The following is a 57,671-nucleotide window of genomic DNA, read 5'->3' on the forward strand; positions in this document are numbered from 1 at the left end:
CGATCAAAAACAGAATGAACGGGAACAGCGAGAACAGCATCTGGTAGGCCAGTGCCGAGGCATAGGTCGACATCTCGTCGTCGACGAATTCAGTGACCGTGCGCACCATCACCCGGTGCAGTGGCAGACCTTTCATGTCCGGAAAAATCATTCGCGTCTCCTTTCGCCGCATTACAGGTTGAAGTCGTGGCGACTCAGGGGCGGTTTTTACATCACGGTAGTCTACTTGGCGACCCTTGGTGGCGCGCGCAAGCTTTTGACACAAGAACGGCCATCCCTGGATGGCCGCTCGTGTGTTTCGTTCAAGGCTGGATTACGCCTTGTCGACACCTTTCTTGATGGCGTCTTTGGCTTTGCCGACTGCTTGCTGGGCTTCGCCTTTTTTCTCTTGAACCTTGCCTTCGGCCTGCAGCTTGGTGTTGTCGGTGGCTTTACCGACGCCTTGCTTGACGTTGCCGACAGCTTCGTTGGCCATGCCTTTTACTTTATCGCCTGTGCTACTCATGGTGTTTCTCCTTGGTGCATTGAAGGGGAAAAGTCAGTACGTAATGATTGACCGGGCGGATTTGCCGCGAGTTTCATTTATTTTTGCCGTTCATTTCGTCGTGCCATGCAGGTTGGGCTTTATGTTTGCCCCGCAAGCCCCGAGAATGCGCACCTATGGGCGCCGTGCGCCAACGATCAGATCCCGCAGGAATGTTATGAAACTCGATAAAAAGCAGGCCATTGCCCGTCGCAACCAGGAACTGGGCGGCGCCGTGCTCGGCACCAACAACTGCCACTTCGCCGAATTGAACCGCAACCGCAACATCTGGTGGTTCGACCTGCCAGTGACGCGCCTGGCGGTCGGGCAATACGAGTGGATTCACCTGCTGATGCACACCCCGGCCACCGACGAGCTGCTGCACCTGAAAGTGCCGACCGTGTTCCTGCGGGAAAAGCTCGAAGGCCTGGTGATTCGCAACGAAGGCAAGCGCAAGGCGGCGTTGAGCCTGGAATTGAGTGCGGACAAGGATTCGTATCTGCAGGACATGCGCCCGGCGGGGACCAACGTGAATTTCGCGCCGTTCCGGCAGTAACCATGGCTTGTGGCTACTGGACTCTGTGGCGAGGGAGCTTGCTCCCGCTGGGCTGCGAAGCAGCCCCCATAACCCCGGGTCAGTTGAGTGCTGACACACCACATTCACCTGACTTACGACTGCTACGCAGCCGAGCGGGAGCAAGCTCCCTCGCCACAGGATTGAAGAACGCCGTCCAACAAAAAGCCCCGCATTCGCGGGGCTTTTTGCTTCAGGCGGCGGATTTCGCCTTGATCTTCTTCAGCTCTTCGTCACGCAACTCACGACGCAGGATCTTGCCGACGTTGGTGGTCGGTAACGCATCGCGGAATTCCACCGAACGCGGCACCTTGTAACCGGTGACGTTGGCGCGCATGTGCTCCATCACGGTTTCCTTGGTCAGGGTCACGCCCGGCTTGGCCACGATGAAGATCTTGATCGCCTCGCCCGACTTCTCGTCCGGCACGCCGATGGCCGCGCACTGCAACACGCCCGGCAGAGTCGCCAGCACGTCTTCCAGCTCGTTCGGGTAAACGTTGAAACCGGAGACCAGGATCATGTCTTTCTTGCGATCGACGATGCGCATGTAGCCATCGGGCTGGATCAGCGCGATGTCACCGGTCTTCAGCCAGCCTTCGCTGTCGAGGATCTCGTCGGTGGCTTCCTGACGCTGCCAGTAGCCCTTCATCACTTGCGGGCCCTTGACGCACAGCTCGCCGATTTCGCCCATGGGCTGCTCGACACCGGCATCGTCGATGACTTTGCACAGGGTCGACGGCACCGGAATGCCGATGGTGCCGATCTGGATGTTCTGGATCGGGTTGACCGTGGCCACCGGGCTGGTTTCGGTCATGCCGTAGCCTTCGCAGATCGAGCAACCGGTCACCGCTTTCCAGCGCTCGGCCGCGGCCAGTTGCAGGGCCATGCCGCCGGACAGGGTGACTTTCAGGTTGGAGAAATCCAGCTTGCGGAAACCTTCGTTGTTGCACAGTGCGACGAACAACGTGTTCAGGCCAACGAAGCCGCTGAACTTCCACTTCGACAGTTCCTTGACCATCGCCGGCAGGTCGCGCGGGTTGCTGATCAGGATGTTGTGGTTGCCGATCAGCATCATCGCCATGCAATGAAAGGTGAACGCATAGATGTGGTACAGCGGCAGCGGGGTGATCAGGATTTCGCAACCTTCATTGAGGTTGGAGCCCATCAGCGCCTTGCACTGCAGCATGTTGGCAACGAGGTTGCGATGGGTCAGCATCGCGCCCTTGGCCACGCCGGTGGTGCCGCCGGTGTATTGCAGCACCGCGACATCGCTGCTGTGCGGATTGGCTTCGGCCACCGGCTGGCCCTGGCCCTTGCTCAGCACGTCGTTGAACTTGACGGCTTTGGGCAGGTGATAGGCCGGGACCATCTTCTTCACGTACTTGATCACGCTGTTGATCAGCAGGCGCTTGACCGGCGGCAGCAGGTCGGCGACTTCGGTGACAATGACGTGCTTGACCCCGGTTTTTGGCACCACGGCTTCCGCCAGGTGCGCCATGTTGGCCAGGCATACCAGGGCTTTGGCGCCGGAGTCGTTGAATTGGTGTTCCATTTCCCGCGCGGTGTACAGCGGGTTGGTGTTGACCACGATCAGCCCGGCGCGGATCGCACCGAAGACGGCCACCGGGTACTGCAGAACGTTGGGCAATTGCACGGCGATTCGATCACCGGGCTGCAAGTCGGTATGCTGTTGCAGATACGCGGCAAACGCACCGGACAATTCGTACAGTTCACCGTAGGTGATTGTCTTGCCCAGGTTGCTGAAAGCCGGCTTGTTGGCGAAGCGTTGGCAGGATTGCTTCAACACTGCCTGAATATTCGGGTACTCGTCTGGATTGATGTCGGCAGCAATTCCAGCCGGGTATTTATCCTTCCAAAAGTCTTCGATCATGGAAGCCCACTCCTCAGCAACGCGAATTCTTCACCGCATTTGATGCGATTATTATTGGTGTGTGTTTTGTATTGGTGAATCTGGCTTTTCTACAGGCCGAGAAGTCACAAAGCGCGCCGAGAGTAGCAGCTTTGCCGAGGGCCGACTAGAGCCAAAAGCGGCCTCCATGGTCACTTTAATGACTCAAGACTTTCTAACGGTCATTTTAGAGCAAAAATCCTATACGACCCTGAAAGCCCCGGTTTTCCGGGACTTCACCGCCCAAAAAGCATCGCGGGCAAGCCCGCTCCCACAAGGTTGATGGAGATCCCTGTGGGAGCGTGGCTTGCCCGCGATCCGCGCAACGCGCGGCCATTCACCGATCAGGCGATATCGCGCAACTCCCGCCGTAGAATCTTGCCAACCGGCGTCATCGGCAACGACTCACGCAGTACGATGTGTTTCGGCACCTTGTAAGCGGTGAAATTCTCTTTGCAGTACGCCTTCAGTTCTTCGAGGCTGACCCCGGTTTCCCGCGCCACCACAAACAGCTTCACCGCTTCGCCCGAACGCTCGTCCGGCACGCCGATCACCGCGCAGTTGGCGACTTTCGGGTGGGCCATGACCACGTCTTCGATCTCGTTGGGGTACACGTTGAAACCGGAGACGATGATCATGTCCTTCTTGCGGTCGACGATGCGCACGAAACCGTCCGGGTCGATCACCGCGATATCACCAGATTTGAACCAGCCCTCGGCATCCAGCACTTCGGCAGTGGCTTCGGGTTTGTGCCAGTAGCCTTTCATGATCTGCGGGCCCTTGATGCACAACTCGCCGCGCTCGCCCATCGGCTGTTCGACGCCCTCATCATCGATGACCTTCAGCAGCGTGCCCGGCACCGGCAGGCCGACCGTGCCCAGCCGCGACTGTGTGCCATACGGGTTGGTGCAGGCCACCGGCGAGGTTTCGGTCAGGCCGTAACCTTCGGTGATGCGGCAACCGGTGATCTGCTCCCAGCGCTCGGCGGTGGCCTTGACCAGCGCGGTACCACCGGAGTTGGTCAGCTTGAGGCTGGAGAAATCCAGGGTCTTGAAGTCCGGGTGCTCCATCAGCGCGACGAACAACGTATTCAGGCCGAGCAACGCCGAGAAGCGCCAGTTCTTCAGTTCTTTGATGAAGCCTGCTATGTCTCGCGGATTGGTGATCAGCACGTTGTGGTTGCCAGAAACCATCATGCACATGCAGTTCGCGGTGAAGGCATAGATGTGGTACAGCGGCAGTGGCGCCACCATCACCTCCTGCCCTTCGCGCAGCAGCGGCTGACCGTCCGGCCCCAACTGCGCAAGACACGCGCGCACTTGCTGCATGTTCGCCACAAGGTTGCCGTGGGTCAGCATCGCGCCCTTGGCCAGCCCGGTGGTGCCGCCGGTGTATTGCAACACGGCAATGTCGTCGAGACCGACCTTCAGCGGCTTGATCCCCAGGCCGCGACCCAGGCGCAGCGCACTCTTGAACGAGATCGCCTGGGGCAGCGAATAGTCCGGGACCATTTTCTTCACTTTGCTGACCACGGTGTTGACCAGCCAGCCCTTGGCAGTGGGCAGCATGTCGCCCATCTTCGCTTCGATCAGGTATTGGATGTCAGTGTCCGGCAGCACTTCCTGGACCTTCTGCCCGAACATGTTCAGGTACACCAGCGCGCGGGCGCCGGAGTCCTTGAACTGGTGACGCATCTCGCGCGCGGTGTACAGCGGGTTGGTGTTGACCACAATCAGCCCGGCGCGCAAGGCGCCGAACACGGCAATCGGATATTGCAGCACGTTGGGCATCTGCACCGCGATGCGATCCCCCGGCACCAGATCGGTGTGGGCTTGCAGGTAACCGGCGAACGCCGCGCTGTAGCGTTCGAGTTCAGCGTAGGTCAGGGTCACGCCCATGTTGCTGAAGGCCGGCCGGTCGGCGAACTTCTTGCAGGAACGCTCAAACACCTCGATCACCGACTTGAACTCGCCCATGTCGATGTCCAGTGGTACGCCGGCGGGGCGTTTGTCATTCCAGAAATCAGGTTGCATTGTTCTTGTCCTCTTTACCTGAATCGATCCGGGAGCCGCTTTTCTGTGGTTTCGCGCTGATCCCTGAGGGCACAAAGCAAAAAGCGGAGCTTCACGGACACTAGCAGTTATGGCCATTGAGGCAAATATGGGCGATGGCGACATTGATCGTATGAATCTTCCTGCCGTGGCGTGAGCTGATCGGACGCGCTATACAATGCTACGACTGCGGGCCGATACCGCTCGATAAAAAGGAATTGCCATGATCCACCGAGGCTTTTGGCTGGACGCGAGTGACCGCAGCCGCCTGTTCGTCAACCAGTGGCTGCCGGCTGCGCCCCTGAAAGCGCTGATCCTGCTGGCCCACGGCATGGCCGAACACAGCGCGCGCTACGAGCGGCTGGCGAATGCGTTCTGTGAACAAGGCTATGGTGTGTACGCCCCGGACCTGCGCGGCCATGGCAAGACCGCCGAACACGGGACGCTCGGGCATTTCGCCGATGACGACGGCTGGTGCAAAGTGATCGGCGATCTGGCCAACCTGAATCAGCACATTGGCCAGCAGCATCCCGAGGTACCGATCATCCTGCTTGGGCACAGCATGGGCAGCTACCTCGCCCAGGGTTACCTGCTGCATCACAGCGCCAGCCTGCATGGGGCGATTCTCAGCGGTTCGAACTTCCAGCCGGTGGCGCTTTACGGCGCGGCGCGACAGATCGCCCGATTCGAAAAACTGCGTCAGGGTGGCAAGGGCCGCAGTGCGCTGATCGAGTGGCTGTCGTTCGGCTCGTTCAACAAGAAATTCAAACCGGCGCGCACGCCGTTCGACTGGCTGAGCCGCGACCCGGTCGAGGTCGATCTGTATGCCAGCGACCCGTTGTGCGGCTTTCGCTGCACCAATCAATTGTGGATCGACTTGCTCGGCGGCTTGCAGCAGATCAGCAAAGCGTCCAATCTCGCCCAGATCGACCCGGGCCTGCCGCTGCTGGTGATCGGCGGTGAATGTGATCCGGTGAGCGAAGGCAAGCGTCTGACAGATCTGGCCGAGGCATTGCGCGCGGCCGGCAGCCAGAACCTGCAACTGAAGATCTACCCGCAGGCGCGGCACGAATTGTTCAATGAAACCAATCGCGACGAAGTGGTTGCCGATGTGCTGACCTGGATCGACCAGGCGCTGAGCCATCGCCGCCCGCATCGCAGCGAATAATTTTTTGTGGATTCACTTTAATCCGTCACAGGAATCAAGACCGATGACCCAGGTTACCAACATCCCTTACGAAGCCCTCGAAGTCGGCCAGACCGCCAGCTACAGCAAGACTGTCGAAGAGCGCGACATTCAGCTGTTCGCCGCAATGTCGGGCGACCACAACCCGGTGCACCTGGACGCCGAGTTCGCTGCCGCCAGCATGTTCAAGGAACGCATCGCCCACGGCATGTTCAGCGGTGCGCTGATCAGCGCCGCCGTTGCCTGCGAACTGCCTGGGCCGGGCACCATCTATATCGGTCAGCAGATGAGCTTTCAGAAGCCGGTAAAGATCGGCGACACCCTGACCGTGCGCCTGGAAATCCTCGAGAAGCTGCCGAAGTTTCGCGTGCGCATCGCCACTCGCGTGTTCAATCAGCGTGATGAATTGGTAGTGGATGGCGAGGCTGAGATTCTCGCGCCGCGTAAACAGCAGACCGTAACTTTGCCGACGTTGCCGGCGATCAGCATTGGCTGATGGAAAAGATCGCAGCCTTCGGCAGCTCCTACAGGGGAACGCATTCAAATGTAGGAGGTGACGCAGGCTGCGATCTTTTGCTTTCCCCTCACGCATAAAAAAACGCCAGACCAGCTGGCGTTTTTTGTAACCTGCGAACGCTTACGAACGAGCGCGAGCCTGGTTACGCAGGGCTTTCACCTGGTCGTGGTTACGCTGCACGCCGTGGTACTGACGCTCAACCAGGTCACGAATACCGACCAGACCGTGCTTGTTGATTTTCTCGATGGCTTCACGATAAGCCTTCAGCGCATGGTCTTCACCGCGCTCGGCTTCGTTCAGTACAGCCTCTTCGTCCTTGCCAGTGAACATGGCTTTGACGTCGACCCAGCGACGGTGCAGGTCACCGCTGACGCTGGTGGAGGTTTCCGGATCGCCGCCCAGTTTACGCACTTCAGCCTGCAGTTCAGCGGCGGCAGTCGCGCAATCGGCAGAACGGGTCACGAACAGGGTTTTCAGTTCTGGGTGCTTGATGTCTTCAGCGCAAGTCTTGAACCCTTCCTGGCCGTCCTTGCAGGTTTCGATCAGGTCGTTGAGTACAGAGATGGCTTCTTTATTCATGTCAGTCATTTTTCAATTCCTTGCGGTTGGTTGAAGATGCAAGGGTTATTGCAGTGTGCGTGCCAGCTTTTCATTCAAAAATAAATCGTTATATTTCAATAAGTTAAAGATATTTGAACTATCTGTATCACGGTTATTTGCATGATCTGTCATTTGGCCTGCATGCAGAATGCCTGTATTTTCCTGACTGACTGAATCCAGATGATCACCACTGATGAATCCTGAAAAACTTGAACTGCTGATCACCCGTGAAATGCCCTTCGGCAAGTACAAGGGCCGGATCATTGCGGACCTGCCGGGGCCTTACCTGAACTGGTTTGCCCGCGAAGGTTTTCCCCACGGCGAACTCGGCGGACTGCTGGCGCTGATGCAGGAAATCGACCACAACGGCCTGTCGGATCTGCTCGAACCGTTACGCGCCAAACATGGCAAACCTGCCCCGCGCCACTGAAGCGCCCTCCTCCCAAGAGCCTCGACCATGCCTGACAACACCCGCCGCGCCCGTGACGAAGCTTTCTGGCAAACCTTCGCCGATCGCTACGAAGCGCAAACCGGCCCGCTGAACCTGGAGAACGGTTACTTCGGGCGCATGTCGCGCACAGTGATCGAGGACTACCAGCGCAACATCGAGCTGATCAACACCCGCAACTCGGTGTACGTGCGCCAGCGTTTCGAACAGCACGACAGCCTGGAGATCCGTGCGCAACTGGCCGAGACCATCGGTGTGCGCGCGCAGAGCGTGGCATTCACCCGCAACGCCAGCGATGCGCTGCAATCGCTGATCCGCAATTACAATCGCCTGCTTCCGGGCGATCAGGTGCTGATCAGCGATCTGGAATACGACACGGTCAAGGGCGCGATGCGCTGGCTGTCACGCCATCGCGGCGTCGACGTGATCGAGATCAATCATGCGCATCCGGCGAGTTTCGACAGCCTGCTGGACAGCTACCGCGAAACCTTCATCCGCTATCCGAAACTCAAGCTGATGGCTCTGACCCATGTCACCCACCGTACCGGTCTGGTGATGCCGGTGCAGGCCATCGCCGCGCTGGCGAAACAGCATGGCGTGGACATCATCCTCGACGGCGCTCACGCCCTCGGTCAGATCGAGTTCAATCTCGAAGCGATGGGCATCGCCTTCGCCGGTTTTAACCTGCACAAGTGGATTGGCGCGCCATTGACCCTGGGCTTTCTGTACATCGCCCCGCAGCGTCTGGCCGACATCGACCCGGACATGGGCGAAATGCACTTCCCCGCGAGCGACATCCGCGCCCGCACCCCGTACAGCACGCCGAACATTCCGGCGCTGATGTCGCTGCCGCTGGTGTTCGAGGAGCACCGTTCGCTCGGTGGTGCGGCGGCCAAAGGGGCGCGACTCAATTACCTGCGCAACCTGTGGGTCAGCGCGGTGCGCCACCTGCCGGGGATCGAAGTGATGACCCCGGATGATCCGCGCCTGTATTGCGGGATCACCTCGATGCGTTTCACTCGCCACGCCGATCAACAGGCAATGGTCGAGCGCCTGCTCAACGAGTACAACCTGTTCACTGTGGTGCGCAACGGCGCAGCGAGCGGGCCGAGCATCCGCATCACGCCGGGGCTGACCACTACTGCGGATGACATGCAGTTGCTGACCCGTGCACTCAACGAGCTGCGCTGATCCGCTCACACGGTGAACTTGTCGAAGTCCTCGGGCTTGATCTGCGACGAGGCGGCAAAGGTGTCGATGCCGATGGTCAGGTGGCCGAAAAATCCGTCCTCGTGAGAGTCGCGGCCGATCGGCCACACGGTCAGGGTCGACCCCTCGCCGCCCATGTTGGCGTAGTAGCTGTCGTCGGCATTGTTCAACGGTGCCGAGGCACGCCCACGATAGTCCCGGGCATTGAGCACCGCGCGTGACACCACTTCGGGAAAATACAGCTGACCGACCCAGGCCACGTTGCGCTCCTCCAGATATTCACTGCCGCTGACCATGCGCACCGCCACATGAATGTGCAGCGCCCGACCGGCATAGAACCCCGGATAGATGGTGGTGAAGCGCACCCGCCCCTGCTGATCGCAGAACTGGCTGCCGCGCAGGTAAGTGTCATCGTCGGTGCGCGGCACCGAGCCGATGGCATCGGAGTCGACCTCCAGATCCGGATTGATCCGGCTCCACCCCGAATAGGCGCCCCGTGCATTGCAATGCCAGATATCCACCAGTGCCCCGCTCACCGGCTGACCGGTCATCGCGTCGACGATGCTCAGGCGCAGCAGCAAGGGCAGGCCTTCGGCGCCTTCGCTGATGTTGCGCCGCAGCAACTTCGGATTGCGGAAGTAAGGCCCGGCGATCTGCTCGGGGGCCAACTGGTAGATTGATGATGACGATGCGGTTGAAGTATCTGGTTCCATGACGCGTTCTCTCTTCCATAAGAGAACGCAGATTAACGGCGCACGAGCCCCGTAGTGCGGTAACTATGTATCGCGCCATTTCTCAAGGCATTGTTGCGGGCAAAAAAAACGGTGCACCGACCAAGCGCACCGTAAAGCCGTAGAACACACAACGAAGTGTCAGGTAAAACTTTTAGTCGAGCAGCGCCAGAGCCTCGGCGGTGCATTCCTGAATGCGCGCCCAGTCGCCATTCTTGATCCACTCGGGATCGAGCATCCAGCTGCCGCCCACGCACATGACGTTTTTCAGCGCCATGTAGCTCTTGATGTTGGCCGGGCCGACGCCGCCAGTCGGGCAGAATTTCACTTCGCCGAACGGGCCGCCGAGGGCCTTGATTGCCGCAACGCCGCCGCTGACTTCTGCCGGGAACAGCTTGAAGCGGCGATAACCCAGGCCATAGCCTTCCATGATGCCGGAAGCGTTGCTGATGCCTGGCAACAGCGGAATCGGGCTGTCGACGCTGGCTTCGAGCAGGTCACGGGTGATGCCCGGGGTGACGATGAACTGCGAACCGGCCGCTTCGGCAGCGGCAAGCATGTTGCGATCAAGCACGGTACCAGCACCGGTCACCAGTTCCGGACGCTGCTCACGCAGGATCTGGATCGCCTTGAGACCGAACTGCGAACGCAGGGTCACTTCCAGCGCGGTCAGGCCACCGGCGGCCAGAGCGTCGGCCAATGGCAGCACGTCCTGTTCACGGGCAATGGTGATCACTGGCAGGATCCGCGCCTTGGCGCAGAGGCTGTCGATCAGGGCAACTTTGTCCGCCATGGAAACGGTCGGGGATGGGGTTGTCATAGCGGCTGTTCCTTGGCTCATGGGCACCAGTAAATCTCTAGCGTGGGTTGCAGAAACGCGCGTACCGGCATGGCCGCGACGTCGTCGGATGCCAGTGCGGCATTCAGGGTGGTCAGTTTCGATTGACCGGAAATCGACAGAATCTTGTGCTTGGCCGAAGCCAGCAGCGCGCGGCTCATGGTCAGGCGTTGACGCGGCACACTCGGCGCCAGCATCGGCCAGCAGCGACGGCTGCCGTCAGTCTGCAAGGCTTCAGTCAGGTTCGGGCTGTCAGGGAACAGCGACGCTGTGTGACCGTCATCGCCCATGCCCAGCACCAGCACGTCAATCGGTGGCAGTTCGGCGAGCAGACGGTCGGCCTGTTCCGCAGCCTGCTCGACGTTGGCCGCCGCGCTGTAGAGGCTGAGGAACTGCGCCTTGGCGGCCGGCCCTTTGAGCAGGTACTGCTTGAGCAGGCCGGCGTTGCTGTCGGCGTGTTCAATCGGTACCCAGCGTTCGTCGGCGAGGGTCACGACGACCTTCGACCAGTCCAGCTCCTGCTTGGCCAGGTGCTGAAAAAACGCCACCGGGCTGCGTCCGCCAGAGACCACCAGCACCGCGTTGCCACGTGCGGCGATCGCTTCGCTCAGTTGCTTGGCAACGTTCAGTGCCAGGCCTTCGGCCAACAGCACCGGGCTCTTGAATTGGTGGGCATTCACGCCCGCCGGCAGTTTCACATCAGATATCGCCATACCACGACCTCCCGTCCCGCGTGATCAGTGCAATCGAGCTCATCGGCCCCCACGACCCGGCCGCATACGGCTTGGGCGCGTCACCGGATTTTTTCCAGCCGGCGATCAACTGGTCACACCACTTCCACGCGGCTTCGATTTCATCTTTACGGACAAACAGGTTCTGATTGCCGTTCATCACTTCCAGCAACAACCGCTCATAGGCATCGGGGATCCGTGCGCTGCGCCAGGTGTCGGAGAAATTCAGTTGCAGCGGACCGCTGCGCAACTGCATGCCCTTGTCCAGGCCCTGCTCCTTGGTCATCACCCGCAAGGAAATGCCTTCGTCCGGTTGCAGACGGATGATCAGTTTGTTGCTGATCTGCAGGCGTTGCTCCGGCGCGAAAATGTAGTGCGACGGTTCCTTGAAGTGGATGACGATCTGCGACAGCTTCTGCGGCATGCGCTTGCCGGTACGCAGGTAGAACGGCACGCCGGCCCAGCGCCAGTTGCGGATGTCGGCACGCAGAGCGACGAAGGTTTCGGTGTCGCTCTGGGTGTTGGAATTCGGTTCTTCGAGGTAGCCCGGCACGGACTTGCCTTCGCTGTGCCCGGCGATGTACTGGCCGCGCACCACCTGAGTGGTCAGGCCTTCCGGGCTGATCGGTGCCAGCGCCTTGAGCACCTTTACCTTTTCATCACGGATGCTGTCGGCGGACAGGTCGGCCGGCGGGTCCATGGCGATCAGGCACAGCAGCTGCAACAGGTGATTCTGGATCATGTCGCGCAGTTGGCCGGCCTTGTCGAAATAGCCCCAACGGCCTTCGATACCGACCTTCTCGGCCACGGTGATTTCCACGTGGGAGATGTAATTCTGGTTCCACTGGGTTTCGAACAGACTGTTGGCGAAACGCAGGGCGATCAGGTTCTGGACGGTCTCTTTGCCCAGGTAGTGGTCGATGCGGTAGGTGCGGTTCTCCGGGAAGAATTGCGCCACGGCGTCGTTCACTTTGCGCGAGGATTCCAGATCGGAGCCGATCGGCTTTTCCAGGACCACGCGAGTGTTTTCCGCCAGACCGACTTTCGCCAGGTTTTCGCAAATCGCGCCGTACACCGCCGCCGGGGTGGCGAAGTAGGCAATCATGCGTTGTGCAGTACCGGCGGCTTCCGCCAGTGCTACGTAATCTTCAGCCTTGAGGAAGTCGACGTGCAGGTAGCTCAGGCGCGCCAGAAAGCGCTCGGCTACGGCCTCGTCCAGCTCTTTACCGACGTAACGGCGCAGTTCGGCGGCGATGAATGCCAGGTGCTGCTGCTCGGAGCCAGGTTCACGGGCCAGCGCGATGATCCGCGTGTCCTCGTGCAACAGGTCGGCGCCATCGAGGTGATAAAGGGCAGGAAACAGCTTGCGCAGGGCCAGATCGCCCAGAGCGCCGAACAAGGCAAAGGTGCACGGTTCAACCGTAATCGAAGGCATGATGTTTGTTCTTTTATCAAGTTAAGCTACAAATACCTTTTTTCAAGGCATCACTCAAGGGAAAATGTAGTAATAACCACAACATTTTCGCAAAATACAGATTCCGAGTGGTGGTCGGTCGGAGCCATCAGTAGGATAGGCCACCGTTACGGGCCACATCAAAGGCCCAATTTGCATAGCCCGGCGCACCTTTGCGCAGGTGAATTAGGAATTCCATATGGACCGCGTGCGAAATTTACTGGAACAGATCCAGAGTCGCCTTGAAGAGCTGAACAAGGCCGAACGCAAAGTCGCCGAGGTGATCCTGCTCAACCCACAGCAGGCCACCCGCTTCAGCATCGCCGCCCTCGCCCAGGCAGCATCGGTGAGCGAGCCGACGGTCAACCGTTTCTGCCGTTCGTTCGGTGTCAGCGGCTATCCCGAACTCAAGCTGCAACTGGCACAAAGCCTGGCCAGCGGCGCGGCGTATGTCAGCCGTGCGGTGGAGGCCGATGACAATCCCGAGGCTTACACGCAGAAGATTTTCGGCAGCGCCATCGCTTCGCTGGACAGCGCTTGCCAGGCGCTCGATCCGAACCTGATCAGTCGCGCCGTCGACCTGTTGATTCAGGCCCGGCAGATCCACTTCTTCGGCCTCGGTGCATCAGCGCCCGTGGCTTTGGATGCGCAGCACAAATTCTTCCGTTTCAACCTCGCCGTCACCGCCCACGCAGACGTGCTGATGCAGCGAATGATTGCTTCGGTGGCGCATACGGGTGAGCTGTTCGTGATCATTTCCTACACCGGCCGCACCCGCGAACTGGTGGAAGTGGCGCGCATCGCCCGGGAGAACGGCGCTTCGGTGCTGGGCCTGACCGCCGAAAATTCGCCGCTGGCCAAGGCCAGCACCCTGAGCCTGAACATTCCGCTGCCGGAAGACACCGACATCTATATGCCGATGACTTCGCGGATCATTCAGTTGACGGTGCTGGATGTGTTGGCGACCGGTATGACGCTGCGTCGCGGGGTGGATTTCCAGCCGCATCTGCGCAAGATCAAAGAGAGCTTGAATGCTAGCCGGTATCCGGTGGGTGACGAGTTCAACTGAGCCAGAATCTCGGCTGAATGTTCAACCGTCATCGCGAGCAGACTCACTCCTACAATTCGAAATGCGTTCCCCTGTAGGAGTGAGCCTGCTCGCGATGAGGCCAGCAGACACACCACAGATTTAGGCAGCAGCCCACGCCTGCAAACTCAAATGCGCCTTCTCCCCCGGCGCCAGATGCAGGCTGTCGGTGCCCCCCGCCGCCGCTTCGACACAGACAAACTCGGTCACTTCATCCCAGCTCACGCCCAACAGGGGTCGTGAGCCAGGATGCCAGACCACGGTGTCGCCACTGTCACCGGTATCGATGCACAACTCGCGCTGCCAGGCGTGATCCTTGAGCTGTAATTCGCCGTCGTGCTGGAACACCCGCTGACATCCGCCATCGACGCGCAACTCGCCTTCCTGCTGACAGGACTGGCGGCTCAACTGGTCATAACCCTGCGCGCCTTCGAGGCCAGACAGCGCTATCTCACCAACATCGCCAATACGCCAGTAAGCGTGCAAAGCCTGGCTCAACTGGCACGGCATGTCGTCCTGATGCTCGGTGCTCAGGCGTAATTCCATACGTTCACCGAGGTGCGCGTGCAGGTCGACCTGCCAGTCGCATAGCTGCAATTGCCAATGCAGGCGCACGCCATCTTCGGCACTGCTGCTGTCGAGCAGTTTCCAGTCGAGCAGGCGCGCCCAGCCATGGGATGGCCAGGCGTTTTCGCTCGGATGGCGGCCATACCACGGCCAGCACACCGGCACGCCGCCACGAATGGCGCCAACGTGCGGCCACTTTGCCGCACACCACAACCACGGCTTCTGCCCGCGTGGCTGAAAGTGCAGCAACTGCGCGCCCTGGCGACTGAACACCGCCTGACACAGCGGATGGTCGATCACCAGCACGTCGCGCATCTGATAGCGCTCCCAGGCAAACACCGGTCGCTCGCGCAGGGATTTGAAGAAGCGTTGCAGCGGATGCTCATGCATTGGCCACGGTCCTGAAAATCATGGGGGTACTCAACAATCCACATTGCTCTTGTGGCGAGGGAGCTTGCTCCCGCCGGGCTGCGAAGCGGCCCTGAAACCATTCACTGCGGTGTGTCAGTCAGACTGCATTTGCCGGATTACGACTGCTGCGCAGCCGGGCGGGAGCAAGCTCCCTCGCCACAAAAGCGATCCACTGAACTTCGCAAAAAAAAGCGGACAGCCTTGGCTGTCCGCAAATATGCGCACATGGAGAGGAGCTTATCGCAACAACGTTAGAACGTAGACTGAATTTTCAGGCCAGCGACCAAAGCGTTGTCCACTGCATCCACACCACCCGGGTGCGTGATGTATTGCAGGTTAGGACGCACGGTCAGCCAGTTGGTGACGTGGAAGCCGTAGTTGATTTCGTAGTTGTATTCGGTTTCACGAATCGGCGAGAACACCGGATTGTCGTAATCCGACACACCGTTGGAAGCATTCAGCAGCTCGGCGTTTTTCTTCACGTCATCGTTGACGTGGATACGCGCCGCACCAATGCCGACGTCATCCTTCGGACGTGCGTCGAACGGGCCTTTGTAGACAAACATCACCGACTGGTAGTTGTCGATGAAGTTGGTGTCCTTGTCGTGGAACGTGGCGTTGGCGGCAATGTTCAGACCGCGAGTCGCATCACCGTTGTGGCTGGTGAGTTGCTGCTGCGCGACGAACCAGTAGCCGTGTTTGCTGCTGTGGGTCTTGTACGCGTCGCCAGTGGTCGCCGCGTCGAAACCGTTGACGTCTTCGCGGACATCATTGGCATCCGCCGTGCTCTTGTAGTAACCGATGCGGTATTCGCCCGGCAGGCTGTTGACCTTCGGCGACCAGACCAGTTCGACCGGCAACACAGTACCGGCGGTGCCACTGCCGCTGAGTTTGAAACCGTTGCCGTGTTCCAACTGCGACGGGTTCTGGTTGTACGCACCGATCTGCGCGTAGAGCTCGTCGTTGATGTTGTACTTCACGCGGATCGCGGCCTGGCTGACCGGCCAGTTGTACCAGATGTTGGTCGCCCAGTTACCCACTTGCGAGCCGCAGAACGCCAGGTTCTGGAAGTCGCACGGGAAGGTGTTGAAGTCTTCGCCTTCACCGAAGTAACCGGCCTTGACGTCGAGCTTGTTGTCGAAGAACTGGTGCTGAATCCACAACTGGGTCAGACGCACCATGTGGCCACGACCGTAGACTTCCTGCGACGACGACAGAGTGCCGGCACGCGGATCGCCAACGCGGTCGTTGGAGATGTTCTGGCCGTTACGGTTGGTCAGCTGGATCTTGGCCTGAGTGTTGTCCCAGCCCCAGAGTTTTTGCAGGTCCAGCGCCACGCCCAGACCGAACTGATCGCTGTAGCGACCGGTCTTGTCGTCGTTGTAGCCGCCATGCAGGTTGGCGCCCATTTCCCCAACGTAGTCAGCCTTGATGTCGATACCTTGCTCGATCAGCTTGGTCCGCTCGCCACCCCAGTCACCGGTCATCCATTTCGAGTCGGAGCTGAAGGCATCCGCCGCCATGGCGTTACCGGCCAGCACCAATGCCGCCGCAGCTGACACTTGGCAGATCAACCGGGCATTGACGTGTTTCTTTTTCATCCCTACATCCTCGTCTTTATTGTTATTAACTGTTTTTTTCCAACGCGGTTTACATAAATTGCGCTGGATTACAGGCAATCCAGCGCGTGCTCCTGTTTGGAATCCGATCCCTGTGGGAGCTGGCTTGCCAGCGATGGCATCGACTCAGTTCCACTGTGAACCGAGTTGCCTGCATCGCTGGCAAGCCAGCTCCCACATGACCGCATTCCTGCATTGATTTCTTAGCGGCCTTTGAACTGCGTCACGTTCGCCGACCGTGCTTCGGTCTGCGCCTGGCCCGCAACGCCCAGACGCTCGCCAGTCTTGGCATCGAACAACAACACTTTCGACGGATCGAATTGCAGGGTCAGGGTTTCGCCCACCTGCGGCGCCACGTCCGGCGCCAGACGGCAGCAGACCTTGGTTTCATTGAGGTTGACGAACACCAGGGTGTCCGGACCGGTCGGTTCGGTGACCTGTACTTCGGCCTTGATACTCGGCAGGCCATTGCCCTCGCCGTTCGCCAGAACGATCTGTTCCGGGCGCAGGCCGAGGATCACTTCGCGATCTTCCAGCCCTGCGTCCTGCATGCTCATCGGCAACTCGCAACGTGCCTGACCGCTGTCGAGCAGTGCCAGCAGACGGCCGTCCTTGCGTTGCAGGCGCAGCGGGATGAAGTTCATCGGCGGCGAACCGATGAAGCTCGCCACGAACAGGTTGGCCGGGTCGTTGTAGATCTCTTTCGGCGTACCGAACTGCTGGATGATCCCGTCCTTCATCACCGCCACCTTGTCGCCCAGGGTCATCGCTTCGATCTGGTCGTGGGTCACGTAAACGGTGGTGGTTTTCAGGCGCTGGTGCATCAGTTTCATTTCGGTGCGCATCTCGACGCGCAGCTTGGCGTCGAGGTTGGACAGCGGTTCGTCGAACAGATAGATCTTCGGCCGACGCGCCAACGCACGGCCCATTGCCACGCGTTGTTGCTGACCACCGGAGAGCTGGCCCGGCTTGCGGTTGAGCAGGTGTTCGATCTGCAGCAGCTTGGCCACGCGCGCGACTTCTTCGTCGATCGCCGACTGGCTCATCTTGCGGATCTTCAGACCGAACTCGATGTTCTCGCGCACGCTCATGGTCGGGTACAGCGCGTAGGACTGGAATACCATGGCGATGTCGCGATCCTTGGGACTCATGCCACTGACGTCCTGATCGCCGATCATGATCGCGCCACCGGTGATGGTCTCAAGGCCGGCGATGCAGTTCATCAGGGTCGATTTGCCGCAGCCCGACGGGCCGACCAGGATCAGGAACTCACCGTCCTTGATCGACAGTTCGATGTTCTTCAGGGTGTCCGGCAGGCCGGCACCGTAGGTCTTGTTGACGTTGCGAAGTTCGAGCGTTGCCATGATTACCCCTTGACTGCGCCGGCCGTCAGCCCGCGCACGAAATACTTGCCTGCGACCACATAGACCAGCAGGGTCGGCAGGCCGGCGATCATCGCCGCTGCCATATCAACGTTGTATTCCTTGGCGCCGGTGCTGGTGTTGACCAGGTTGTTCAGCGCCACCGTGATCGGTTGCGAATCACCGCTGGAGAACACCACACCGAACAGGAAGTCGTTCCAGATCTGGGTGAACTGCCAGATCAGGCAGACCATGATGATCGGCGTCGACATCGGCAGGATGATCTGCCGGAAAATCGTGAAGAACCCCGCGCCATCCAGCCGTGCAGCCTTGATCAGCGCATCGGGAATGCTCACGTAGTAGTTACGGAAGAACAGCGTGGTGAACGCCAGACCATAGACCACGTGCACGAACACCAGGCCGGTGGTGGTGCTCGCCAGGCCCATCTTGCCGAGGGTGAACGAAGCCGGCAGCAGCACGGTCTGGAACGGCAGGAAGCAGCCGAACAGCAGCAGGCCGAAGAACAGCTGCGAACCGCGGAAGCGCCAGAACGACAGCACGTAGCCATTCAACGCGCCGATGGCAGTGGAGATGACCACGGCCGGCACGGTGATCTTGATCGAGTTCCAGAAGTAGCCGTCAACCGTGGCCCAGGCCTTGACCCAGCCGATGCCGCTGACCACGGTCGGCCAGCTCAGCAGGTTGCCGGTGCTGATGTCTTCCGGGGTCTTGAAGCTGGTCAGCAACATCACCACCAGCGGGATCAGGTACAGCAGGACCGCGAGGATCAGCACCGCATAGATCGCCACACGACTGAGGCTGAAAGCGGGTTTGGCAGCGAGACTAGTCATGACGCTTGGTCCTCAGCTCGGAGTACAGGTAAGGCACGATGATCGCGAGAATCGCACCGAGCATCAGAATCGCACTGGCCGAGCCCATGCCCATCTGGCCGCGACTGAAAGTGAAGGAGTACATGAACATCGCCGGCAGGTCGGAGGAATAACCCGGGCCACCCGCCGTCATCGCCGCGACCAGGTCGAAGCTCTTGATCGCGATGTGCGCCAGAATCATCACCGCACTGAAGAACACCGGACGCAGGCTGGGCAGCACCACCTTCCAGTAGATGGTCGGCATGCTCGCGCCATCGATCTGCGCGGCACGGATGATCGATTGATCAACGCCACGCAGGCCGGCAAGGAACATCGCCATGATGAAGCCCGAGGCTTGCCACACAGCGGCGATCACCAGGCAGTACACCACGCGATCCGGGTCGATCAGCCAGTCCAGACGGAAGCCTTCCCAGCCCCAGTCACGCAACAATTTGTCCAGGCCCATGCCCGGGTTGAGCAGCCATTTCCACGCGGTACCGGTGACGATCATCGAGAGCGCCATCGGGTACAGGTAAATGGTGCGGATAAAGCCTTCGCGACGGATGCGCTGGTCGAGGAACACCGCCAGCAACACGCCGATCACCAACGTGATGCCGATGAACATGCCACCGAACACCGCGAGGTTCTTGCTCGCCACCCACCAGCGATCGTTGTCGAACAGCCGGGCGTATTGCGCCAGACCGGCCCACTTGTAGTTGGGCAGGAACGTCGAGGTGGTGAACGACAGCACGAACGTCCACAGGATGTAGCCATAGAAGCCCACCAGCACGATGAACATGCTCGGCGCCAGCACCAGTTTCGGTAGCCAGCGCTGCAGTGCATCGAACGGCGAGGCTTTGCTGAACACAGCAACAGAACTCATGGGGAAATCCAGTACAGGGAATAAAAACTACAGTGAGATCCCTTGTGGGAGCGAGCTCTGTGGCGAGGGGATTTATCCCCGATCGGCTGCGAAGCAGTCGCAAAAGCTTTGCACGCGGTCTTTCTGTTACTCCACCGCTGCAACTTTCTGGGGCCGCTGCGCGACCCATCGGGGATAAATCCCCTCACCACAAAGCCCGCTTCCACAAAGAAGGGCCTGCGCTACTGACGGTTATTTGGCCGACTGAACCGCCGCGCCGAGTTTCTTGGCCGCATCGGCCGGGTCGGCTTTCGGGTCGTTGATGTAGTTGGTCACGACATCAAAGAACGCGCCCTGCACCGCCAGCGTGGTTGCCATGTTGTGCGCCATGCTCGGCTGCAGGCCACCGGACTTGGCGTCTGCCAGGAAGTCCTTGGCGGCGGTCTGCGCGCAGGAGTCGAAACCGAGTTTGTCCATGTTGTTCAACATGTCGTTACGAACCGGGATCGAGCCCTTGTTGATGCTGAAGACTTTCTGGAAGTTTTCACCCAGCACGACTTTGGCGATGTCCTGCTGGCCGGCAGCAGTGCCTTTGTCTTTCTGCTTGAACACCGCCAGGGAGTCGATGTTGTAGGTGAACGCCTTGTCGGTGCCCGGGAACGCTACGCACTCGTAATCCTTGCCGGCGACTTTCTTGGCGGCGGTCCATTCGGACTTGGCCCAGTCACCCATGATCTGCATGCCGGCCTTGCCGTTGATGACCTTGGCCGCTTCCAGGTTCCAGTCCTGACCCTTGCCGTCGGCGTCCATGTAGGTCGCGACTTTCTTCAGCTCGGTCAGCGCCTTGACCATTTCCGGGCCGGTCAGCGCCTTGTTGTCCAGATCGACCAGGGCTTTCTTGTAACCATCAACACCCATGACCGAGAGCACCACGGCCTCGAACACGGTGCTGTCCTGCCAAGGCTGACCGCCATGAGCCAGCGGGATGAAGCCCGCCGCCTTGAGCTTGTCGCCAGCGGCGTAGAATTCTTCGAGGGTGGTCGGGTTCTTGGTGATACCGGCCTTTTTGAAGACTTCCGGGTTGATCCACAGCCAGTTCACCCGGTGAATGTTCACCGGTACGGCCACGTAATCACCGTCGTACTTCACGGTATCGGAGACTTTCTTGTCGAGCAGGCTGTCCCACTTCTCTTCTTTGGCCACGTCTTTCAGGACGTCGGTGTCGAGCAGACCGGTGGAAGCCCATTCCTGAATGTCCGGGCCTTTGATCTGGGCGACGCCCGGTGGGTTGCCGGCCACGGCGCGGCTTTTCAGCACGGTCATGGCCGTGGCACCGCCACCGCCGGCGACAGCGCCGTCTTTCCAGGTGAAACCGTCTTTTTCAACTTGCGCCTTGAGCACATCAACGGCGGCTTTTTCGCCACCGGACGTCCACCAGTGCACGACTTCGACCGAACCTTTGGATTCGGCAGCGGAAACACTGAGAGGCAGAATTGCGAGCGGGAACAGGGAGGCGACAGAAATGACAGTAGCGAGGCGAGAAATCGCATTCATCTGAGATGTACCTTTCTTGTTGTTATGCATGCAAGTCTGGTGCTTGCGCTGCACAGGAGTTTAAACAGGGCGATTCCCTTCGCAGGTAACGAAGGGACGCGCAAATGTCACCACATGGTTACACAGGAACGGGCCGGGATAATTGCGCCAGAGCCGTCGCCATACTGGGTGACAAGGGTAGACGAGGAATCAGCACCGCCTGCCAGGCGTGATACAGATCGGGTTTGCCCGACCAGATATCGGCGCTCGGACGGTTTTGCGGATCGAGTTCGTGATGCCAGCTGCCGTCACAGCGATCGATGAAATGGCCTTCACAGAATTCCCAGAACCGCCGGTACCAGGTTTCGTATTGCGCATCACCGATGCGTTTGAGCAAGGCGCTGGCCGCGGCGCTGGCCTCGGCATGGGTCCAGTGCAAACGGTGACGCACCACGGCTTTGTTGTCCCAGTCGAGGGTGTAGACGATCCCCGGGGCGCCATCGATGTTCCAGCCGTTGCGGCAGTTCTGCTCGAAGAGTTTTTGCGCGTCGGTCGCCAGCCAGCCGGGCGTGAGCATCCCGGCCTGGACCCGCGCCGCTTCCAGATGCAACAGCAGCCGCGCCCACTCGAAACCGTGGCCCGGGGTGGTGCCGTAGGGGCGGAAGCCGTCGGCGGGATTGTCGTGGTTGTACTCGCGCAGCGGTTGCCAGTCGCGGTCGAAGTGCTCAATCACCATGTAGCCATTGGCGGCGGCGTGACCGTGGATCACCCGCTCGACGATGCGTTGTGCGCGCACCAGCCAGCGCGGATCTTCAGTGACATCGGCCAGCGCGAGGAATGCTTCGGTAGCGTGCATGTTGCTGTTGGCGCCGCGATAGGCTTCTTCTTCGCGCCAGTCGCGATTGAAGAATTCGCGCATGGCGCCCTCTTCTTCGCTCCAGAAATAGGTGTCGATGATGTCGATCGCATCATCCAGCAGCGCCTGGGCGCCGGGACGTTGCGCGACCACCGCCGAGCTGGCCGCGAGCGCGACGAAGGCATGCAGATAGGCGTTCTTGCCGGTGTTGCCGTCGCGATGTTCGGCGACCGCAAACCAGCCGCCGTGCAGCGCATCACGCAGCGGCCCGCGCAAGGCTGCGATGCCGTGATCGACCAGCTCCGCGAACCCTGGCAGCCCCTGAATGTGAGCCATGGCGAAACTGTGGGTCATGCGTGCGGTGTTCATGGTTTCGGCTTGCGCGTGCGCCGGCAGGCGGCCGCGCTCGTCGAGGTTGCCGAAACCTTCAGGAAGCTTTGCAGCCTTGGCGAATGCCAGCAGGCGCAGACCTTCGTCGGCGAGCCATTGCTGGTGGGCAGGGGCGTTCAGCCAACTGCTGAAGCCTGGGTGAAAGGTATCCATGAGTGGCCCTTTTTTGTTGTTATGACTGCGGGCAGTCTAAACAACGGGCCGGGGTGGGCTTGTAACGAAGGGGGCGGGTTTTGTCACCAAGCCGTGACATTCACATATTACTTGTGGCGAGGGAGCTTGCTCCCGCTGTGACGCGAAGCGGCACCCAAAAGACGGCCTGCTGCGCAGTCCAGCGGGAGCAAGCTCCCTCGCCACAGGGGCGGTATCAGTCAACACTGCGCGGTAACTGCAGGGTCACCCGCAACCCGCCCTCACGCAAATTCTGCAACGTCACTTCACCGCCATGGCTGTGAGCAATGTTGCGCGCAATGCCCAGACCGAGGCCATATCCCTGCTGCTGCCCGGCCAGCCGAAAGTGCGGCTCGAACACCTGCTCCAGCCGCTGTTCCGGCACCCCCGGGCCTTCGTCGTCAACGTGCAGCACGAAGGCGCTTTCATCGTCGTCGATGTGCAGATGCGCGTTCTGCCCGTATTTCAGCGCATTGTCGATCAGATTGCCGATGCAGCGCTTGAGCGCCAAAGGCTTGCCCGGATAGGTCGCCAGCGCCCGCCCGTGCTGAGTCACGCGGCCGTTGCCGTTGGGCGCCAGGTACGGCTCCACCAGACAGTCGAGCACATGATTGAGATCCACCGGCTCGATGTTCTCGTGGATGTCGGTGTCTTTCACGCATTGCAGCGCGCCTTTGACCAGCAACTCCAACTCATCCAGATCGCGGCCGAACTTGGCTTGCAGCTTCTCGTCTTCGAGCAGTTCGACGCGCAAGCGCAGACGGGTGATCGGCGTGCGCAGGTCATGGGAAATCGCGCTGAACAACTGGCTGCGTTCGGTCAGGTAACGGCTGATGCGTTCGCGCATGGTGTTGAATGCACGGCCCACTTCCACCACTTCGCTGCCGCCGCCCTCGGCCACCGGCTCGACATCGGCGCCCAGCGACAGGTCCCGCGCCGCCCGCGCCAGACGCTTGAGCGGCCGGCTCTGCCAGTGCACCAGCAAGCCGATGAACAACAGCAAAAAGCCGCTGGTGAGGACGATGAACCACACCTGCTGCGCCGGCAGGCCCTGCTCTTCAAGACTGGTGTAAGGCTCGGGCAGCAGCGACGCGATGTACAGCCATTCGCCAGGGGCCATTTGAATCTGCGTCACCAGCACCGGCGGGTTCACCGGTTCCAGAGTCAGCGCGTAGTGCGCCCACGAGCGCGGCAGTTCATCGAGTTTCAGCCCGGCATTGAAGATTCGCAGATCCTCGGGGCTGACGAAGGTCACCGAGATATCGGTATCGTGGCCCAGCGACTGACGCAGTACTTCGTCCACCGCCTGAATCACCGCAGCTTTGCGCGGGGTGATCGGCAGCACGTCCATACCCAGCGGTTTGTCGTTGAGCGTCACCACGAAACGGGTGCCGCCCATGCTGCGCAACTGGTCGAGCACCAGCGGGCGGTACGCCACCGGCAACGAGCGGAAATAGCTGACGCTGGCGGTCATCGAATGGGCAAGGCTGCGGGCGCTGGTGACCAGGCCTTCGAGCTGGGTCGCGCGCAATTGCGAAACCCAGATCACGCTCGACAAGGTCTGTGCGAACAGCACCGCGAGCAACGTCAGCAGCAGCATCCGCCCGAGCAGCGAACGCGGCACCGGTACTTTGCTGGCAAGCCCGCGCAGCGACTCAGTGAGCATTGCCGGCAACCACATTGGCTGCCAGTTGGTAGCCGCTGCCGCGTACGGTGCGGATCAGGCGCGGCGGTTTTTCTGTATCGCGCAGGCGCTGGCGCAAGCGGCTGACAGCCATGTCGACAATCCGGTCGAGCGGCATCAGGTCACGGCCTCGTGTGGCGTTGCCGATGGTGTCGCGGTCGAGAATTTCCTGCGGATGATCGAGAAACAACTTCAGCAAGGCGAAGTCGGCGCCGGAGAGAATCACCTCTTCGCCGTCGGTGTGGAACAGCCGATGGCTGACCATGTCCAGCCGCCACTCGTCGAAGGCCAGCACGTCGCTGCCACTGCGTTCCTGGCCGAACTGCGCACGGCGCAGCAGCGCCTTGATTCGGGCTTGCAGTTCGCGGGGGCTGAAAGGTTTGCCGAGGTAATCGTCAGCGCCGAGTTCCAGCCCGATCACCCGGTCGGCCTCGTCGGAACTGGCGGTGAGCATGATGATCGGCACCTGCGCCTGACGCGGATGCTGACGCACCCAGCGGCACAGGCTGAAACCGTCTTCATCGGGCAGCATCACATCGAGGATCACCAGATCGCTCGGCGCCTCGTTGAGGGCTTGGCGGAAACTGGCGCCATCGGCGGTGGCCCGCACCTGAAACCCGGCGCGGGTCAGGTAGGTTTCCAGCAACTCGCGTATTTCCTGGTCGTCATCGACCAACAATATCGACTTGTTGACTGAGCTCACTTCGAAGGCATCCTTGTTGTTGGAATTGGGGCGGATTATGCCTGAGCAAAAACAGATGGCGTACGAGCTTTTGTGGCGAGGGAGCTTGCTCCCGCTGGGCTGCGCAGCTGCCCCAATGTTCTTTCGGTGACATCGAGCTTGCCGAAGTTACGACTGCTGCGCAGCCGAGCGGGAGCAAGCTCCCTCGCCACAGGGTACTTATTTCACAACAAGAGTGGATTGCTCCAGGGCCACACCGGCACCCACCAGCCCGGAATACGGCGCTGTCACCAGCCACACCGGAATGCCCTTGAAGTAATCGCTCATGCAGCCCTTGTCGGCAAAGCTGCGGGCGAAGCCGCTTTCGACGAAGAAATCGGCAAAGCGCGGAATCACCCCGCCAACGATGTACACGCCGCCACGACCACCGGTGGTCAGCACGTTATTGCCTGCCACGCGACCGAGCCAGCAGCAGAACTGCTCCAGCACTTCCAGGGCAATCGGGTCACCGGCCAGACCGGCGGCGGTGATTGCTTCCGGTGTATCAAGCCTCGGTTCATGTCCGTCCACTGCGCAGATCGCCCGATAAACTCGCGGTAAACCGCCACCGCTCAGCGCAGTTTCCGCACTGACGTGGCCGATTTCGTTGTGGATGTGCTGCCACAGTTGGGTTTCACGTGGGCTGCTCAGCGGCAGATCAACGTGACCGCCCTCCCCCGGCAACGCGGCAAACCGCCCCTCGCCCAGATCGAGCAAGGTGCCGACGCCCAAGCCAGTGCCCGGGCCGATCACCACCGCCGGGCGCAACGGCTCCGGCGTGCCTTCGCAGACCACGCGGAATTCACCGGGCTGCAAGCGGGTCATGCCCAGCGCCATCGCCGAGAAATCGTTGATCAGCAGCAGTTGCTCGACCTGCAAGGTCTGGCAGAACGCCGTACGGCTCAGGCGCCAGTGATTGTTGGTGAACTTGAATTCATCACCACTCACCGGCCCCGCCACCGACAGGCACACTGAACCGATCGAACCCGGCGCCAGACCGAGGCCGCTCAGGTACAGGCTGATCGCCTGTTCCGGGCTGGCGTGGTCGGCTGTCGCGAGCACCTGAACCGATTCCAGTTGCTGGTTTTTCCACAACGCGAACCGCGCGTTGGTGCCTCCGATATCACCGACCAAAGCCAGTTTCAATTAAGCGTCTCCAGGGCAGAAGTGAAGGCGCTGGCGCCCTGCTCCGCCGAGCTGAAGGCCAAACGCATGAAGCCAAACAGTTCGCGGCCGCTGCCGATGTTGTTGCCCAACAGGCCTTTGGCGGGTTCGCGCGCTGCAAATTCGGCGGCGTCGACCTTGAGTTCCAAAGTGCCTTTGACGCCATCGACGCGGATGATATCGCCCTCTTGCACCCGCGCCAAAGCACCACCGACATAAGCTTCGGGGCTGACGTGGATTGCCGCCGGGATTTTCCCCGACGCGCCGGACATGCGCCCGTCAGTGACCAGCGCGACTTTGAAGCCGCGATCCTGCAGCACGCCGAGGAACGGCGTCATCTTGTGCAGCTCGGGCATGCCGTTGGAGCGCGGGCCCTGGAAGCGCATCACCGCGACAAAATCCTTCTCCAGCAAACCGGCCTTGAACGCATCGGCCAGGTCCTGCTGATCCTGGAACACCATCGCCGGTGCTTCGACGATCTGGTTTTCCAAGGCCACGGCGGAGACCTTCATCACCCCGCGACCAAGGTTGCCTTCCATCACCCGCAAGCCACCCTCGGCGGAGAACGCGCGCGCCACCGGGCGCAGGATGTTTTCGTCGAGGCTGTCGGTCGGGCCTTCGCGCCACACCAGCTCACCGTTATCGAGGAACGGCTCTTGGGTGTAACGGCTCAAGCCATGGCCGAGCACGGTGTTGACGTCTTCGTGGAGCAAGCCGGCTTCGAGCAGTTCGCGGATCAGGAACGACATACCGCCAGCAGCCTGGAAGTGGTTGATGTCGGCTTTACCGTTCGGGTAGACGTGGCTCAGGGTCGGCACGACTTCAGAGAGGTCGGCCATGTCCTGCCAGGTCAGCTGGATGCCAGCGGCCATAGCGATCGCCGGCATGTGCAGGGTGTGGTTGGTCGAGCCGCCGGTGGCGTGCAGCGCGACGATCGAGTTGACCAGCGCCTTCTCGTCGACGATTTCGCCGATCGGCATGAAGTTGCCGTTCTGCTTGGTCAGACGCGTGACCTGATGCGCGGCTTCGCGGGTCAGGGCATCACGCAGCGGGGTGTTCGGGTTGACGAAAGACGCGCCCGGCAAGTGCAGGCCCATGACTTCCATCAGCAACTGGTTGGTGTTGGCGGTGCCATAGAAGGTGCAGGTGCCCGGGCTGTGGTAGGACTTCATCTCCGATTCCAGCAGCTCTTCGCGGGTCGCCTTGCCTTCGGCGTACTTCTGCCGCACGTCGGCTTTTTCCTTGTTGGAAATCCCCGAAACCATCGGCCCGCCCGGGACGAAGATCGTCGGCAGATGGCCGAAGCGCAGCGAGCCCATCATCAGGCCCGGCACGATCTTGTCGCAGATGCCGAGCATCAGCGCGCCGTCGAACATGTTGTGCGACAGCGCCACGGCCGTGGACATGGCGATCACTTCGCGGCTCGGCAGGCTCAGTTCCATGCCCGGCTCGCCCTGGGTCACGCCATCGCACATCGCCGGCGTACCGCCGGCAAACTGGCCGACCGAGCCGATTTCGCGCAGGGCGTTCTTGATCTGCTGGGGAAACACTTCGTACGGCTGGTGCGCCGAGAGCATGTCGTTATACGAAGAAACAATGGCGATGTTCGCCGAGTTCATCATCCGCAAGCTGTGCTTGTCTTCGCTGCCACACCCGGCCACGCCGTGGGCGAAGTTGGCGCATTGCAGCTTGCCGCGCATCGGCCCGTCGGTGGCGGCGCCGCGAATCAGTGCAAGGTAAGCCTGACGCGTGGCGCGGCTGCGGGCGATAAGCCGTTCGGTGACCTCAAGAACGCGGGGATGCATGTGTAGAACTCCAGGCTAACGGATGTGGCGACCTGATTGTCTATGCTGATCAAACGCCGTTGTTGTTGGAATGACAGACGGCTTTTTTGACCATTCGGACCAGTTGATTCAGGTCACTCGTTGTAGATAAAACAAAATATTGCCACTAAAAAGGCTTGTTTTCTATTTTTATGCGAATAATCTTGTAATTCCAACAACAAAACGACGGCGGCGCTGTTCAATGACTCTTCGAATCGCAATCAATGGTTTTGGCCGCATCGGCCGTAATGTCCTGCGCGCACTGTATACCCAAGGCTATCGACAGGATTTGCAGATCGTCGCCATCAACGATCTGGGCGACAGCGCCATCAACGCCCACCTGCTCAAATACGACACCGTTCACGGCACATTCGACGCCGAAGTGGCCCATGACAATGAGAGCCTGACGGTCAATGGCGACCGTATTTCTGTCAGCGCGATTCGCAACCCGGCCGACCTGCCATGGGCGGCGGAAAAGATCGACGTGGTGTTCGAGTGCACCGGTCTGTTCACCGACCGCGCCAAAGCGGCCGCGCATCTTACTGCCGGCGCGCGTAAAGTCATCATCTCGGCCCCGGCCAAAGGTGCGGACGCTACCGTGGTTTATGGTGTGAACCACGACATTCTGCGCCAGTCGCACCAGATCATCTCCAACGCGTCGTGCACCACCAACTGCCTGGCGCCAGTGGCGCAAGTGCTGCACCGGGAACTGGGGATCGAAAGCGGTCTGATGACCACCATTCACGCCTACACCAACGACCAGAACCTCACCGACGTCTATCACACCGACCCGTACCGTGCGCGTTCAGCCACGCAGAACATGATCCCGAGCAAGACCGGCGCCGCCGAAGCGGTGGGCCTGGTGCTGCCGGAACTGGCGGGCAAACTGACCGGCATGGCCGTGCGGGTGCCGGTGATCAACGTGTCGCTGGTGGACCTGACCGTGCAGTTGAAGAAGGAAGCCACGGCCGACGAGGTCAACGCGCTGATGAAAGCCGCCAGCCAGCATTCGAAAATTTTGGGTTACAACACGTTGCCGCTGGTTTCCAGCGACTTCAACCACAACCCACTGTCGTCGATCTTCGACGCCAACCACACCAAAGCCAGCGGCAAACTGCTGAAGGTGCTGGCGTGGTATGACAACGAATGGGGTTTCTCCAACCGCATGCTGGATAACTGCCTGGCGCTGTGCAACGCCGAATAATTCCCTGTCCTTGTGGGAGCGAGCTTGCTCGCGAAAGCGGTGGGTCAGTCGCTAGTTGAATTGCCTGACACTACGCCTTCGCGAGCAAGCTCGCTCCCACAAGGTTTTTTGCTGTATTCAAAATCAAGGCTTGACCAGTCGACTAGATGATAAGCATTATCATTCGCTCGAAATGGATCAGGTTTCCCCGTGAGTCAATCGCGCTTCAATCATGTCTTCCTCTCTCAGCGCACGTCCCTGCTGCGCACGATCGAGCGGATGGTCAACAACCACAGCACCGCCGAAGACCTGTTGCAGGAGACCTACCTGCGCGTCACGCGGGCGCTGAGCGAGCGCGCCATCGATCACCTTGAACCCTTCGTCTTTCAGACTGCGCGCAATCTGGCGTTGGATCACCTGCGTGCGCGCAAGATCCATTCACGGACCATGGTCGATGACGTGCCGCAGGATGTGGTGCACAGCGTCGCCGCCCCCGCCAGCAGCGCCGAAGACGCCGCCCATGCCGAACAAATGCTGGAGCGCCTGAACGTGAGCCTCAGTCAACTCAGCCCCCGCCAGCAGCAGATTTTCATTCTCAGCCGCCTGCACGGGCACAGCTATCAGGAAATCGCCGACGAGCTGAACGTCTCGTTGAGCACCGTGCAGAAGGAACTCAAGCTGATCATGTCGATCTGCATCGGTATCGCCGAGCGTCTGAATGGCGACTGAGGCCACAGGCGTTTGCTGTCATCCACAGGATCGCCTGCACTGATCATCGGGCTTTGCTACCCTTGCCCGATTTTTACGCTTCACTAAAAAAACAGCCGTGCACAGACACTGCCGAGGACACACCGTGACGCACACCCACCGCTCGCCTTCGCCCGACACGGCGCAGGACGCTGCAAGCGCAATGGACCAGGCTCTGGACTGGCTCATCGTGCTCGGCAGTGCGGACGACGAGCAGACCCGGCAGTTTCATGCCTGGCTGGCGGCCGATCCGTTGAATGCCGAGGCGTTCGCCAAGGCGCAGGCGATCTGGGACGGGCCGCAAGTGGTGCTGTGCGCGCAGAGCCTCGCGGCGAAGCCTGCGAAAGTCACCTGGCTCAAACGTCTGCGCCCGCACTGGAAACCCCTGGCGACCGCCGCCGTATTGATCCTCGGCCTGTTCAGTTTCAGCAACCTGCCGATGCGCCTGCAGGCCGATCACCTGACCGTGGTCGGCGAGCGCCAGCGCCTGCAACTGGAGGACGGCTCCAGGGTGTTGCTCAACACCAACTCGGCGTTCTCCAGCACCATCAACGAGCGCCAGCGCGTGGCGCGGCTGTATCAGGGCGAAGCGTTTTTCGAGGTTGCCGCCAATCGTGGTCAACCGCTGGAAATCGATGCCGGCCCGGTGCAGGCCAGCGTGCGCGACACCGCGTTCGCCGTGCGTTATCTGGACGGCGTCGCGCAGGTCAATGTGCAGCGCGGTGATGTCGATTTGCGCGCCACGCACAACGACGCGCGGGTGCGCTTGTCCGCCGGAGAAAGCATTCGCATCGGTCCCAATGGTTTCGATCATCCGGCCAAACTGGATACCGCCACCGATCTTGCCTGGGTCCAGGGCCGGTTGATTTTCGAGAACTGTCCGCTCGACAAGGTGCTGGCCGAACTGCGCCGCTACTACCCGGGCTGGATCATCAACACCAACGAGCAGTTGGCCGACGTCAACGTCACCGGCAATTACCGTCTCGATCAGCCGCTGGACGTCGTGCGCTCTCTCGCTCATATCACCTCGGCGCGCCTGCAGGAATTCCCCGCGCTGGTGATTTTGAACTAAATGAGAATTATTTTTACTCGATAGCCGAATCCCGTTCGTCTCGTTATAGCCAATGCAATTGATTCGCATCTTCTGACGCGAATCAGCACCTATAAAGATTCGTGCGACACGGAGCGCTATCGATGTCCTCTCGCCTTACCCGCCAGACTGCTACCCCTTCCCGCGTATTGTCGTTGCTGACGGCCGCCATCCTCATGGCCGGCACCGCACCGCTGATGGCTGCCACCGAACAACCGGCGCGCAACATGGGTGATTATTCGTTTTCGATCGGCCAGCAACCGCTGGTGTCGGCGCTCAATGCCTTCACCAGCGTGACCGGCTGGCAGGTCGGCTTGCCGGCAGAACTGGGTCAGGGTGTTTCGTCGCCGGGCGTGCGCGGTTCGCTGCCGCCGGAAAAAGCCCTGGAGCGCCTGTTGGTGGGGACCAACCTGAGCTTCCGCAAGCTGAGTAACAACAACGTGGTGCTGGAGAAGCGCAATAACAGCGGCACGCTCAATCTGGATCAGGTGACCATCAGCGCCACCCGCCAGGAACAATCGGTCAACAGCGTGCCGGCCACCGTCACCGTGCAGACCCGCCAGGACCTCGACCGCAACAACGTCAACACCATCAAGGATCTGGTGCGCTACGAGCCGGGCGTGTCCGTTGGCGGTGCCGGCCAGCGTGGCGGTATCAGCGGCTACAACATTCGCGGCATCGACGGCGACCGCATCCTGACGCAGGTCGACGGCGTCGAAGTGCCGGACGGGTTCTTCAACGGCCCGTATGCCAAGACCCAACGCAATTACGTCGACCCGGAAATCGTCAAACGCGTGGAAATCCTCCGTGGCCCGGCCTCGGTGCTGTACGGCAGCAACGCCATCGGCGGCGCCGTCAGTTACTACACCCTCGATCCGGACGACATCATCAAGCCCGGCAAAGATGTCGGCGCCCGCCTGAAAACCGGTTACAGCTCCGCCGATGAGAGCTGGCTGAAATCCGCCACCGTCGCCGGCCGTGCCGAGCAGTTCGACGGCTTGCTGCACTTCAGCCAGCGCGACGGTCACGAAACCGACTCCTACGGCAGCAACAACGGCACCGGCCTCGCCCGCACCGCCGCTAACCCGGAAGACGTCAAAGCCACCAACGTATTGGCGAAAATTGGCTGGAACTACAACGAAGATTCGCGTCTCGGCCTGACCTACGAAAAGTACAAGGACGATCGCGACACCGATCAGAAAAGTGCTTACGGCGGCCCGTACTTCAATGGCGCGCCGACCATCCCCAACAGCATGCTGCCCGGCGGCATGTACCAGTGGCGCACCGGCAATGACACCATCACCCGCGAGCGTTTCGGCCTGGAGCACAGCTTTGCCCTCGACAGCCTGCTGGCGGATAACGTGAAGTGGAGCCTCAACCATCAGGTCGCCAAGACTGACCAGAGCACCGAAGAGTTCTACTACCCGATGACCCGAAAAGTGCTGCGTACCCGCGACACCATCTACGAGGAAAAACAGTGGGTATTCGATGCGCAACTGGACAAGGCCTTCGCCATCGGTGACACCGACCACGTGCTGACCTACGGCACCACGATCAAGCAGCAGAAAGTCACCGGTTCGCGCAGCGGCGACGGCAAGTGCCTGGCGGTCGGCCGTGGCTGCACCGCCATCGGCGCCACCAGCGCGGCGGATGTGCTGAAAAAATCCAGCGACTTCCCGGACCCGACCATCAACACCTACAGCCTGTTTGCCCAGGATCAGATCAGCTGGAACAAGTGGACCTTCCTGCCGGGCCTGCGCTACGACTACACCCAGCTCAAGCCGCACATCACCCAGGAATTCCTCAACACCGTGGCCGCCGATGGCAACGGCACCGTCAGCGACGAGAACAAGACCTGGCACAAAGTTTCGCCCAAATTCGGCCTGACCTACGCCCTGACCGATAACTACACCTGGTACGGCCAGTACGCCGAAGGTTTCCGCACGCCGACCGCGAAAGCGTTGTACGGGCGTTTCGAAAACAGCACCACCGGCTACAACGTGGCGCCGAACCCGAACCTGGAACCGGAGAAAAGCAAAAGCTATGAAACCGGCCTGCGTGGCAACTTCGAGCAAGGCTCGTTCGATGTGGCGGTGTTCTATAACAAGTACCGCGATTTCATCAACGAAGACGCGGTCACTCCCGGCTACGACGAGCTGACCTTCCAGTCGAGCAACATCAAGCACGCGACCATCAAGGGCGCCGAAGTCAAAGGTCGTCTGAACCTCGATGCGTTCGGCGCGCCGCAAGGCCTCTACACACAAGGCTCGATCGCTTACGCCTACGGTCGCAACAACGACAACGGCGAACCGCTCAACAGCGTCAACCCGCTGACCGGCGTGTTCGGCCTGGGTTACGACCAGGACAACTACGGCGGCCTGCTGAGCTGGACCGTGGTGAAGAAAAAAGATCGCGTCGACGACAGCAACTTCAAGTCGCCGGATGGCGTCAGCAGCCAGTTCAAGACCCCAGGCTTCGGCATTCTCGATCTGGCCGGCTATTACAAGGTCACCGACGACGTCACCGTCAGCGGCGGCATCTACAACCTGACCGACAAGAAGTACTGGCTGTGGGATGACGTGCGCGGTTACGACAGCGTCGGCGAAGCTTCGGTGACACAACCGGCCAACCTCGATCGCCTGACCCAGCCGGGCCGCAACTTCGCGATCAACCTGATCTGGGACATCTGACCCGGGCCGACCTCACTGCGCATGCAAGCATATTGCGCAGTGAGGTTTTTTTACGCTCGCACGTCTTCTTGTTCGTCTCGTTAGCAAGCGCCTCTTTTATCAAGGACCTCTCATGACCACTTCGGAAAAAGCCCTGCGTTCACAACGTCTGAACCAGATCACCCACGAGCCGCACAGCAAACTCGATGCGCTGGTCAAGGCTCACGCGCCGTTCGAGACCCGAGCCAACTTCGCCCGTTTCGTGGTCGCGCAGTACCTGTTCCAGTCGGAGCTGGTTGACCTCTACAACAACCCCGAACTGACTGCCATCGTCCCGGATCTGCCGGCCCGATGCCGCGCGGATGCGGCCAAGGCTGACCTCGCGGATCTGCACACCGACATCCCGGCACCGGTGGCCGGCGCGCTGAAAAACCCGAGCAAGGCCCGTGCCCTCGGCTGGATCTTCGTCTCCGAAGGTTCGAAGCTGGGCGCGGCATTCCTGATCAAACGCGCGGTGGCGCTGGAGCTGAGCGAGACTTTCGGTGCCCGTCACCTGGGTGAACCGGAAGGTGGCCGTGCCGAAGGCTGGAAAAGCTTCGTGCGCACCCTCGACTCCCTGCAGTTCACTGCCGAAGAGGAAGCTGAAGTCGAGCAAGGCGCAATCGACGCATTCAACCGCTTCACCGTGCTGCTGGAACAGGCTTACGCGACCGAAGCCGAACCGGCCTGATACATAGGCACAACGCAAAACCCTGTGGGAGCTGGCTTGCCAGCGATGGCGGCGGGTCAGACAAGATCTATTTCGACTGATACATCGCTATCGCTGGCAAGCCAGCTCCCACAGGGGTCTCCACAAGTCTGTAAGATTCCCGTTTCGTCTCACTGTACTCCCCGAGCCCATGCCGCAACCCGCCTCCTCCAAACTCGCCCGCCTGCTGTTCGGCCTGCTGGCCTATGTCAGCCTCGGCATTGGCCTGATCGCCATTGTCGTGCCCGGCCTGCCGACCACCGAGTTCATCCTGCTCGCCGCCTGGGCCGCAACTCGCAGCTCGCCGCGCCTGAGCGCCTGGCTGGAAAATCATCGACTGTTCGGGCCGATCCTGAGCAACTGGCGCAACGGCAAGATCATCGCGCGCAAGGCCAAGGTCAGCGCCACCGTCAGCATGCTGCTGTGTGCGACGCTGATGCTGGTGATGCTCGATCACGGCTGGCCGGTGTATCTGGCGATTGCCGGGATGAGTCTGGGCAATCTGTGGATCTGGTCGCGTCCGGAAACCATCGCCTCTTCCTGACTCACAGATCCCCCTGTGGCGAGGGAGCTTGCTCCCGCTCGGCGGCGAAGCCGTCGCAAAATTACCGCATGCGGTGGGTCAGTGAGAATGCAGGGGAGCGCTGCGCACTCCAGCGGGAGCAAGCTCCCTCGCCACAACAGCCTCATAACCTCTCCGTCGTTCATCAGGCTGAAACTTCCCTGTAATTAATCGCCTTTTCAGCACATTCCCCTGCGCAAACGTTTAGCGCCGACCGTTCGTCGGCAAGCGCCTCATGCGCTGTCGCTGCGCGCCGATGAGCAATGCATGGCGCTGAATGGATTTGGCGAACCGGGTAGTTCATCCCGTGGCCACCTGCTCATTCATTCACGAGATCGCCCCATGTTCGACTCTCTCTCCATTCGCCTGAAAATCGTCCTGCTCTCCGGCCTGTGCCTGCTGGGGGTGGTTGCGCTGATCGTCGGCATGAACATCTACCAGACCAACCAGAACGACGAACTGGTCAGCAACTCCAGCAACCAGTTGCTCACTGCCAGTGTGCAGAACCTGTTGCAGGCCAAGGCGGCCGAGCAAGCCGTGCGGGTGCAGAAGACCTTTGGCGAAAGCCTGACGGTGATCACTGCGCTGGCCGACCAGATCAAGGACATGCGCGTGATGGCCGCCAAGCGTTCGCTGGACGCCGGCGCCCTGCGTGAAGAGTTGAACCAGAGCCTGAAAACCGCGTTCGAGCGCAACGACAAGGTGCTCGGCATCTGGCTCGCCTTCGAACCCAACGGCCTCGATGGCAAGGACAGCGAGTTCGTCAACGATGCCGCGCGCCAGTCCAACGAAGCCGGGCGCTTTGCGACCTACTGGAGCCGCGCTGCCGGGTCGGCGCTGAACACGATCATGGTCGAAGAAGACATGACCAAGACCACCCTCAGCGTCAGCGGCACGCCGTACAACAGCTGGTACACCTGCCCTCGCGACAACAAGCGCACCTGCCTGCTCGACCCGTATGCCGACACCGTGGGCACCAAGGAAATGTTGATGACCACCATTTCCGTGCCGCTGATCGTCGACGGCAAGGCCATCGGTGTGGTCGGCGTCGACATCGCGCTCGATGCCCTGCAAGCGGCGGCGGTGGAGTCGCAGCGCAACCTGTTCAACAACGCCGGGCACATGCTGATCGTCTCCGGCAGTGGCGTGCTCGCTGCCGACAGTTCGGACGCGACCAAGGTCGGCAAAAAGATCAGCGACACCCTCGGTTCCGACGGCAAGGATCTGTTGCAACTGGTCAGCAGCGGCACGCCGAAGATTCTCGAACAGGGCGACCTGATTCGCGCCGTGTACCCGGTCGATCCGATTGGCAATTCGCGGGCCTGGGGCGTGGTCATCGACCTGCCGAAACAGGTGCTGCTGGCCGACTCGGTCAAGCTGCAAGCGGTACTCGACGATGCCCAGGAAACCGGTGTGCTCACCGCCTTGGCGGTGGCTGCGGTTGCCGGTTTGATTGGCTTGCTGCTGATCTGGTTGACCGCCTCCGGTGTCACTCGCCCGATCAACAATGTCGCCGAAATGCTGAAGAACATCGCCAGCGGTGAAGGCGATCTGACCCAGCGCCTGAACTACAGCAAGAAGGATGAACTGGGCGAACTGGTGAACTGGTTCAACCGTTTCCTCGACAAGCTGCAACCGACCATCGCCCAGATCAAGCAGAGCATCACCGAAGCGCGTGGCACTGCCGATCAGTCCTCGGAAATCGCCCGCCAGACCAGCGAAGGCATGCAGGTGCAGTTCCGCGAAATCGATCAGGTCGCCACCGCGTCCAACGAAATGAGCGCCACCGCCCACGACGTCGCCAACAGCGCATCGAACGCGGCCAACGCCGCCAAGGGCGCCGACCAGTCGGCCAAGGACGGCATGTCGATCATCGAGCGCAGCACCCGCGACATCAATCAACTGGCCGATGAAGTCAGCAAAGCGGTGACCGAAGTCGAAGCCCTCGCAGTCAACAGCGAGCAGATCGGTTCGGTGCTGGAAGTGATCCGCAGCATCGCCGAACAGACCAACCTGCTGGCGCTCAACGCCGCCATCGAAGCCGCCCGCGCCGGGGAAAGCGGTCGTGGTTTTGCGGTGGTGGCCGACGAAGTGCGCAACCTCGCCAAGCGCACTCAGGATTCGGTGGAAGAAATCCGCATCGTCATCGAACGCATCCAGACCGGCACCCGTGGCGTGGTCGCCACCATGCACTCGAGCCAGACCCAGGCGCACAACAACGCCGGACAGATCCGTCAGGCCGTGGACGCACTGGGCAAGATCAGCGATGCGGTCACCGTGATCAGCGACATGAACCTGCAGATCGCCAGCGCCGCCGAACAGCAGAGCGCCGTGGCCGAAGAGGTCAACCGCAACGTCTCGGCGATTCGTACCGTGACTGAGACGCTGACCGAACAGGCCACTGAATCGGCGGCGATCAGCAGTCAGCTCAATGCTCTGGCCAGTCAGCAGATGAAGCTGATGGATCAGTTCCGCGTCTAACAAACCGTAAAAATCCCTGTGGGAGCGAGCTTGCTCGCGAATGCGGTCTACCATTCAATGATGATGCTGAATGTGATGACCTCTTCGCGAGCAAGCTCGCTCCCACAGAATAAGTATTCACCCGCTGGCGTTTTCATCTGGCCCGAGATTCTTTTGCACTATCATCGCCCTCTCTCCCGGAGGGCCTTCGATGACTGATTTACTCACGTCCATTCAAGCCGCACTCGGCTTGCCCAACACGCCGATTCCGTTCACCGCCAGTGGCGCCCTGCCCTCGGCGTTCGCCGTCAGCGACCTGGCCTGCGCCAGCATCGCCGCTGCCGGTCAGGCTGTCAGCGAATTGCTCCAGCAACAAACCGGGTACTTGCCCGCGGTGGATGTGGATCGGCGTCTGGCGTCGTTCTGGTTTGCCACCTCGTTGCGGCCGATCGGCTGGGACATCCCGCCGCTGTGGGATCCGATTGCCGGCGACTACGCTACCGAAGACGGCTGGATCCGCCTGCACACCAACGCCCCGCATCACCGCGCCGCGGCTGAGCGCGTGCTCGGTGCCTGCGTCGATCGCACCACGATGGCGGCGAAAGTCGCGCAATGGCGCAGCACCGATCTGGAACAGGCGGTGGTCGAGGCCAACGGCTGCGCTGCAGAAATGCGCAGCTGGGCGCAATGGCAGCAGCATCCGCAGGGGTTGGCGGTGAATGCCGAGCCGTTGGTGTGTTTCAGCACCGATCAGGACGAAATTCTCAAACCATGGCAAGGCTCGGTGGCGCAACCGCTGGCCGGGCTCAAGGTGCTGGACCTGACCCGCGTGCTCGCCGGTCCCACCGCCAGCCGTTTTCTCGCTGGCCTCGGTGCCAATGTGCTGCGCATCGATCCGCCAAGCTGGAACGAGCCGGGCGTCATCCCGGACATGACCCTTGGCAAACGCTGCGCGCGACTGGATCTGCAGCAGCCGGCCGATCGTGCATTGTTCGAAAACCTGTTGAAGGACGCCGACATTCTCGTGCACGGCTACCGCGCCGATGCCCTGGAACATCTCGGTTTCGGCGCCGAACGCCGCCGACAACTGGCGCCGGGTTTGATCGACGTCTGCCTCAACGCCTACGGCTGGAGCGGCCCGTGGCAGAACCGTCGTGGTTTCGACAGCCTGGTGCAGATGAGCAGCGGCATCGCCGAGGCCGGGCAGCGCTGGAAGCATGCCGATAAACCCACACCGTTGCCGGTGCAGGGGCTGGATCACGGCACCGGGTATTTGATGGCGGCCAGTGCGATACGGCTTCTGACGCAGCGATTGAAGACGGGCCGAGGTGGCTCGGCGCGCTTGTCGCTGGCGCGCACCGCCAGGCTGTTGATCGAACAGGGGCCGGGAACGAACGAGGCGTTGCGGGCTGAAGATGCGCAGGATCAAAACCCACAGGTGGAGCAAACACCCTGGGGGCCGGCGCACCGCTTGCTGGCGCCGGTGCAGATCAGCGGGACACCGCTGCACTGGGCATTGCCGGCCAGCGAATTGGGTTCACATCGCCCACAGTGGTGAATTTGAAACCGCTATCGCGAGCAGGCTCACTCCCACAGGGGAATGCGTTCCAAATGCAGGAGTGAGCCTGCTCGCGATGAGGCCTGCCCAGCCACCACAAATTCAGGATCAGTCAGCCCGGCTCAAAGACGTCCACAACACCTGCGCCGCATACCCGCGATAAGGCCGCCAGGCCTCAGCCCGATCCGCCAGTTCCCGCGCCGCAGGTCGCACACCTTCCAGCACCTCCAGCGCCCGCAGCAAGCCGACATCGCCATGGGGAAAGCCGTCCATATCGCGCAACTGCCGCAATGCGATGTACTGCGCCGTCCACTCGCCAATCCCGTGCAACGCCAGCAACCGCGCCACGCCGCCCGCGCGCCCCGGCTCGAACAGCAGCGGATCATCCAGCAACGCCTGCGCCACGCCCGATAACGTTCGCCCGCGACTTTTCGGCATGCCCAGCGCCGCCAGGTCCGCCGTCGCCAACACACCGGCCTCGGGGAACACATGCGTCAGGCCCGGCACCTTCGAGCGCAAGGGCGCGCCATAGTGCGCAAGCAGTTTGCCCGCCAGGCGAATCGCTGCCACCACGGTAATCTGCTGCCCCAGCACCGCCCGAAACGCCAGCTCCAGACCGTCCCAAGCCCCCGGCACCCGCAGCCCCGGGCGCTCGGCAATCAATCGGGCAAGCAGCGGATCATTCGCCAGATGCCGATGCATCAATGCCAGATCGGCATCCAGATCAAACATCCGACGCAAACGCTGAATGATCTCCGGCACAACGGCCGGATCAGGACAATCCAGCTCGACTTCCAGCGCATCACCCGCGCCCGCCCACACCGACAGCGTGCCATTTACCCCGCGCAGGCCGATGCTGCGCGAGTAAACGCCATCCACCACGGTTTCCATTCCGACCACCGCCCGAGCCGCGAGAAACCCGAGCATCGCGTCCCAGTCATAGGGCGGCTGATAAGCCAGCGTCAACCTCACAGCGACAACACACCGCTGTACAAGCCATACGCCGCCAGCCCCGCGCCGATCAGCACGCAGGCAAAAATGCCCTTCTCCACGGTGGTGAACAACGGCTCGCCCTGCTCATGCTTGGCCTTGGCGAACAGCACCACGCCCGGCGCGTACAGCAGCGCCGACAGCAGCAGGTATTTCACCCCGCCGGCGTACAACAACCACACCGCGTAACACAGGGCGATGCCACCGATCAGCAGGTCTTTGGTGCGCTCGGCCGAGGCGTGTTCATAGGTTTCGCCGCGCCCGCTGAGCAACACCGCGTACGCCGCCGACCACAGGTACGGCACCAGAATCATCGACGACGCGAGGTAGATCAGGCTGGTGTAGGTGCCGGCGGAAAACAGCGTGATCAGCAGGAAAATCTGGATCATCACGTTGGTCAGCCACAGCGCATTGACCGGCACATGATTGGCGTTTTCCTTTTTCAGAAACGCCGGCATGGTCTTGTCCCGGGCCGTGGCGAAGAGAATTTCGGCGCACAGCAGCGCCCACGACAGCAATGCGCCGAGCAGGGAAACCGCCAGACCGATGCTGATCAACAATGCGCCCCATGGCCCGACGATGTGTTCCAGCACCGCCGCCAGCGACGGGTTCTGCAGGGTCGCCAGTTCCGGCTGACTCATGATCCCCAGCGACAGCACGTTGACCAGCACCAGCAGCGCCAGCACGCCAAGAAAACCGATCACCGTAGCGCGACCGACATCGCTGCGTTTCTCCGCCCGTGCCGAATACACGCTGGCGCCCTCGATGCCGATGAACACGAACACCGTCACCAGCATCATGTTGCGCACCTGATCCATCACTCCGCCGAAGCTCGGGTTGCTGCGGCCCCAGATATCGCGGGTGAAGATGTCGGCCTTGAACGCCACCGCCGCAATCACGATGAACATGATCAGCGGCACGATCTTGGCGACCGTGGTCACCTGATTGATGAACGCCGCCTCCTTGATCCCGCGCATCACCAGAAAATGCACCGCCCACAACAGCACCGAGGCGCAGCCGATGGCGATCGGCGTATTGCCCTGGCCGAACACCGGGAAGAAATACCCGAGGGTGCTGAACAGCAACACGAAATAACCGACGTTGCCCAGCCACGCACTGATCCAGTAGCCCCAGGCGGACGAGAAACCCATGTAGTCGCCGAATCCGGCCTTGGCATAGGCGTAGACCCCGGAGTCCAGCTCGGGCTTGCGGTTGGCCAGGGTCTGGAACACGAACGCCAGGGTCAACATGCCGATGGCGGTGATCCCCCAGCCGATCAGGATCGCCCCGGCATCGGCGCGGGCCGCCATGTTCTGTGGCAGGGAAAAAATCCCCCCGCCAATCATCGAACCCACCACCAGGGCGATCAACGCACCCAGTCGCAGCTTTTGCGTCGGTTGCGACATTCCAGTCTCCCTTAATTCATTTGTAACAACTATTAACTAAACGGCTAATGCCAGATGTCGTTTATCAGGTAATGCCGACTAACACCCGTTTATATATAGCGACTGACGCTAACGCCTAGCACGCTAAGACAGTTTTGTGCGCGAATCCTAATAAATCAATTCTGTACTGAAAACAGATGCTGAAAATTTGCCAAAAGCTGAAAAACAACTAGCGTGATAATTCGAAAGTAATAAGACCAATTCCCAACCACAACAGGCAAAGGCCTCTAGGACGGGCCTTCCAGACGATAGCGTTATGCCTTCAGTTGTTTCATAAGTCATTCATTAACAATGGAATGTGGCCATGAACTGATCCAAGTCAGCTGTTTGAACAGACAACAGCATTACGCTGTGAACTCTTCTCTCCTGCAATGGAGTCATGCAATGTCTGAAGCTCCCGGAAAACTACGACTAGGTGCACTGGTTGCCTTGGTAGTCGGATCAATGATCGGTGGCGGGATATTCTCTTTGCCACAAAACATGGCCGCCAGCGCCGACGTCGGCGCGGTGCTGATCGGTTGGGCCATCACCGCTGTCGGCATGCTCACCCTCGCTTTTGTCTTTCAGACCCTCGCCAATCGCAAGCCCGACCTGGACGGCGGTGTCTACGCCTACGCCAAGGCCGGTTTCGGCGACTACATGGGTTTCTCGTCCGCCTGGGGTTACTGGATCAGTGCCTGGCTGGGCAACGTTGGCTACTTTGTTCTGTTGTTCAGCACCCTCGGGTATTTCTTTCCGGTTTTCGGCGAAGGCAACACGGTGGCCGCCGTCATCGGCGCCTCGGTGCTGCTGTGGGCCGTGCACTTTCTGGTGCTGCGCGGGATCAAGGAAGCGGCGTTCATCAACCTCGTGACCACCGTCGCCAAGGTCGTGCCGCTGCTGCTGTTCGTGCTGATCGCGATCTTCGCTTTCAAACTGGACATCTTCACCGCCGACATCTGGGGTGTGAAAAACCCGGATCTGGGCAGCGTGATGAACCAGGTGCGCAACATGATGCTGGTCACCGTGTGGGTGTTCATCGGCATCGAGGGCGCGAGCATCTTCTCGGCACGGGCGGAAAAACGCTCGGACGTGGGTAAAGCCACCGTCATCGGCTTCATCACCGTGCTGCTGTTCCTGGTGCTGGTGAACGTGCTGTCGCTGGGCATCATGACTCAGCCGGAACTGGCCAAACTGCAGAACCCGTCGATGGCCGCCGTGCTGGAACACGTGGTCGGTCACTGGGGCGCGGTGCTGATCAGCGTCGGCTTGATCATCTCGCTGCTGGGGGCGCTGCTGTCGTGGGTGCTGTTGTGCGCGGAGATCATGTTCGCCGCCGCCAAAGACCACACCATGCCCGAGTTCCTGCGCCGCGAGAACGCCAACCACGTACCGGTCAACGCCCTGTGGCTGACCAACGCGATGGTGCAGCTGTTCCTGATCATCACCCTGTTTTCGGCCAGCACTTACCTGTCGCTGATCTACCTCGCCACCTCGATGATTCTGGTGCCGTACCTGTGGTCGGCGGCCTATGCCCTGCTGCTGGCGGTGCGCGGCGAAAGCTACGAAGGCTTCGCGGCCGAACGACGCAAGGACCTGATTATCGGCGGCATCGCGCTGATCTACGCGGTGTGGCTGCTGTATGCCGGCGGGGTCAAGTATCTGCTGCTCTCGGCCCTGCTCTACGCACCCGGCGCGATCCTGTTCGCCAAGGCCAAGCTGGAACTCAAACAACCGATTTTCACTAACGTCGAGAAGCTGATTTTCGCCGCAGTGGTCGTGGGTGCCCTGGTGGCTGCCTACGGTCTCTACGACGGCTTCCTGACCTTGTAACCCTTGATTTGTAATCTGGAGGATCACTGCAATGACCACGGAAAAAGTTAAGTACGGCGTCCATTCCGAAGCCGGCAAACTGCGCAAAGTCATGGTTTGCTCCCCAGGTCTGGCCCATCAGCGCCTGACCCCCAACAACTGCGATGAACTGCTGTTCGACGACGTGCTCTGGGTGGCCCAGGCCAAGCGCGACCACTTCGACTTCGTGACCAAGATGCGTGAACGCGGGATTGAAGTGCTGGAAATGCACAACCTGCTGACCGACATCGTCGCCATCCCCGAAGCGCTGGACTGGATCCTCGAGCGCAAGGTCACCGCCGACTCGGTAGGCCTGGGCCTGATCAGCGAAGTGAAATCCTGGCTGAAGAGCCTGGAGCCGCGGCACATCGCCGAATACCTGATTGGCGGCGTGTCGGCCGATGATCTGCCGGACAGCTTCGGTGGCAAGACCATCCAGATGTTCCGCGACTTCCTCGGCCACTCCAGCTTCATCCTGCCGCCGCTGCCGAACACCCAGTTCACCCGCGACACCACGTGCTGGATCTATGGCGGCGTGACGCTGAACCCGATGTACTGGCCGGCGCGACGTCAGGAAACCCTGCTGACCACCGCCATCTACAAATTCCACCCGCAGTTCACCAACGCCGATTTCGAAATCTGGTACGGCGATCCGGACAAGGATCACGGCAGCTCGACCCTCGAGGGCGGCGACGTGATGCCAATCGGCAACGGCGTGGTGTTGATCGGCATGGGCGAACGCTCATCACGTCAGGCGATCGGCCAACTGGCGCTGAACCTGTTCAAGAACAAAGCCGTGGAAAAAGTCATCGTCGCCGGCCTGCCGAAATCCCGCGCCGCGATGCACCTGGACACCGTGTTCAGTTTCTGCGACCGCGACCTGGTGACGATCTTCCCGGAAGTGGTCAACCAGATCGTCGCCTTCACCCTGCGCCCTGACGAAAGCAAACAGGGCGGCATCGACATCCGCCGCGAAGAAGGCAGCTTCCTCGACACCGTGGCCAAAGCCCTCAACCTGCCGAAACTGCGCGTGGTGGAAACCGGCGGCAACAGCTTCGCCGCCGAACGCGAGCAATGGGACGACGGCAACAACGTGGTGGCCGTGGAACCGGGCGTGGTCATCGGCTACGACCGCAACACCTACACCAACACCCTGCTGCGCAAGGCCGGCGTGGAGGTCATCACCATCAGCGCTGGCGAACTCGGCCGTGGACGCGGCGGCGGCCACTGCATGACCTGCCCGATCGTGCGTGACCCAATCGATTACTAATCTTTGAGCCTTGGCCGCGCCTTATCGAGCGCGGCCAAGGGGATAACCGAAACCCAAGGAGATCCATCATGGCTTTTAACATCCACAACCGTAACCTGCTCAGCCTGGAACACCACACCCCACGCGAGCTGCGTTACCTGCTCGACCTGTCCCGCGATCTGAAACGCGCGAAATACACCGGCACCGAACAGCAACACCTGAAGGGCAACAACATCGCCCTGATCTTCGAAAAAACCTCGACCCGCACCCGTTGCGCGTTCGAAGTGGCGGCGTATGACCAAGGCGCCAACGTCACCTACATCGACCCGAACTCGTCGCAGATCGGCCACAAGGAAAGCATGAAAGACACGGCCCGCGTGCTGGGTCGCATGTACGACGCCATCGAGTACCGTGGCTTCAAACAGGAAATTGTCGAAGAGCTGGCGAAGTTCGCCGGGGTGCCGGTGTTCAACGGCCTGACCGATGAATATCACCCGACACAAATGATCGCCGACGTGCTGACCATGCGTGAACACGCCGACAAGCCGATCCACGAAATCAGCTACGCCTACCTCGGCGACGCGCGCAACAACATGGGCAACTCGCTGCTGCTGGTCGGCGCCAAGCTCGGCATGGACGTGCGCATCTGCGCGCCGAAAGCCCTGTGGCCGCATGACGATCTAGTCGATCGCTGCAAGAAATACGCGGAAGAATCCGGCGCGCGCATCACCCTGACCGAAGACCCGAAAGCGGCGGTCAAAGGCGTCGATTTCATCCACACCGACGTCTGGGTGTCGATGGGCGAGCCGGTTGAAGCCTGGGCCGAACGTATCCAGCAACTGCTGCCGTACCAGGTCAACAAAGAGCTGATGAAAGCCACCGGCAACCCGCGCACCAAGTTCATGCACTGCCTGCCGGCGTTCCACAACAGCGATACCAAGGTCGGCAAACAGATCGCCGAACAGTACCCGCACCTGGCCAACGGCATCGAAGTGACCGACGACGTGTTCGAGTCGCCCGCCTGCATCGCCTTCGAGCAAGCGGAAAACCGCATGCACACGATCAAGGCGATCCTGGTCTCGACCCTGGCTGATCTGTAACCACCACCCCGCTCCCACTGAAGGACATGGAACCCAATGTGGGAGCGAGCTTGCTCGCGAAGGCGGCGCGCCAGTCGCCTAAGATGTTGCCTGACACAACGCTTTCGCGAGCAAGCTCGCTCCCACAGGTGCCCGGTATCGACAGTGTGTTCGAATCTTTTGCCATTCCTCTGTTTTAGAAGGACATGCACCATGCGTATCGTCGTAGCTCTGGGCGGTAACGCCCTGCTCCGTCGTGGCGAGCCGATGACCGCTGACAACCAGCGCGCCAACATCCGCATCGCCACCGAGCAAATCGCCAAGATCCATCCCGGCAACCAACTGGTCATCGCCCACGGCAATGGCCCGCAAGTCGGCCTGCTGTCGTTGCAAGCGGCGGCCTACACCTCCGTCACCCCTTACCCGCTGGACGTGCTCGGTGCCGAAACCGAAGGCATGATCGGCTACATCATCGAACAGGAACTGGGCAACCTGCTGGACTTCGAAGTGCCGTTCGCCACCCTGCTGACCCAGGTTGAAGTCGACGCCAAGGACCCGGCCTTCCAGAACCCGACCAAACCGATCGGCCCGGTCTACGACAAGGCCGAAGCGGAAAAACTCGCTGCCGAAAAAGGCTGGGCGATTGCCGCCGACGGTGACAAATTCCGTCGCGTGGTCGCCAGTCCCCGGCCAAAACGCATCTTCGAAATCCGCCCGATCAAGTGGCTGCTGGACAAGGGCAGCATCGTCATTTGTGCGGGTGGCGGCGGCATTCCGACCATGTACGACGAGCACCGCAACCTCAAGGGCATCGAGGCGGTGATCGACAAAGACCTGTGCTCGTCGCTGCTCGCCGAGCAACTGGAAGCCGACTTGCTGGTGATCGCCACCGACGTCAACGCGGCGTTCATCGACTACGGCAAGCCGTCGCAGAAAGCCATCGCCGAAGCCCACCCGGATGAACTGGAACGCCTCGGTTTCGCCGCTGGCTCCATGGGGCCGAAGGTGCAGGCAGCCTGCGAATTCGCGCGCCATACTGGCAAGGTCGCGGTCATCGGTTCGCTCGCGGACATCGAAGCGATCGTCCAGGGCACTGCCGGTACTCGCGTCAGCACGGCGAAACCGGGCATCAGCTATCGATAATTAGAAACTCCGGGGGCAGGCCCAGGGTCTGCCCTTCTCCCATGCCTTGAGAAGGAGAAACCCATGGCCATATTCAACCCCGGTCATTTGCACATCGAGCGACATGCGTTGACGCCAGATGACGTCAGTTACGACCTGTGCCTCGATTATGAAGTGTTCACCGATCCGCAAAAAGGCAAAGGGATACAGTTCACCCTGCACGGCAACATGCAGGGCAAGGACATGAAGGAAGCGTTTTTCCTGCCCAAGGAAGAGGCTTACAACTTCGCCCGCGACGTGACACGGATTGCCGAAAAGTACGGGATTCCAAAGGCTCACAGCCAGATCGGCTCGGTGCACAAGCATTACGATCTGATGTTTGAGGACATTCGGCAGAAGTTGAATATGCAATCCGGGGATCCGGTCAATCTTGAGCACTTCGAATAACCTGGATGTTGCACATCCCCTGTAGGAGTGAGCCTGCTCGCGATAGCGGTGTATCAGTCAACATCGTTGGTATCTGACACACCGCTATCGCGAGCAGGCTCACTCCTACAGGGGATCCGTGTTGCCTGAAATCCTGCGTCCGGTTTCACCATTGCCCCGCCCCAAGGCATACTTGCCCCCCTCCGCACTGCAGAACACTGAACCGCCCCCATGCGTATCCACGTCAGCTTCATCGACCGCGTCGGCATCACCCAGGAAGTCCTGGCGATCCTCGGTGGGCGCAATCTCAATCTGGATGCGGTGGAGATGATTCCGCCCAACGTCTACATCGACGCGCCGACCTTGAGCCCGCAAGTGCTCGAAGAGCTCAAAGATGCGTTGTTCCGGGTGCGCGGCGTGGAGGCCGTGGTGGTGGTCGACATCCTCCCCGGCCAGCGTCGGCACCTGCAGCTCGACGCGTTGCTCGCGGCGATGACCGATCCAGTGCTGGCGCTGGATAGCGCCGGCAAAGTCCTGCTGGCCAACCCGGCACTGATCGCCCTGTACGGACGTGAACCGGCGGGGGAAAGCGTCTCGGAGCTGTTCAACGATCCCGGCCTGCTGGAAACCCTGCTCGAACAAGGCTTCCGCCTGCCGCTGCGCGAGATCACCGTCAACGGCCAGACCCTGCTGCTCGACGCTACACCGATCACCGACGCCGGTGCGCTGCTGACCCTGTATCAACCGAACCGCATCGGCGAACAGCTCTCGGCGTTGCACCATGACCATGCTGAAGGTTTCGATGCACTGCTCGGCGAATCTCCAGCGATTCGCACGTTGAAGGCCCGCGCGCAACGGGTCGCAGCCCTCGATGCGCCGCTGCTGATTCAAGGCGAAACCGGCACCGGCAAAGAACTGGTGGCCCGCGCCTGTCACGCGATCAGTGCGCGACACAGTGCGCCGTTTCTCGCGCTGAACTGCGCGGCGCTGCCGGAGAACCTCGCCGAGAGCGAACTGTTCGGCTACGCCCCTGGCGCCTTCACAGGCGCCGCTCGCGGGGGCAAACCGGGGCTGATGGAACTGGCCAACCAGGGCACGGTATTTCTCGACGAGATCGGCGAGATGTCGCCGTACTTGCAGGCCAAACTGCTGCGTTTTCTGAATGACGGCAGCTTCCGCCGGGTGGGCGGTGATCGCGAAGTGAAGGTCAACGTGCGGATCCTCAGCGCGACCCACCGCGACCTGGAAAAAATGGTCAGCGAAGGGCTGTTCCGCGAAGACCTGTTCTATCGCCTCAACGTGCTCAACGTCGAAGTACCGCCGCTGCGCGAGCGCGGTCAGGACATCCTGCTGCTGGCGCGCTATTTCATGCAGCAGGCGTGTGCGCAGATTCAGCGTCCAGTCTGTCGCCTTGCGCCCGGTACCTATCCAGCGCTGCTCGGCAACCGCTGGCCGGGCAACGTGCGGCAACTGCAGAACGTGATCTTCCGCGCCGCCGCGATCTGCGAAAGCAGCCTGGTCGATATCGGTGACCTCGACATCGCCGGCACCTCGGTGGCGCGGCAGACCGACAGCGACGTCGACAGCCTCGAACAAGCCGTCGAATCCTTCGAGAAAGCGCTGCTGGAAAAGCTCTACGTCAGCTACCCCTCGACCCGCCAACTGGCCAGCCGCCTGCAGACCTCGCACACGGCAATCGCCCACCGTCTGCGCAAGTACGGCATTCCGGGCAAGTCTTAAATTCACCGTAAATTCCCCCTGTTGGAGCTGGCTTGCCAGCGATGACGTCGGCACATGCACCATTGATGGTGACTGATCCACCGCTATCGCTGGCAAGCCAGCTCCCACAGGGTGATGTGACGGATTCGAAATCCGTTCAAAAACGACCTCCATCTGTACTGAAAGCGCTACAGCGGAACGATATCGCTACACTCTCCTCCAATCACCGCTGTGCAAGGCTTTGATCCGCTTCAGCTTTTCTCCCCGCCCCGAGCTGTAGCGATTTCGCTACAGAGGCCTCATTCCCACCACAACCAGAAACACATAACTATTTGATTTATATAGATAAATACAATCTGGCCGCGTTCTTGCTAAGTAACCGCTCATAAAATCAGGGCTTTCATGCCCAAGCCTTCCACCGCGTCCACCAGACGAGTCTGGCCCCCTTAGGAGTTTCCATGAGCGAGTTGCGTTTTACTGAAGATCACGAATGGCTGCGCACCGAAGCTGACGGCAGCGTTACTGTCGGCATCACCGCTTTCGCGCAGAACGCCCTGGGCGACGTGGTGTTCGTGCAACTGCCTGAGTTGCAGGCTTACGAAAAAGGCGCTGAAGCCGCCACCGTGGAATCGGTCAAAGCCGCCAGCGGCGTGTACATGCCCCTCGACGGCGACGTCCTGGAAGTTAATCCGGCGCTGGAAGACGCTCCGGAACTGGTCAACGAAGACCCGCTGGGCGAAGGCTGGTTCTTCCGCTTCCAGCCAAGCGACGCCGCCGCTGTCGGCAAACTGCTCGATCAAGACGCCTACGACCGCCTGATCAAAGCCCAAGCCGAAGCCTGAGGAGTAACGACATGACCCAAGTAAACCTCGGCACTGCCAACGAATTCATCGCCCGTCACATCGGCCCGCGCGCCGGTGACGAGCAAGCCATGCTCAACAGCCTCGGCTTCGACTCGCTCGAAGCGCTGAGCGCCAGCGTCATCCCGGAAAGCATCAAGGGCACCAGCGTGCTCGGCCTGGACGACGGCCTGAGCGAAGCCGACGCACTGGCGATGATCAAATCCATCGCCGGCAAAAACCGACTGTTCAAGACCTACATCGGCCAGGGCTACTACAACTGCCACACGCCGTCGCCGATCCTGCGCAACCTGTTGGAAAACCCGGCCTGGTACACCGCTTACACCCCGTACCAGCCGGAAATTTCCCAGGGCCGTCTCGAAGCGCTGCTGAACTTCCAGACCCTGATCAGCGACCTCACCGGCCTGCCGATCGCCAACGCTTCCCTGCTCGACGAAGCCACCGCCGCTGCCGAAGCCATGACCTTCTGCAAACGCCTGAGCAAGAACAAGGGCAGCCACCAGTTCTTCGCCTCGATCCACAGCCACCCGCAAACCCTCGACGTGCTGCGCACCCGAGCCGAGCCGCTGGGTATCGAAGTGGTGGTCGGCGATGAGCGTGAGCTGAGCGATGTCACGCCGTTCTTCGGTGCGCTGCTGCAATACCCGGCGAGCAACGGTGACCTGTTCGACTACCGCGAACTGACCGAGCGCTTCCACGCCGCCAACGCGCTGGTGGCCGTGGCTGCCGATCTGCTGGCCCTGACCCTGCTGACCGCCCCGGGCGAGTTCGGCGCAGACGTGGCCATCGGTTCGGCGCAACGCTTCGGTGTGCCGCTGGGCTTCGGTGGCCCGCACGCGGCTTACTTCTCCACCAAGGATGCGTTCAAGCGCGACATGCCCGGCCGTCTGGTCGGTGTGTCGGTTGACCGCTTCGGCAAACCGGCGCTGCGTCTGGCGATGCAGACCCGCGAGCAACACATCCGCCGTGAGAAGGCCACCTCGAACATCTGCACCGCGCAGGTGTTGCTGGCCAACATCGCCAGCATGTACGCCGTGTACCACGGCCCGAAAGGCCTGACCCAGATCGCCAACCGCGTGCATCACCTGACCGCGATTCTGGCCAAGGGTCTGAGCGCACTGGGCGCTAAAGTCGAGCAGAGCAGCTTCTTCGACACCCTGACCGTAGCCACCGGCGCACACACCGCCGCGCGGCACGACAAGGCGCATGCACAACAGATCAACCTGCGCGTGATCGATGCCGAGCGTCTGGGCCTGTCGGTCGACGAAACCACCACTCAGGCTGACATCGAAACCCTGTGGGGCCTGTTCGCCGACGGCAAGACCCTGCCGGACTTCGCTGCGCTGGCCGCTTCGGTGCAAAGCACCCTCCCGGCGGCGCTGGTACGTCAGTCGCCGATCCTCAGCCACCCGGTGTTCAACCGCTATCACTCGGAAACCGAGCTGATGCGCTACCTGCGCAAACTGGCGGACAAGGACCTGGCACTGGATCGCACCATGATCCCGCTGGGCTCGTGCACCATGAAACTCAACGCCGCCAGCGAAATGATCCCGGTGACCTGGGCCGAATTTGGCGCCCTGCACCCGTTCGCTCCGGCTGCGCAAAGCGCCGGTTACCAGCAACTGACCGATGAACTGGAAGCGATGCTCTGCGCCGCCACCGGTTACGACGCGATCTCGCTGCAACCGAACGCCGGTTCGCAGGGTGAATACGCAGGCCTGCTGGCGATTCGCGCCTACCACCAGAGCCGTGGCGACGAGCGCCGCGACATCTGCCTGATCCCGTCGTCGGCCCACGGCACCAACCCGGCCACCGCCAACATGGCTGGCATGCGCGTGGTGGTGACCGCGTGCGATGCCCGTGGCAACGTCGACATCGAAGACCTGCGCGCCAAAGCCATCGAGCACCGCGAACACCTCGCCGCGCTGATGATCACCTACCCGTCGACCCACGGCGTGTTCGAAGAAGGCATCCGCGAAATCTGCGGGATCATTCATGACAACGGCGGTCAGGTGTACATCGACGGCGCCAACATGAACGCGATGGTCGGCCTGTGTGCACCGGGCAAGTTCGGCGGCGATGTCAGCCACCTGAACCTGCACAAGACTTTCTGCATTCCGCACGGCGGTGGCGGCCCGGGCGTCGGTCCGATCGGCGTCAAGTCGCACCTGACCCCGTTCCTGCCGGGTCATGGCCAGATGCAACGCAAGGAAGGTGCGGTCTGCGCAGCGCCGTTCGGCAGCGCGAGCATTCTGCCGATCACCTGGATGTACATTCGCATGATGGGCGGCGCCGGTCTCAAGCGTGCTTCGCAACTGGCAATTCTCAACGCCAACTATATTTCCCGTCGTCTGGAAGAGCACTATCCAGTGCTGTACACCGGCAGCAACGGTCTGGTGGCGCACGAATGCATCCTCGACCTGCGTCCACTGAAAGACAGCAGCGGCATCAGCGTCGATGACGTCGCCAAGCGCCTGATCGACTTCGGCTTCCACGCCCCGACCATGTCGTTCCCGGTCGCCGGCACGCTGATGATCGAGCCGACCGAAAGCGAATCCAGGGAAGAACTGGACCGCTTCTGCGACGCCATGATCCGCATCCGCGAAGAAATCCGCGCGGTGGAAAACGGCACTTTGGACAAGGACGACAACCCGCTGAAAAACGCCCCGCACACTGCTGCAGAACTGGTCGGCGAGTGGACCCACCCGTACAGCCGCGAGCAGGCGGTGTATCCGGTAGCGTCGTTGATCGAAGGCAAATACTGGCCGCCGGTCGGCCGTGTCGACAACGTGTTCGGCGACCGCAACCTGGTCTGCGCCTGCCCGTCGATCGAAAGCTACGCTTAACCGGATGCGGGATCAGTTATCGCTGATCCCGCAAACACCGTAGATCCCCTGTAGGAGTGAGCCTGCTCGCGATAGCGGTGTATCAGTCGACATTACTGTTATCTGAAACACCGCTATCGCGAGCAGGCTCACTCCTACAAGGGAATGCGGTCAGCCGCAAAAATCCGCCAATTCCTATAACAAGAAACCGGAGAACCACTCATGTCGTTAAGCGTGTTCGACCTGTTCAAGATTGGCATCGGCCCTTCCAGCTCCCACACCGTCGGCCCGATGCGGGCCGCTGCGCGCTTCGCCGAAGGTTTGCGCCGTGAAAACCTGCTGACGGCCACCGCCAGCGTGCGCGTCGAACTCTACGGTTCCCTCGGCGCCACCGGTAAAGGTCACGGTAGCGATAAAGCCGTGCTGCTTGGCCTTGAAGGTGAACACCCGGACACCGTCGACACCGAAACCGTCGCCGCGCGCCTGCAAGAGATTCGCGGCAATGGCCGGCTGAATCTGCTCGGTGAACACAGCATTGCGTTCAACGAAAAAGAACACCTGGCGATGATCCGCAAGCCGCTGGCCTTTCACCCCAACGGCATGATCTTCCGTGCGTTCGATGCGGCGGGTATTCAGATCCGCAGCCGCGAGTACTACTCGGTCGGCGGTGGTTTCGTCGTTGATGAAGATGCGGCCGGAGCCGACCGCATCGTCGAGGACGCCACCCCGCTGACCTTCCCGTTCAAAAGTGCCAAGGACCTGCTCGGCCATTGCGCCACCTACGGTCTGTCGATCAGCCAGGTGATGCTGACCAACGAAAGTGCCTGGCGCCCGGAGGCGGAAACCCGCGCCGGCCTGCTGAAAATCTGGCAAGTGATGCAGGACTGCGTCGCCGCTGGCTGTCGCAACGAAGGCATTCTGCCGGGCGGATTGAAGGTCAAACGCCGGGCGGCGGCATTGCATCGGCAACTGTGCAAGAACCCGGAATCGGCGCTGCGTGATCCGCTGTCGGTGCTCGACTGGGTCAACCTCTATGCACTGGCGGTCAACGAAGAAAATGCCAACGGCGGCCGCGTGGTCACCGCGCCGACCAACGGCGCGGCAGGGATTATCCCGGCAGTGCTGCATTACTACATGCGTTTTATCCCCGGTGCGAATGACGACGGCGTGGTGCGTTTTCTGCTGACTGCCGCCGCCATCGGCATTCTGTACAAGGAAAACGCCTCGATTTCCGGCGCCGAAGTCGGCTGTCAGGGTGAGGTCGGCGTGGCCTGCTCGATGGCCGCCGGCGCGTTGTGCGAAGTGCTCGGCGGCAGCGTGCAGCAAGTCGAAAACGCGGCGGAAATCGGCATGGAACACAACCTCGGCCTGACCTGCGACCCGATTGGCGGGCTGGTGCAGGTGCCGTGCATCGAGCGCAACGCCATGGGCTCGGTGAAAGCGATCAACGCGGTGCGCATGGCCATGCGCGGCGACGGGCAACACTTCGTCTCCCTCGACAAAGTCATCCGCACCATGCGCCAGACCGGCGCCGACATGAAAAGCAAATACAAAGAGACCGCCCGCGGCGGTCTGGCAGTCAACATCATCGAATGCTAATTAGCCCCCTCTCCCTGCGGGAGAGGGTTGGTGTGAATCAAGGAGTTCCGCATGTCCACCGAACAACTGTCGAAAACCCCGCTGCACGCTCTGCATATCGAACTCGGCGCCCGCATGGTGCCGTTCGCCGGCTACGACATGCCGGTGCAATACCCGCTGGGCGTGATGAAGGAACACCAGCACACCCGTGAGCAGGCCGGGCTGTTCGATGTCTCGCACATGGGCCAGATCCGCCTGACCGGCGCCAATGCCGCCAAGGCTCTGGAAACCCTGGTGCCGGTGGACATCATCGACCTGCCGGTGGGCATGCAGCGCTACGCGATGTTCACCAACGACAACGGCGGCATCCTCGACGACCTGATGGTCGCCAACCTCGGCAACGACGAGCTGTTTCTGGTGGTCAATGCCGCGTGCAAGGATCAGGACCTGGCGCATCTGCAACAACACATCGGCGATCAGTGCACCATTACGGAGCTGTTCGAAGCCCGCGCACTGCTGGCGTTGCAAGGTCCGGCTGCGGTCACTGTGCTGGCGCGTCTTGCGCCAGAGGTGGCGAAGATGACCTTCATGCAGTTCAACCGCGTGCAATTGCTGGGCGTGGATTGCTTCGTCAGCCGCTCGGGTTACACCGGTGAAGACGGTTTCGAAATCTCGGTACCCGCCGCCGACGCAGAAAAACTCGCCCGCGCCCTGCTGGCCGAACCGGGAGTTCAGGCCATCGGCCTCGGCGCCCGCGACTCGTTGCGCCTGGAAGCCGGCCTGTGCCTGTATGGCCACGACATGAACACCGAGACCACGCCGATCGAAGCCAGCCTGTTGTGGGCGATCTCCAAGCCACGCCGCGCCGACGGCGCACGGGCCGGTGGCTTCCCTGGGGCAGAGACAGTTTTCGCTCAGCAGCAGAACGGCGTCGCGCGCAAACGCGTCGGCCTGCTGCCACAGGAGCGTACGCCGGTGCGTGAGGGCGCTGAAATCGTCAACGAAGCCGGCGAAATCATCGGCAGCGTGTGCAGCGGTGGCTTTGGTCCGACCCTGGGCGGGCCGTTGGCCATGGGTTACCTCGACAGCGCTTATGTCACCCTGGATACGCCAGTCTGGGCCATCGTTCGTGGGAAAAAGGTGCAAATGCTTGTAAGCAAAATGCCATTTGTTCCACAACGCTACTATCGTGGTTGATTGATTGTTTCTATAAGTAACGCGATTGCGTTATGCGTGCACTAATGTGTAACGCAATCGCCACAAAAAAGTGCATTTTCTAACATCTGATTCGATTATGAACTTTGCTTATAACGTTCGAAAACTTTTGAACAAGCTATTCGTCCAAGCCGCACTAGTAGGCTGACTAACTGCCAGCAGGGGCAGGAAAACCGGGGCCTTCGCGGGGCTTGTTTTTTCTCCCGTAGTTGGCGTAGAGTTTGTCCACTGTGTTTGCATGGGTCAGCTTGGAATCGTGACCTGGGCAGTAGCCTACAAGTTAGCTACATCCCGCTCGACGTCTTCTTACTCTCCTGCAACCAGCCCCAGTACTCTTTCATGAGAAAGAGACTGTCATCAATTTATGCGTCAAAGGAAATAAGAAATGTCGACACGTCAGAGCGGTACCGTCAAGTGGTTTAACGACGAGAAAGGTTTTGGTTTTATCACTCCAGAAAGCGGTCCGGATCTGTTCGTGCATTTCCGCGCTATTCAGGGCAACGGCTTCAAGAGCCTGAAAGAAGGCCAGAAAGTGACCTTCGTTGCTGTGCAAGGCCAGAAAGGCATGCAGGCTGATGAAGTACAAGCAGAAGGCTAATCTTCTGTAACGAAAAAGCCCCTGATATTGATATCAGGGGCTTTTTTGTGCGCGCGAATCCGTAAAATGGTGCTTCATTTTGCGTCCAGAGGCTGCCATGTCGAAGAACCTGCTCACTCCCCAGGGCGACTTTCCTGCCGTTGGCCTCGGCCGGCGCCTGGCCGCGATATTCTATGACTTTCTACTATGCACCGCCCTGCTGATCGTCACCGGATTCGTCTACAAGTTGATCCAGGCAGCAATCATCGGTGAAGAGCGCCTGCGCGTGCTGACTGACGCCGGAAAAATGGACGGCGATCCGCTGTATTCCACAGTGTTGCTGCTGGTGCTGTTCGCGTTCTTCGCCAAGTTCTGGACCCACGGCGGACAGACACTGGGCATGCAGGTGTGGGGCATCCGCGTACAGAACGCCGATGGCAGCGCGATCAGCCTGTGGCAGGCGCTGCTGCGCTTTATGGTGTCGATCGCTTCATGGCTGTGTGTGGGGCTCGGATTCTTCTGGTCGCTGTTCGACAAGCAGAAGCGCACTTGGCACGACATGTATTCCGATACACGCGTGGTGCGAGTTCCGAAGAAGGTCAAATAGTTTCCAGAAGCCAGATACCACTGTGGGAGCGAGCTTGCTCGCGAAGGCGTCGTGTCAGTCAATCTAAATGATGACTGATACACCGCTTTCGCGAGCAAGCTCGCTCCCACAGGTCTTGTTTTTTGCCTTTGGAACTTAGGCGTTACCGGCCAGCTTCATCCGCGCCGCCTGAGTGAAATCCAGCATGCGCTTCAACGGGCGGATCGCCTGCGGAATCAACGCCGGATCGACAAAGATCTCGTTCGACCCTTCCTTCAGGCTCTTGAGCGTGCGCTCAAGGGTATTCATGGCCATCCACGGGCAATGTGCGCAACTGCGGCACGCGGCGCCGTTACCGGCGGTTGGCGCCTCGATGAAGACCTTGTCCGGGCACAGCTGCTGCATCTTGTAGAAGATGCCGCGGTCGGTGGCGACGATCAGGGTTTTGTTCGGCAGGCTTTGCGCGGCAGCGATCAACTGACTGGTGGAACCGACGGCATCCGCCAGTTCGATCACCGAAGTCGGTGACTCCGGGTGCACCAGAATCGCGGCGTCCGGGTACAGCGCTTTCATGTCTTCGAGCTGCTTGGATTTGAACTCTTCGTGGACGATGCACGCGCCGTCCCACAGCAGCATGTCAGCGCCGGTCTTACGCTGAATGTAGGTGCCCAAGTGCTTGTCCGGGCCCCAGATGATGGTCTCGCCGTTGTCCATCAGGCTTTCGACGATCTCCAGCGCGCAGCTCGACGTCACCACCCAGTCAGCCCGGGCTTTGACCGCAGCCGAGGTGTTGGCGTACACCACCACCGTGCGCTCCGGGTGCTGATCGCAGAACGCCGAGAACTCGTCCACCGGGCAACCGAGGTCCAGCGAGCAGGTCGCGTCCAGGGTCGGCATCAGCACGCGTTTTTCCGGGTTGAGGATCTTCGCGGTCTCGCCCATGAACTTCACGCCGGCGACCACCACAGTCTTGGCCGGGTGAGCGTTGCCGAAGCGCGCCATTTCGAGGGAGTCGGACACACAGCCGCCGGTTTCTTCGGCCAGGGCCTGAATCACCGGATCGCAATAGAAGTGAGCCACCAGCACCGCGTCCTGAGCCTTGAGCTCGGCGGCGATGGCGGAACGGTAGTAGGCCTCTTCCTCGGCAGTCAGCGGTTTGGGCTGTTTGGCATCGAGGTGGGCTTGAACCAGAAGGCGTTCGGAAATCTGCGTCATGTTCGCAAGACCTGCAGGCGCTTTCGCGCGAAAGTCGAGTATACACCCGG

Annotated in this window: 49 protein-coding genes and 1 pseudogene (1 of these 50 cut by a window edge); 27 read left to right on the plus strand and 23 right to left on the minus strand. The window is 60.8% G+C overall.

Going from position 1 to position 57,671, the window contains the following annotated elements; genetic code table 11:
- Nucleotides 1-151: the beginning of a YihY/virulence factor BrkB family protein gene (locus PMI25_RS08485; protein WP_007969331.1), read on the minus strand. It extends 800 nt beyond the left edge of the window; only the first 151 of its 951 coding nucleotides appear in the window; it begins with the start codon at nt 149-151; the stop codon falls past the left edge of the window.
- 162 nt (nt 152-313) lie between these two features.
- Nucleotides 314-505, minus strand: a complete 192-nt coding sequence (locus PMI25_RS08490) for a CsbD family protein (protein ID WP_003227408.1) — start codon at nt 503-505, stop codon at nt 314-316.
- A 196-nt stretch (nt 506-701) separates the two neighbouring features.
- Here PMI25_RS08490 and PMI25_RS08495 point away from each other — a divergent pair, with 196 nt between their 5' ends.
- Entirely contained in the window at nt 702-1,079 is a 378-nt protein-coding gene (locus tag PMI25_RS08495; protein WP_007969330.1) for a hypothetical protein, read from the plus strand.
- A gap of 211 nt (nt 1,080-1,290) precedes the next feature.
- On the opposite strand, the gene fadD1 is transcribed toward PMI25_RS08495, so the two are convergent.
- The gene (gene fadD1, locus PMI25_RS08500; protein ID WP_003227414.1) at nt 1,291-2,988 is read right to left on the minus strand and encodes a long-chain-fatty-acid--CoA ligase FadD1; all 1,698 of its coding nucleotides are present in this window, start codon (nt 2,986-2,988) and stop codon (nt 1,291-1,293) included.
- 362 nt (nt 2,989-3,350) lie between these two features.
- Nucleotides 3,351-5,039, minus strand: a complete 1,689-nt coding sequence (gene fadD2 / locus PMI25_RS08505) for a long-chain-fatty-acid--CoA ligase FadD2 (RefSeq protein ID WP_007969329.1) — start codon at nt 5,037-5,039, stop codon at nt 3,351-3,353.
- Nucleotides 5,040-5,280: 241 nt separating this feature from the next.
- Between fadD2 and PMI25_RS08510 the strand changes: the two genes are divergently transcribed.
- Together PMI25_RS08510 and PMI25_RS08515 are read left to right on the plus strand one after the other, a co-directional pair.
- Nucleotides 5,281-6,225, plus strand: coding sequence for an alpha/beta hydrolase (locus PMI25_RS08510; RefSeq protein WP_007969328.1), 945 nt, complete (start codon nt 5,281-5,283; stop codon nt 6,223-6,225).
- A gap of 43 nt (nt 6,226-6,268) precedes the next feature.
- Nucleotides 6,269-6,739, plus strand: a complete 471-nt coding sequence (locus PMI25_RS08515) for a MaoC family dehydratase (protein ID WP_003227420.1) — start codon at nt 6,269-6,271, stop codon at nt 6,737-6,739.
- Nucleotides 6,740-6,880: 141 nt separating this feature from the next.
- Here the strand turns inward: PMI25_RS08515 and PMI25_RS08520 are convergent, their stop codons facing one another.
- The gene (locus PMI25_RS08520) at nt 6,881-7,348 is read right to left on the minus strand and encodes a ferritin-like domain-containing protein (protein ID WP_003227422.1); all 468 of its coding nucleotides are present in this window, start codon (nt 7,346-7,348) and stop codon (nt 6,881-6,883) included.
- Nucleotides 7,349-7,553: 205 nt separating this feature from the next.
- On the opposite strand from PMI25_RS08520, the gene PMI25_RS08525 reads away from it, so the two are divergent.
- Nucleotides 7,554-7,790, plus strand: coding sequence for a DUF3820 family protein (locus PMI25_RS08525; RefSeq protein WP_003227425.1), 237 nt, complete (start codon nt 7,554-7,556; stop codon nt 7,788-7,790).
- Nucleotides 7,791-7,817: 27 nt separating this feature from the next.
- Nucleotides 7,818-8,999, plus strand: a complete 1,182-nt coding sequence (locus tag PMI25_RS08530; protein ID WP_007969327.1) for an aminotransferase class V-fold PLP-dependent enzyme — start codon at nt 7,818-7,820, stop codon at nt 8,997-8,999.
- 5 nt (nt 9,000-9,004) lie between these two features.
- On the opposite strand, the gene PMI25_RS08535 is transcribed toward PMI25_RS08530, so the two are convergent.
- The 4 genes from PMI25_RS08535 to zwf all read right to left on the minus strand — a co-directional run bounded on the left by PMI25_RS08535 (nt 9,005) and on the right by zwf (nt 12,752).
- Entirely contained in the window at nt 9,005-9,730 is a 726-nt protein-coding gene (locus tag PMI25_RS08535; protein WP_007969325.1) for an intradiol ring-cleavage dioxygenase, read from the minus strand.
- Between the two features lie 172 nt (nt 9,731-9,902).
- Entirely contained in the window at nt 9,903-10,568 is a 666-nt protein-coding gene (locus PMI25_RS08540) for a bifunctional 4-hydroxy-2-oxoglutarate aldolase/2-dehydro-3-deoxy-phosphogluconate aldolase (protein WP_007969324.1), read from the minus strand.
- A gap of 17 nt (nt 10,569-10,585) precedes the next feature.
- A complete protein-coding gene (pgl, locus tag PMI25_RS08545) occupies nt 10,586-11,299 on the minus strand; it encodes a 6-phosphogluconolactonase (protein WP_007969323.1) in 714 nt (237 codons plus the stop codon).
- The gene (gene zwf / locus PMI25_RS08550) at nt 11,286-12,752 is read right to left on the minus strand and encodes a glucose-6-phosphate dehydrogenase (RefSeq protein ID WP_007969322.1); all 1,467 of its coding nucleotides are present in this window, start codon (nt 12,750-12,752) and stop codon (nt 11,286-11,288) included. Before zwf ends, pgl begins: the two co-directional genes overlap by 14 nt.
- A 226-nt stretch (nt 12,753-12,978) precedes the next feature.
- On the opposite strand from zwf, the gene PMI25_RS08555 reads away from it, so the two are divergent.
- Nucleotides 12,979-13,839 (plus strand): MurR/RpiR family transcriptional regulator, encoded by an 861-nt coding sequence (locus PMI25_RS08555; protein WP_169842436.1) that lies wholly within the window; start codon nt 12,979-12,981, stop codon nt 13,837-13,839.
- A gap of 120 nt (nt 13,840-13,959) precedes the next feature.
- On the opposite strand, the gene PMI25_RS08560 is transcribed toward PMI25_RS08555, so the two are convergent.
- From PMI25_RS08560 to edd, 11 genes are all read right to left on the minus strand, one after another.
- Nucleotides 13,960-14,814 (minus strand): D-hexose-6-phosphate mutarotase, encoded by an 855-nt coding sequence (locus PMI25_RS08560; protein WP_007969321.1) that lies wholly within the window; start codon nt 14,812-14,814, stop codon nt 13,960-13,962.
- Between the two features lie 272 nt (nt 14,815-15,086).
- Nucleotides 15,087-16,436 (minus strand): carbohydrate porin, encoded by a 1,350-nt coding sequence (locus PMI25_RS08565; protein ID WP_007969320.1) that lies wholly within the window; start codon nt 16,434-16,436, stop codon nt 15,087-15,089.
- 221 nt (nt 16,437-16,657) lie between these two features.
- Nucleotides 16,658-17,818: an ABC transporter ATP-binding protein gene (locus tag PMI25_RS08570; protein ID WP_007969318.1), complete on the minus strand. Its 1,161-nt coding sequence runs from the start codon at nt 17,816-17,818 to the stop codon at nt 16,658-16,660.
- Nucleotides 17,819-17,820: 2 nt separating this feature from the next.
- The gene (locus PMI25_RS08575) at nt 17,821-18,666 is read right to left on the minus strand and encodes a carbohydrate ABC transporter permease (protein WP_007969317.1); all 846 of its coding nucleotides are present in this window, start codon (nt 18,664-18,666) and stop codon (nt 17,821-17,823) included.
- The gene (locus tag PMI25_RS08580) at nt 18,659-19,567 is read right to left on the minus strand and encodes a carbohydrate ABC transporter permease (RefSeq protein ID WP_003227452.1); all 909 of its coding nucleotides are present in this window, start codon (nt 19,565-19,567) and stop codon (nt 18,659-18,661) included. The genes PMI25_RS08575 and PMI25_RS08580 overlap by 8 nt, the downstream gene beginning before the upstream one ends.
- A gap of 231 nt (nt 19,568-19,798) precedes the next feature.
- Nucleotides 19,799-21,100, minus strand: a complete 1,302-nt coding sequence (locus PMI25_RS08585; protein ID WP_007969316.1) for an ABC transporter substrate-binding protein — start codon at nt 21,098-21,100, stop codon at nt 19,799-19,801.
- Between the two features lie 118 nt (nt 21,101-21,218).
- Nucleotides 21,219-22,478: a D-mannose isomerase gene (locus tag PMI25_RS08590; RefSeq protein WP_007969315.1), complete on the minus strand. Its 1,260-nt coding sequence runs from the start codon at nt 22,476-22,478 to the stop codon at nt 21,219-21,221.
- A 214-nt stretch (nt 22,479-22,692) separates the two neighbouring features.
- On the minus strand, nt 22,693-24,162 hold the full coding sequence (locus tag PMI25_RS08595) for an ATP-binding protein (protein WP_007969314.1): 1,470 nt from the start codon (nt 24,160-24,162) through the stop codon (nt 22,693-22,695).
- Entirely contained in the window at nt 24,152-24,883 is a 732-nt protein-coding gene (locus PMI25_RS08600; protein ID WP_007917879.1) for a response regulator, read from the minus strand. Before PMI25_RS08600 ends, PMI25_RS08595 begins: the two co-directional genes overlap by 11 nt.
- A 198-nt stretch (nt 24,884-25,081) precedes the next feature.
- On the minus strand, nt 25,082-26,047 hold the full coding sequence (locus tag PMI25_RS08605; protein ID WP_007969311.1) for a glucokinase: 966 nt from the start codon (nt 26,045-26,047) through the stop codon (nt 25,082-25,084).
- Nucleotides 26,044-27,870, minus strand: coding sequence for a phosphogluconate dehydratase (gene edd / locus PMI25_RS08610; RefSeq protein WP_007969309.1), 1,827 nt, complete (start codon nt 27,868-27,870; stop codon nt 26,044-26,046). The genes PMI25_RS08605 and edd overlap by 4 nt, the downstream gene beginning before the upstream one ends.
- A 220-nt stretch (nt 27,871-28,090) precedes the next feature.
- On the opposite strand from edd, the gene gap reads away from it, so the two are divergent.
- From gap to PMI25_RS08650, 9 genes and pseudogenes are all read left to right on the plus strand, one after another.
- Entirely contained in the window at nt 28,091-29,092 is a 1,002-nt protein-coding gene (gene gap / locus PMI25_RS08615) for a type I glyceraldehyde-3-phosphate dehydrogenase (RefSeq protein WP_007969308.1), read from the plus strand.
- A 189-nt stretch (nt 29,093-29,281) separates the two neighbouring features.
- Nucleotides 29,282-29,800 (plus strand): RNA polymerase sigma factor, encoded by a 519-nt coding sequence (locus tag PMI25_RS08620; RefSeq protein ID WP_007969306.1) that lies wholly within the window; start codon nt 29,282-29,284, stop codon nt 29,798-29,800.
- Nucleotides 29,801-29,924: 124 nt separating this feature from the next.
- Nucleotides 29,925-30,890: a FecR family protein gene (locus PMI25_RS08625; RefSeq protein WP_007969305.1), complete on the plus strand. Its 966-nt coding sequence runs from the start codon at nt 29,925-29,927 to the stop codon at nt 30,888-30,890.
- A gap of 122 nt (nt 30,891-31,012) precedes the next feature.
- Nucleotides 31,013-33,598 (plus strand): TonB-dependent receptor, encoded by a 2,586-nt coding sequence (locus tag PMI25_RS08630; RefSeq protein ID WP_007969304.1) that lies wholly within the window; start codon nt 31,013-31,015, stop codon nt 33,596-33,598.
- Nucleotides 33,599-33,710: 112 nt separating this feature from the next.
- Nucleotides 33,711-34,307, plus strand: a complete 597-nt coding sequence (locus PMI25_RS08635) for a biliverdin-producing heme oxygenase (protein WP_007969303.1) — start codon at nt 33,711-33,713, stop codon at nt 34,305-34,307.
- 169 nt (nt 34,308-34,476) lie between these two features.
- A complete protein-coding gene (locus PMI25_RS08640; protein WP_007969302.1) occupies nt 34,477-34,869 on the plus strand; it encodes a YbaN family protein in 393 nt (130 codons plus the stop codon).
- Between the two features lie 633 nt (nt 34,870-35,502).
- A pseudogene (locus PMI25_RS29885) lies at nt 35,503-36,510 on the plus strand (PDC sensor domain-containing protein); the annotation flags it as partial.
- Nucleotides 36,511-36,612: 102 nt separating this feature from the next.
- The gene (locus tag PMI25_RS29890; RefSeq protein ID WP_400507418.1) at nt 36,613-37,368 is read left to right on the plus strand and encodes a methyl-accepting chemotaxis protein; all 756 of its coding nucleotides are present in this window, start codon (nt 36,613-36,615) and stop codon (nt 37,366-37,368) included.
- Between the two features lie 190 nt (nt 37,369-37,558).
- Nucleotides 37,559-38,905 (plus strand): CoA transferase, encoded by a 1,347-nt coding sequence (locus PMI25_RS08650; protein WP_007969300.1) that lies wholly within the window; start codon nt 37,559-37,561, stop codon nt 38,903-38,905.
- 108 nt (nt 38,906-39,013) lie between these two features.
- Here PMI25_RS08650 and PMI25_RS08655 read toward each other — a convergent pair whose 3' ends face one another.
- Both PMI25_RS08655 and arcD (PMI25_RS08660) read right to left on the minus strand, forming a co-directional pair.
- Nucleotides 39,014-39,877 carry a DNA-3-methyladenine glycosylase family protein gene (locus tag PMI25_RS08655; RefSeq protein ID WP_007969299.1) on the minus strand — a complete coding sequence of 288 codons (864 nt, stop codon included), beginning with the start codon at nt 39,875-39,877 and terminating at the stop codon, nt 39,014-39,016.
- Nucleotides 39,874-41,301: an arginine-ornithine antiporter gene (arcD, locus tag PMI25_RS08660; protein WP_007969298.1), complete on the minus strand. Its 1,428-nt coding sequence runs from the start codon at nt 41,299-41,301 to the stop codon at nt 39,874-39,876. Before arcD (PMI25_RS08660) ends, PMI25_RS08655 begins: the two co-directional genes overlap by 4 nt.
- 423 nt (nt 41,302-41,724) lie before the next feature.
- Between arcD (PMI25_RS08660) and arcD (PMI25_RS08665) the strand changes: the two genes are divergently transcribed.
- The 12 genes from arcD (PMI25_RS08665) (at nt 41,725) to PMI25_RS08720 (ending at nt 56,427) form a co-directional block, all read left to right on the plus strand.
- Nucleotides 41,725-43,152 (plus strand): arginine-ornithine antiporter, encoded by a 1,428-nt coding sequence (gene arcD / locus PMI25_RS08665; protein ID WP_007969296.1) that lies wholly within the window; start codon nt 41,725-41,727, stop codon nt 43,150-43,152.
- Between the two features lie 31 nt (nt 43,153-43,183).
- Entirely contained in the window at nt 43,184-44,440 is a 1,257-nt protein-coding gene (arcA, locus tag PMI25_RS08670; RefSeq protein WP_007969294.1) for an arginine deiminase, read from the plus strand.
- Nucleotides 44,441-44,508: 68 nt separating this feature from the next.
- The gene (locus PMI25_RS08675; protein WP_003227481.1) at nt 44,509-45,519 is read left to right on the plus strand and encodes an ornithine carbamoyltransferase; all 1,011 of its coding nucleotides are present in this window, start codon (nt 44,509-44,511) and stop codon (nt 45,517-45,519) included.
- Between the two features lie 192 nt (nt 45,520-45,711).
- Nucleotides 45,712-46,641 carry a carbamate kinase gene (arcC, locus tag PMI25_RS08680; RefSeq protein WP_007962062.1) on the plus strand — a complete coding sequence of 310 codons (930 nt, stop codon included), beginning with the start codon at nt 45,712-45,714 and terminating at the stop codon, nt 46,639-46,641.
- A gap of 63 nt (nt 46,642-46,704) precedes the next feature.
- Nucleotides 46,705-47,067 (plus strand): DUF5064 family protein, encoded by a 363-nt coding sequence (locus PMI25_RS08685; RefSeq protein ID WP_007962061.1) that lies wholly within the window; start codon nt 46,705-46,707, stop codon nt 47,065-47,067.
- 210 nt (nt 47,068-47,277) lie between these two features.
- The gene (locus PMI25_RS08690; protein WP_007962060.1) at nt 47,278-48,786 is read left to right on the plus strand and encodes a sigma-54-dependent transcriptional regulator; all 1,509 of its coding nucleotides are present in this window, start codon (nt 47,278-47,280) and stop codon (nt 48,784-48,786) included.
- Nucleotides 48,787-49,223: 437 nt separating this feature from the next.
- Complete coding sequence (gene gcvH / locus PMI25_RS08695; RefSeq protein ID WP_007962059.1) at nt 49,224-49,607, plus strand: glycine cleavage system protein GcvH; 384 nt, start codon at nt 49,224-49,226, stop codon at nt 49,605-49,607.
- An 11-nt stretch (nt 49,608-49,618) separates the two neighbouring features.
- On the plus strand, nt 49,619-52,471 hold the full coding sequence (gene gcvP, locus PMI25_RS08700; RefSeq protein ID WP_007962058.1) for an aminomethyl-transferring glycine dehydrogenase: 2,853 nt from the start codon (nt 49,619-49,621) through the stop codon (nt 52,469-52,471).
- A gap of 201 nt (nt 52,472-52,672) precedes the next feature.
- Nucleotides 52,673-54,049, plus strand: coding sequence for an L-serine ammonia-lyase (locus PMI25_RS08705; RefSeq protein WP_007962056.1), 1,377 nt, complete (start codon nt 52,673-52,675; stop codon nt 54,047-54,049).
- A 51-nt stretch (nt 54,050-54,100) separates the two neighbouring features.
- Nucleotides 54,101-55,225, plus strand: coding sequence for a glycine cleavage system aminomethyltransferase GcvT (gene gcvT, locus PMI25_RS08710; protein WP_007962055.1), 1,125 nt, complete (start codon nt 54,101-54,103; stop codon nt 55,223-55,225).
- 403 nt (nt 55,226-55,628) lie between these two features.
- The gene (locus PMI25_RS08715; protein ID WP_003237709.1) at nt 55,629-55,841 is read left to right on the plus strand and encodes a cold-shock protein; all 213 of its coding nucleotides are present in this window, start codon (nt 55,629-55,631) and stop codon (nt 55,839-55,841) included.
- Nucleotides 55,842-55,938: 97 nt separating this feature from the next.
- Entirely contained in the window at nt 55,939-56,427 is a 489-nt protein-coding gene (locus tag PMI25_RS08720) for an RDD family protein (protein ID WP_007962054.1), read from the plus strand.
- 135 nt (nt 56,428-56,562) lie between these two features.
- Here the strand turns inward: PMI25_RS08720 and nadA are convergent, their stop codons facing one another.
- A complete protein-coding gene (nadA, locus tag PMI25_RS08725; protein ID WP_007962053.1) occupies nt 56,563-57,621 on the minus strand; it encodes a quinolinate synthase NadA in 1,059 nt (352 codons plus the stop codon).
- Nucleotides 57,622-57,671: the final 50 nt, after the last annotated feature.

Origin of the sequence: Pseudomonas sp. GM30, assembly GCF_000282275.2 — a bacterium.
In the GTDB taxonomy this organism is placed as follows: Bacteria; Pseudomonadota; Gammaproteobacteria; order Pseudomonadales; family Pseudomonadaceae; genus Aquipseudomonas.

Bases quoted from the DNA above. Each gene is read 5' to 3' on its own strand.
- PMI25_RS08490 (WP_003227408.1), bottom strand. From the start codon at position 505: ATGAGTAGCACAGGCGATAAAGTAAAAGGCATGGCCAACGAAGCTGTC.
- PMI25_RS08495 (WP_007969330.1), top strand. From the start codon at position 702: ATGAAACTCGATAAAAAGCAGGCCATTGCCCGTCGCAACCAGGAACTG.
- fadD1 (WP_003227414.1), bottom strand. From the start codon at position 2,988: ATGATCGAAGACTTTTGGAAGGATAAATACCCGGCTGGAATTGCTGCC.
- fadD2 (WP_007969329.1), bottom strand. From the start codon at position 5,039: ATGCAACCTGATTTCTGGAATGACAAACGCCCCGCCGGCGTACCACTG.
- PMI25_RS08510 (WP_007969328.1), top strand. From the start codon at position 5,281: ATGATCCACCGAGGCTTTTGGCTGGACGCGAGTGACCGCAGCCGCCTG.
- PMI25_RS08515 (WP_003227420.1), top strand. From the start codon at position 6,269: ATGACCCAGGTTACCAACATCCCTTACGAAGCCCTCGAAGTCGGCCAG.
- PMI25_RS08520 (WP_003227422.1), bottom strand. From the start codon at position 7,348: ATGACTGACATGAATAAAGAAGCCATCTCTGTACTCAACGACCTGATC.
- PMI25_RS08525 (WP_003227425.1), top strand. From the start codon at position 7,554: ATGAATCCTGAAAAACTTGAACTGCTGATCACCCGTGAAATGCCCTTC.
- PMI25_RS08530 (WP_007969327.1), top strand. From the start codon at position 7,818: ATGCCTGACAACACCCGCCGCGCCCGTGACGAAGCTTTCTGGCAAACC.
- PMI25_RS08535 (WP_007969325.1), bottom strand. From the start codon at position 9,730: ATGGAACCAGATACTTCAACCGCATCGTCATCATCAATCTACCAGTTG.
- PMI25_RS08540 (WP_007969324.1), bottom strand. From the start codon at position 10,568: ATGACAACCCCATCCCCGACCGTTTCCATGGCGGACAAAGTTGCCCTG.
- pgl (WP_007969323.1), bottom strand. From the start codon at position 11,299: ATGGCGATATCTGATGTGAAACTGCCGGCGGGCGTGAATGCCCACCAA.
- zwf (WP_007969322.1), bottom strand. From the start codon at position 12,752: ATGCCTTCGATTACGGTTGAACCGTGCACCTTTGCCTTGTTCGGCGCT.
- PMI25_RS08560 (WP_007969321.1), bottom strand. From the start codon at position 14,814: ATGCATGAGCATCCGCTGCAACGCTTCTTCAAATCCCTGCGCGAGCGA.
- PMI25_RS08565 (WP_007969320.1), bottom strand. From the start codon at position 16,436: ATGAAAAAGAAACACGTCAATGCCCGGTTGATCTGCCAAGTGTCAGCT.
- PMI25_RS08570 (WP_007969318.1), bottom strand. From the start codon at position 17,818: ATGGCAACGCTCGAACTTCGCAACGTCAACAAGACCTACGGTGCCGGC.
- PMI25_RS08575 (WP_007969317.1), bottom strand. From the start codon at position 18,666: ATGACTAGTCTCGCTGCCAAACCCGCTTTCAGCCTCAGTCGTGTGGCG.
- PMI25_RS08580 (WP_003227452.1), bottom strand. From the start codon at position 19,567: ATGAGTTCTGTTGCTGTGTTCAGCAAAGCCTCGCCGTTCGATGCACTG.
- PMI25_RS08585 (WP_007969316.1), bottom strand. From the start codon at position 21,100: ATGAATGCGATTTCTCGCCTCGCTACTGTCATTTCTGTCGCCTCCCTG.
- PMI25_RS08590 (WP_007969315.1), bottom strand. From the start codon at position 22,478: ATGGATACCTTTCACCCAGGCTTCAGCAGTTGGCTGAACGCCCCTGCC.
- PMI25_RS08595 (WP_007969314.1), bottom strand. From the start codon at position 24,162: ATGCTCACTGAGTCGCTGCGCGGGCTTGCCAGCAAAGTACCGGTGCCG.
- edd (WP_007969309.1), bottom strand. From the start codon at position 27,870: ATGCATCCCCGCGTTCTTGAGGTCACCGAACGGCTTATCGCCCGCAGC.
- gap (WP_007969308.1), top strand. From the start codon at position 28,091: ATGACTCTTCGAATCGCAATCAATGGTTTTGGCCGCATCGGCCGTAAT.
- PMI25_RS08630 (WP_007969304.1), top strand. From the start codon at position 31,013: ATGTCCTCTCGCCTTACCCGCCAGACTGCTACCCCTTCCCGCGTATTG.
- PMI25_RS08635 (WP_007969303.1), top strand. From the start codon at position 33,711: ATGACCACTTCGGAAAAAGCCCTGCGTTCACAACGTCTGAACCAGATC.
- PMI25_RS08640 (WP_007969302.1), top strand. From the start codon at position 34,477: ATGCCGCAACCCGCCTCCTCCAAACTCGCCCGCCTGCTGTTCGGCCTG.
- PMI25_RS29890 (WP_400507418.1), top strand. From the start codon at position 36,613: ATGCAGGTGCAGTTCCGCGAAATCGATCAGGTCGCCACCGCGTCCAAC.
- PMI25_RS08650 (WP_007969300.1), top strand. From the start codon at position 37,559: ATGACTGATTTACTCACGTCCATTCAAGCCGCACTCGGCTTGCCCAAC.
- arcD (WP_007969298.1), bottom strand. From the start codon at position 41,301: ATGTCGCAACCGACGCAAAAGCTGCGACTGGGTGCGTTGATCGCCCTG.
- arcD (WP_007969296.1), top strand. From the start codon at position 41,725: ATGTCTGAAGCTCCCGGAAAACTACGACTAGGTGCACTGGTTGCCTTG.
- arcA (WP_007969294.1), top strand. From the start codon at position 43,184: ATGACCACGGAAAAAGTTAAGTACGGCGTCCATTCCGAAGCCGGCAAA.
- PMI25_RS08675 (WP_003227481.1), top strand. From the start codon at position 44,509: ATGGCTTTTAACATCCACAACCGTAACCTGCTCAGCCTGGAACACCAC.
- arcC (WP_007962062.1), top strand. From the start codon at position 45,712: ATGCGTATCGTCGTAGCTCTGGGCGGTAACGCCCTGCTCCGTCGTGGC.
- PMI25_RS08685 (WP_007962061.1), top strand. From the start codon at position 46,705: ATGGCCATATTCAACCCCGGTCATTTGCACATCGAGCGACATGCGTTG.
- PMI25_RS08690 (WP_007962060.1), top strand. From the start codon at position 47,278: ATGCGTATCCACGTCAGCTTCATCGACCGCGTCGGCATCACCCAGGAA.
- gcvH (WP_007962059.1), top strand. From the start codon at position 49,224: ATGAGCGAGTTGCGTTTTACTGAAGATCACGAATGGCTGCGCACCGAA.
- gcvP (WP_007962058.1), top strand. From the start codon at position 49,619: ATGACCCAAGTAAACCTCGGCACTGCCAACGAATTCATCGCCCGTCAC.
- PMI25_RS08705 (WP_007962056.1), top strand. From the start codon at position 52,673: ATGTCGTTAAGCGTGTTCGACCTGTTCAAGATTGGCATCGGCCCTTCC.
- gcvT (WP_007962055.1), top strand. From the start codon at position 54,101: ATGTCCACCGAACAACTGTCGAAAACCCCGCTGCACGCTCTGCATATC.
- PMI25_RS08715 (WP_003237709.1), top strand. From the start codon at position 55,629: ATGTCGACACGTCAGAGCGGTACCGTCAAGTGGTTTAACGACGAGAAA.
- PMI25_RS08720 (WP_007962054.1), top strand. From the start codon at position 55,939: ATGTCGAAGAACCTGCTCACTCCCCAGGGCGACTTTCCTGCCGTTGGC.
- nadA (WP_007962053.1), bottom strand. From the start codon at position 57,621: ATGACGCAGATTTCCGAACGCCTTCTGGTTCAAGCCCACCTCGATGCC.